The sequence below is a fragment of the Streptomyces sp. AV19 genome (genome assembly GCF_015999245.1).
Classification (GTDB): Bacteria; Actinomycetota; Actinomycetes; order Streptomycetales; family Streptomycetaceae; genus Streptomyces.
Genome location: NZ_JAEAMR010000018.1, coordinates 109,269 through 166,939 on the forward strand (window position 1 = coordinate 109,269; position 57,671 = coordinate 166,939).

Genomic DNA, 57,671 nt, shown 5'->3' on the forward strand with positions numbered 1-57,671 from the left:
GCCGCTGCGCGCCCCGGCACGGCTGCCGGTGCGCTGGTGACCGAACTGTTCACGACTCCAGGAGAGAGAGGCCCGTACTCCGTGACCGCACCGACCGACAACGCCCCGACGGACGACGCCCCGCGCGAAGAGCCGCTCCCGCGCTATCCGTTCAGCACCGACGGCGACCGACTCGCGCCCGAACTCGCCGAGTTGCGGGGCCGCTGTCCCGTCGCCCGGGTCAGCACCAACTCCGGCGGCGAGGCGTGGCTGGTCACCGGTTACGAACTGACCCAGCACGTGCTGCGGGACCGGGCGTTCGCCCGCTCCGTGCTGGCCGAGGCCGAGAGCCCGGCGCAGGACGTCCCGGTCCTGGCGCCCGAGCTGCTGGACGCCATGAACCACCTGCAGCAGGCCGGGCTGCGCGACGAGGTGCTCCAGGCACTCGGCCGCAACCAGCCGGAGCTGCCCGCCGACTGGGTCGCCGAGGCCACCGCGGAGGGCCTGGACGCGATGGTCCGGGAGGGCGAACCAGGTGATCTGCAGCGGTACTTCGCGGAGTGGGTCTCCGCCAAGTGCATGTGCCGGCTGCTGGGCCTGCCCTTCGCGGACCGGGCGTGGCTGGCCCACCGGGCCGACGTCGACCTGACGATGGTCACGTACTCGCAGGAGGAACTCGCCCGCAACTGGGAGGAGATCCGGCTGTACATGCAGGAGTACATGGCCGCCCGCCGCCCCGGCGAGCCGCGCGGCCTGGTGGACCGCCTCGCCGACCTCAACGCGGAGAAGGACGGCCTGACGGTCCGTCAGCTGTCGAACATCGTCGCCGTCCTCTTCGTCAGCGGCTACGAGGACTTCGCGAGCTTCCTGGGCGTGGCGGCGTTCAACCTCCTGCAGAAGCCGGACGTGATGAGCGCGGTGCGGGCCCGGCCGGAGACGATGCCGCAGTGCGTGGAGGAACTGCTGCGGTGCAGCGTGGTGCTGGGCAACGCGATCCCGCGCTATGTCACGCGGGACGCGGAGCTGGGTGACGCCTCCGTCAAGGAGGGCGACCTGGTCCTGCTGTCGCTGGACGCGGTCAACTTCGACCCGGCCGCGTTCACGGACCCCGAGTCGTTCGACCCGTCCCGCTCGCCCAACCCGCACCTGCGCTTCGGCTACGGCCGTCATCACTGCCCCGGTGCGCACCTGGTCCGCCGTCAGTCGGACACGGCGTTCCGCGTCCTGCTGGACCGGCTGCCGGACGTCCGGCTGGCGGTGCCGCCGGCGGAGGTGCCGTGGCACCCCCACCGGATGGCGATCATGCCCGCGCGGATCCCGGTCACGTGGTGAGGCCGGGGCGCCGGTAGAGGGGATCGGTGAGGTCCGTCCGCACGCCGCGGCCGACCGCGGGCCGTGGCGCGGGGAGTTCGGAGCGCCGGGCGATTCCGTCGAAGGACAGATCGATCTGCGGGACGCCGTAGGAGAGGAGTGCGGCCACGGACGTTCCGTAGGCGACGGCCGGGACCTCGGCCCACAGCAGGGCGGCCGCGCACATCGCGCACGGTTCGGCGGTGCTGACCACCGCGTGCGCGGAGAGGTCGCGGCCCGCGGCGGCGGCCTCCCGCAGGAGGTTCACCTCCGCGTGGGCGGTCGGATCGCCGGACCGCTCGGTGGTGTTGCGGGCCCCGGCCACGACGGCGCCGGACGCGGCGTCGACGAGGACGGCCCCGAAGGGCCACCGCGCCGGCCGGGCCCATTCCACGGCGACGGGCATGGCCCGCACCACCGCGTCCTTCAGGTGGGCGGGCCAGTGGCCCGTCCACTGTCTTTCCTCGGTGGACCGGGGGCTCGCGGGCGGCGCGAGCGCCCCGAGTACGGGCAGGGGGGCCGCGACGGCGGCCGTGCGGAGGAAGTGGCGCCGGGACGCCTCCGGAGAAGTCATCTCCCTTGTATAGAAGGGGATATCACCGAAAGCGAGGCGGAAAATTGCATCGGTGTGTCCATCGAGACCCGCACCCCCGAGCGGAGTCTCGCCGAGGAGCGGCCCTTCGGACCGTGGAGCCGTTCTCCGGCTGGACCCGGTGATTCCGGGTGGACGGGACGGAGATCATCGTTCAAGATCTCCCCGGAGTTCAAGATCTCCCCGGACGACCGCTGAACCGGCGGCCGCTGAACCGACGACCGCCGACCCAAGGAGCCGCAGGTGACGACGCCTCTCATCATCGGCCTGCTGTTGCTGGCCGCCTTCGGCTCATTCTGCGGGTTCCTCACGTGGCAGTTGGTCGGGCGGCTGCGCTCGCTGGTCAGTGGCATCGCCGTGGAGGGCCGCTGCGTGCGCCGCTACTCGACCGAGAGCAGCGAGAACGGGACGCAGTGGCACCACGTCTACGGCTTCACGACCGAGGACGGCCGGTACGTGGAGTTCGAGGAGGACGCCCTGTTCATGGCGCAGGGCCAGGTCGTGACCGTCCGCTACCGGCCGGGGAACCCCGCCCGTTCGGCCACGGTCATGGGGCGGGGCGGAGCCTGGTCGCCGCTGTTCGGCCAGCTCTTCGGCATCTGCGTCACCGGCATGTTCAGCCTGCTGGGCGTGGTGTTCGTCTGGATCGGGGCCGGCCGGCCCGGATAGCAGGCCGGTCAGCCCCGGCGCGTCAGGAGTGGCTGAAGACCGTGCTCGCGAGGGCGACATGGATCGCCGTGCCGCCCAGCACGCTCAGGACCGCGTTGCGCCGCCACAGGTGCAGGCCGAGCGTGGCCGCGAGGGCCAGGCCGACGGGCAGGGCGCTGGTGAGGGAGACGTCGCGGAGCGTGTAGACGGTGAGGATCACCATCACGCCGACCGGCATGTGCACGCTGAGATAGCGGAGGGTGTCGCTCGCCCGCAGGGGCGCCAGCGCGGCGAAGGGCAGGCAACGCAGTGCCCAGGTGACGGCGGCGGATATGGCGACGGCGGCGGCGACGTAGGCCGTGTTGTCAGGCACGGGCCGTCTCCCTGCGCGGTGCGAAGGCGCGGCGGGCCAGGAGCCCGGCGGTGAACAGGCCCAGCGCGGCGAGCAGCATCTGCCCCGGCAGGACGAAGCGGGCCACCAGCGCGCACACCAGGGCGAGGACGGGGGTGGGGATGTCGCGCTTGGCGAGGTGGGCGTCGACGGCCAGGACGACGAACAGGGCGGTCAACGCGAAGTCCAGCCCGGCCAGTTGCGCGGGGACCAGGGCGCCGAAGACCGCGCCGAGGGTGGCGCCGACGACCCAGTAGACCTGGCACAGGGCCTGGAGCCACACGATCCGCCGGCCGCTCCAGGACTGCGCGGACTCCCCGGTGGTCAGGGCGTACGCCTCGTCGGTCATCGTGTAGGTGCTGTACGCCTTGCCGGCCCGGGACTTGACCCGGTGCAGCGGGAAGGACAGCGCGTAGAAGACGTGCCGGAAGTTGACCAGGAACGCCGTGAGGGCGACCTGGGCCAGCGGCGTCGCCGCGGTGATGAGGCCGACGAGGAGGAACTCCAGCGAGCCCGCGTACACGAAGGCGGTGATCGCGGACGCCCACCACCAGTCCAGCCCCGCGTGGACGACGAGCACGCCGAAGGCTATCCCCAGGGGGAACAGGGCCAGGCCCACGGAACTGGAGTCCCCGAGGGCCGACCGGAAGTCGGACGTGGCGGGAGGGGGTGCGGCGGTATCCGGGTGATGGCGGTCCACGACCGCGTCTGACGGGGCGTTCATGCGGCAATTTTAGGTTTTTCGGCACGTAATTTGGTTTCCGATCATTCCCTGATTACAAGTGAATGGGTAACTTCATTACATGGACAGCATCGATCAGGAAATTTTGTTCCACCTGCGCCAGGACGGCCGCCTCACCAACGTCGAGCTGGCCAAGCGCGTCGGCCTCACGCCGCCGCCGTGCCTGCGCCGGGTCAAGCGGCTGGAGGACGAAGGGATCATCACCGGCTACCGGGCCCGCATCGACCCGGCGGCGGCCGGCCGGAACTTCGAGGTGATGGCCGCCGTCGAGATCGGCGTCAACGACCTCCAGACGGTCGAGGAACTGGAGTCGGCGATCGCCTCCTACGACGAGGTCGTCGAGTTCCACCGGCTCTTCGGCCGGCCCGACTATTTCATCCGCGTCGCCGTCGAGGACCACGCGGCGTACGAGACGTTCCTGACGACCAAGCTGATCGGGCTGCGGGCGGTCACGCGGGTCGACTCGCACCTGGTCATGAAGAAGATCAAGACGGACGACTGAGGGCGGCCGGGACGCGCCGTGCGCCGGGGGCACGGCCGCAACCGCCCTCAGCGCACACCGCGTTGTGCCCCCGGTGCCGCGCCGGCACCCCGTCCCTCAGTAGTGCCAGCGAGGACGGCCGCTGTCGCTGCCACAGGTGATGAGCCGTCCGTGGACGTCGTGCGTACTGGCACCCACGTCGCTCTTGCGGCAGAACTGCCCGGCCTGGTAGCAGCTCCCCGCATTCGAGCGGATCTCACAGGTGGACTCGGCCCTGGACCCATGCCCCGAAGAACCGGCGGAGACGTCACCGCGGGCACGTTCCGAGGCAGGGCCGGCAGGTGTCCGCTCCCCCTGATCCGACGGCTCGGATGACGGCTCGGATGACGGCTCGGCCGTCGGTGACGCCGTCGTCGGGTCGGGCGTCGGTGTGGGGGAAGGCACCACTTCGCGCGTGGGGAACGGCGACGCGGTTATCGAAGCGGACGCGGTGGGCCCGGCGGTGGAACCCGTGGACCCCTTGTCGTCCCCCGCACACCCGGCGAGCGTGAGCACCGTCGCAAGGACGAGACCGGAGGCAGCGGCGAGGCGGCGGCGGAGAACGGAACGGGGCGGGGACATAGCGGGCATGGCCAACGGAGACTCCACGATCGGAACGGGCTGGTGCACAGCTGACGCCGTCGAATCGTGGGGGGAACGGCTCGCACACACTATCGCTTCCTGTGTGCTGTGCTCCAGTGACGATCCGCTATCGCCGCTGGCAGAGACGCGACACGTCACCGACGCCACGGACGCCCCCGGCGTGACCGCGGCCGACGTCCGCCCGTCGGCCCGTCACCACGCTGCTCGCGGCCCTGCCGTCGCTCGTCGTCGAGAAGGGGCGGGCCACGGCGGACGCCGACGATCCGCACTGCGAGCGCCTGGTGGACCTCGCCGGCTGGTGAGCTCCCGGGTTCAGAGGGCGACCAGTTCGCCCGCCAGCTTGCTCAGCGGTCCGCCCGTCTCGAACAGCGCCCCGCCCTGCGCGAGCGGGCCCGCGTCGAGAGGCTGGAAGCCCGCGCTGTCGGCGAGTTCGGCCACTTTCCGTTTGGCGTCCGGGTCGTCCCCGGCGAGCAGGACGACGCGGCGCCCGCCGCGCACGGCGGGGTCCTCGGCGAGGACGGTGTAGAGGTAGGTGTTGAAGCCCTTCACCAGGCGGGCACCCGGCAGGAGCGAGGCGACGATCTCGCTGGAGTGGCGGCCCCCGGTGTCGACGGCCTCGATGCCGGCCGGGGTGTCCCGCAGCGGGTTGACCGGGTCGAGGACGACCCGTCCCTCCCAGGAGGAGACCAGGCCCGCCGCGCTTTCCTTTTGGGACCACTGGACGGCCAGCACGACGACGTCGCCGAAGTCGGCCGCCTCCTGCGGCGTACCGGCTGTGGCACGGTCGCCGAGTTCGCCGACGAGGGACGTGAGTGTCTCCGGGCCTCGGGAGTTGGCCAGCATCACCTCATGTCCTGCCCGGGTGAAATGCCGGGCCAGGGCGGTTCCGAGACGTCCCGCCCCGATGATTCCCACTCTCATGTCTTCACCGTCGCACACGTTCCCGGAGCTTGCCTCCCGGTGCGGCGGAGCGGTGGTTCCGGCAGTACGGTGAGAAGGAGTCCGTAAGGCGTTGGCCATGGCCGGACGGCCGCAGGGCGGCGCACGCGGACGGGCTCCTGGGCGGGTGCCGGTCGCGCCCCGTTCCCGGCGGCGGACGATGCCGCGCACCACCTCTCCCCATCCGCACGAGAGGACTCCGCCATGCACCGCACACCCGGCTTCCCGCCATGACCACCGACGGCACGGTCATCTTCACCGACGCCAGGCCGCCCGAGCAGGGCGGCTATCCCGGGTTCCGCCCGGCCGGCACTGTCGTGGACGGGATACGGGTGGAGCGGGACGTGGCCGTTCCCTTGCGCGACGGCACCCGCGTCTACGTCGATGTGTGCCGCCCGGACCGGGCCACCGGCATTCCCGCGCTGATCGCCTACGCCCCCTACGGCAAGCACAACGGCTTCCCGCCGATCCTGGCCGCCGGCGCGGGCATAGACCCGCCGCTGCCCGACGGCGCCCGGTTCGAGGCCCCGCTCGCCGACTACTGGTGCCGGCACGGCTACGCCGTGGTCCATGCCGATCCGCGCGGCACCTGGGGTTCGGAGGGCGACGCGACGATGTACAGCCGCCAGGAGGCGGAGGACGGCCACGACCTCGTCGAATGGGCCGGAACCCGGGAGTGGTCGAACGGCAGGGTCGGGCTGACCGGCGTGTCCTATCTGGCGGTGACCCAGTACGGCATCGCCGCCACCCGGCCCCCGCACCTCGCCGCGATCAATCCCAACGAGGGCAAGAGCGACCACTACCGTGAGGCGGCGTTCCACGGCGGCATCCCGGAGACCCAGTTCACCGCCAGGCTGACCACCCTCATCGGGTTCGGCCGCAACCGCACGGAGGACCGGCTGGCCGAGATCCGCGCCCACCCCTTCCGCGACTCCTTCTGGGCCGCCCAGGACGTGGAATTCGAGCGCATCGAGGTGCCGGCCCTGTTCGTCTGCTCGGTGGGCAACCACGGCCTGCACACCCGCGGCACGCTGGAGGCGTACCGGCGCACCGGGTCGGAGCAGAAGTGGCTCGACGTCCACGGCCGCAAGGAGTGGCGCTACTTCTACAGCACCGCCCAGACCGAGCGGATCCGCGCCTTCTTCGATCGTTTCCTCAAGGGCGAGGACACGGAGGTGACGTCCTGGCCGCCGGTACGCGTCGAGTACCGCGACCGCACCGAGACCGGCCCGGTCCGCGACGAATCCTCGTGGCCGCCCGCGCGGACGCGCCCGACCGCCTTCCATCTCGACGCCACCACCGGCCGGTTGACGTCCGCCGTCCCGGACGGCCCCGGACGGGCCGCCTACGACCCCACCCGCTCGCAGCCGCCGGCGGGACGCTCACAGCGGCAGGCGGGAGCGGAGAAGGCGGTCTTCACACTCGCCTTCGGCACCGACGCCGAATTGGCCGGGCCCGCCGCCCTGCGCCTGTGGGCGGAGTCCCCGGGCGCCGACGACCTGGACGTCTTCGTCGAGCTCGACAAACTCGACGCCGACGGCCGGGCCGCCCCCTACCCCTACTTCGCCTACCTCGACGACGGCCCCCTCGCCCAGGGCTGGCTGCGCGCCACCCGCCGCGAACTCGACGACGAACGCTCCACGCCGGAACGGCCCGTCCAGGCCCACCGGCGCGATCTTCCCCTCCCCGACGGGCCGGTCGCCCTGGACATCGAGATCTGGCCTTTCACCGCCCGCTTCCACGCCGGGGAGACGCTGCGGCTCACCGTCGCCGGTGCCGACCTCCGCCGCTGGCCGCCCGAGGAGTTCGCGCCCGGCCACGACCGGCTCGTCAACACCGCGCCGCACATTCTCCACACGGGCCCGGAGCACGACTCCCGTCTGCTGCTCCCCCTCACCCATCCGACGACTCCCACTCACCCGACGCCCCAGTGATCCCCGTCAGTTGGAGGCCATCATGGACATCCTGGTTCTCATCGGCCGGATCCTCTTCGCCCTGCTCTTCCTGCTGTCCGCCTTCGGCCACCTGACCAAGACGAAGGCGATGGCGGGCTACGCGGCGTCCAAAGGGCTGCCCGCCGCCGGGCTCGCGGTCGCGGGCAGCGGGCTGCTGTTGCTGGCCGGCGGCCTGAGCCTGCTGCTCGGCGTCTGGGCGGACCTGGGCGCGCTGCTCCTCGCGGTCTTCCTCGTCCTGTCGGCCCTGACCATGCACCGCTTCTGGCAGGAGGCCGAACCCATGGCCCGTCAGCAGGAGATGACCCACTTCCAGAAGGACATCGCGCTCGCGGGCGCGTGCCTGATGCTGATCGCCTTCTTCTCGTACGTCGGGCACGACCTCGGACTGACCCTCACCGGGCCGTTGTTCGACATCGGCTGATCACGACCGCATCACGACCGGAAGGACATCCCATGCCCAGCATGAGCGGCGCCGCCGGCGTCTATATCGACCGTCCGCCCGAGGCCGTCTTCGGGGTACTGGCCGACCCGGACAACTGGCCCGAGGTCAACCGCGGGGTCACCCTGCGCACCACGCGCGTCCACGGTGACCCGTCCCGTCCGCTGGCCGGCGGGGACGTGTTCGTCGAGCACGCGGCGGGGCCCGAGGGGGCGGGGGATTTCGAATTCCCCTGGAACGTCCAGGAGTCGACGCCGAATACACGTCTGATCATCGCCTCCCGGGCCGAACTGGGTCCGGGGCACCACTGCTTCCAGGTCATCACCTTCGAGTTCGCGCCCTCGGGCCCCGGTACCGCCTACACCCGCACCATCCGCGTCGACTTCCCGGAGGGAACCCTCGAAGCGGCCTCGAAGGACCAGGCCGGCTCCTTCCAGGAATACATGGGGCAGCAGTACACGATGGCCATGAAGCTCAAGGCTCATGTCGAGGGCCAGGGCTGAGGCTCGATCACCGCGTGCGGTAGAACGTCCCGGTCATGTGCATCATCTTCGTGCCGTCGACGAGACTGTCGTACACCCGGTGCGCGCCGTAGTCCTCGACCTGGGTGGCATAGACCCCGGTCTTGGGCTCGTGCCAGGTGACGGCGTACTGGCAGGGCCGCAGCCGTGTGCTGGTGTACGTGATGTCCTGCGTGAGGCCCTTGAGGTTCGCCGGGCCCTGGGTCACCTTGATCGTGGCCTTGGTCCTGGAGTCGAAGGTGATCGTGGCCGCGAAGGTGCCGGGCCCGATCGGGTTGTCGGGGCCGAAGTCCACGGTCCACGTCTGGCCGAGGGCGGGCACAGCGGCGTCCTTGTAGTAGGACGCGCGCCCTTCCTCGTGGCAACCCGAGCCGTGCGGTTCGTGATGCGAGGCGGTGGGCGTCTCCGCCTCGACGGCCGGAGCACCGGCGGTGAACACGGCCAGGGCGAGCGGCGCGGACAGACAGACGAACCGGGAGGGTTTCATGACGTGCTCCTCCATCCCCCGCCGGGTCGGTTCTCCTGCATTGCAGCACGCCCGCACGCGGGCGGCGACTTCAGGCCCTCCACGCGAGGCGGCTTCGCGTTTGCGCATGCCGACGGTGCGACCGGTCCTGACGCGGAGGGACGGTCTTTCTCCGGAAGGGGCCCTCGCATGACCGTGCTCCGGCGCCGCACGAGGGTCTGAGCCCCTGTGCCGGCACCGCACCGCCTGCGCCGTCCCGGTCCCTCTTCCGCCGTCCTGGGCCTGGACCGGGTGGCCTTCACGGCCACGTCCGCGCTGCGGATGGCGTTCGCTGTCGGGGTGCCGTTCGCCCTGGCCGCCGCCACGGGCCGGACGGGCTCCTTCGCCCTGGTCCTCCTGGGTGCCTACCAGGCGGAGCTGTCCGATCCGGGGGGCTACGTACCGGCACGTCTGCGCCTCCTGCTGCCGCTCGGCCTGGCCATGCTCGTCGGCTACACGGCGGGGGCGCTGGCCGCGCCGGTAGCCGGTCACGGGTGGGCGGTCGTGGGTGTCTGCGCCCTGCTGGCCGCGATCGGTTCGTGCTACGTACGGACGGCCACCGCGGCCCTGGGCGGCCTGAACTTCACCGCCAACGGCCTCGTCGCCCTCGCCGCCCCGGACGGACTGGACCGGCTCCCCTTGTCCCTGGGCCTGTTGACGGCGGGCTGGCTCTGGGGCACGGCCCTGGCGCTGCCGTGCCCGGCGCGCTCGCGCCGGCAGGCCGTACGCGGCGTCTGGCGCAGCGTCGCGAGGCTGCTCGACTCCGTCGGTACGGGCCGGTTCGCGAACCGGAGCCACTGGACGGGTGCCGGCCTCCAGGGCGCGCGCGAGGCCGCGGAACGTCTCCGCACCGCCCGTCCGGGCGTCGTGCGCGCCGAAGGAGGGTGGCTGGCCCGTCTGACCGACCTCGCGGGCATGGTGCGGTTCAGCGCGATGGACCTGCACGAGCGGCGTGCCGGGGTCCCGCCGGGGGCGAGCGGTACGGCCCGTACCGTCGCGGGGACTCTCTCCCGTACGCGTTCGTACGGCCCCGCCCACCCCGCAGCGGCGGGAAAGACCCTGGAGGAACGGCTCGACACCGCCCTCCGTACGGCACTCGACGGACCGCCCCGCGACACCGCTCCCGCCCCGCCCCGGCCCCGCACCCCGCTGTGGCGGCTGGCCCTGCCCATGGGCGCCGACGCCGCCTACACGTTCCGGGTCACCGCGCTGATCGCCGCGGCCACGGCGGCGGGTCTGCTGCTGCGCAGCGCCGAGTGGTACTGGGCGCCCTTCAGCGCCTACCTGATCGTGCGCCCGGATCCTCTGGCCATCCGGCTGCGGGCCGTGCAGCGCGCTCTCGGCACGCTCGCCGGCGCGACGCTGCTCGCCGCGCTGTTCACCCTGCACCCCGGCCCGTGGGGCACGGCCGCCATCGCGACGGCCGCGGCCGTGCTCGTCCCCGTCGGGCTGGGCCGCAACTACGCGGTCATGGTCGCCGGTCTGACCCCCTTCATGCTGGTCGTCGTCTCAGGACTGACCCATGACTCCTACGACCTGCCGCTGGCGCGGCTGGTGGACGTCTCCGCCGGGTGCGCGGTGGTCCTGCTCCTCGGCGCGGTGCTGTGGCCGGTCAACGGTGCGGAACGGGTGGCCCGTTCGACGGCGGAAACGATCCGGGCCGCAGCGGACCACCTCCGCACTCTGACCGAGTGGCCCACCGGGGCGGCGGAGCCCACCCCGCAAAGCGTCCGCCTGGCCGACCGCCGACTCCGCCTCCTCGACGACACCGTCCGCCAGACCGGCCTCCTGTGCCCCTTCCGCCGCCACCGCCCCCGCCACCCGGACCCGACAACACTGATCCCCGCGCTCCACCACCTCTTCCAACGCACGGCCGATCTCGGCCACTCCACCCTCACCGCCCCGCTGGCCGATGCCGAACGCGTCACGGCGGAGTCCTTGGCCGGCCACCTGAACTCCCTGGCGGACGCGGTGGAACGCAACCGCACCGACCCACCGCCCCCGCCCGAGCCGGGCTCGTCCCCTCAACTGCGCCCGGTAGAGGCGGCGGTGGCGGAGCTGTACGGGACGTGGACGGCCGTCGGCAGTTCTTCACATGCCGGACAGGCGTGCAGCCATTTCGGCGGGGCCGGCCCGGCGGGGTGAGCGGAGGGCCGCCAAACCTACGGTTCTTCCTCCCGGCTCTCTTGCGCTCGCAGAAGGCCCGGGAAGTGGGGCAGCACCGGCCGGCGACCTGGTCGGCGAGGAAAAAACCCTCAGCAGGCGCCGGTTGTAGCGGCGCGGGCGGCGCAGGTTGTAGCCGATGCGACCGGAGTCCTTGGGCACGGGGGCGAGCCCGGCGACGCCGGCCAGCCGGTCGGGGGTGCCGAAGGCGTCCATGTCGCCGCCGGTCAGGGCAACGAATCGGCGCCGAGGAGGGGGCCGACGTCGCGGAGGAGTTCCGGCAGCTCGGGCCCGTCGTCGGCCGCCTTCCGCAGCGGATCCGGGGTGCGCCTGTCGGTGTTTCGATCTTCTGGGCTCATCCAGGGCCGTACCCGGCGGCGTTGGTCCGGTCATGACGACCGGAGGGAGCCCGGGGTGCGAGTACCTGCTGAAGCGGGGTGGCGGGGTGGCCGGTCAGCTCACTGATGGCGGTGGTCACCTGGGCGAAGGATCCGTCGGCGATCGCGGTGTAGGTGGAGACCCAGCCGTCGAGCTGCCAGTCGGGAGCACCGTAACCGGCGCGGGAGGCGTATGCCTCCTCGATCGTCTCCGGCACGTAGGAGACGGGGCGCCCGGTCGCGGCGGTGATCGTGGCTGCCACGTCGGTGAGGGTGAGCGCCTCCGGGCCGGTCAGTTCGTAGGCGCGGCCGGTGTGCGGGCCGGGATCACGGAGCACCGTTACGGCGGCGTCGGCGATGTCGTCCTGGGCGACGACGGCGACCCGGCCGTCGCCGGCGGGGCCGCGGATGACGCCGTCGTCGCCGACGAGGGCGGGCGTGAAGTCGGCGTAGAGGTTGTCGCGCAGGAAGGTGAAGGGCACGCCGCTGGCGCGGATGTGCTGTTCGGTGTGCCAGTGGTCCCGGGCCAGGGTGAAGGTCGCCTCCGGCGCGGCGCCGTAGAAGGAGATGTACACCAGGTGCGCGACGCCGGCTTCGGCCGCGGCGTCGACGAAGGTGCGGTGCTGCTGGAGGCGGTCGGGGGACTCCGGGGCGGAGACCATCAGGACGCGGTCGGTGCCGCGCAGGGCGCGGACGAGGGCGTCGTGGTCACCGTAGTCACCGGGCACTGCGGTGGCACCGGGCAGTTGGGGTGCGCGGGCCGGGGTGCGGGCCAGGAGGGTCTGCGGGAGGCCGGCGGCGGCCAGGCGGCGGGCGACGCGTCCGCCAAGGCGGCCGGAGGCACCGGTGACGGCGTAGGTGGCCTCGCTGGGAGCCATGGGTTCTCCTTCTCGGGTGCCGGTTGTGCTGTTACGTGCGGGCGAGCGCGGTGATCACCTGGTCTGAGCGGTGAAGAGACGGGCAGGGCGCGGTCGGCGAGGTGGTCGGGGCGTCCGGGTGCCCGTCGTTGATCCGTATCAGACGGATGTGGGGCCGGTGGTGGGTGACACGCCCGGCGGGAAAGCGGGAAAGCGGATGACGCCAGGGGTGTTGGACCCGGCGCCGGTCTCACTGCCGTTTCTTCGCGGCGATGGCGGAGACCGAACGGGAGAACATCCGGGGGTCCGCCCTCGAAGGGCTCGATGCCGCCGCCGCAAGGACAAGCACGGCGGCCGGCCCGAGTCCGCGCCGGCAGCCCTCGTACTGCTCGTCCATCTCCTGGGAGCGGGCGGCGATGCGGGGGTTGAGCAGGACGATCGCCGCGGCGGTGGGGTCGGCGGGCCGGACGACGGCCACCGCCCGGCCGATGCCGATCTGCGGGGTCGCGACGCCCATGCCCATGCCCTTGGCTGCCCTTGGCGAAGGGATGGACACACGCGATCCGTTCCATGGGGGGCGAACAGCGTCTCGACGGTCCGCTCGGCGGTGTCCTTCCCGCCCGGCAGGCTGAAGGAGCGGGCGGCCTCGGCGAGGACGGGGCACCTTACTGCACGACGCCGAGGTCGCGCATCTGCTCGCTGGGCCGCACCGTCGTCACGTCAGCTCCCTGTCGCCCGTGTCGCGTTCGGGTCGTGCCCTGAAGTCGGGCAGCCGGAGCGCATCGCCGCACTCCGGTCGGGTGGCGACGGCGCATCGCTGCGCCGCCGCCCCCTCGGAACCGTGCGTGCCACGCGTCGCGGCACACGGCTCAAACAAGCCATGAAGGCTTCGCCGAAGTGCCCCGCACCATCTGGCCCGGGTCCATGGTGCCTCTGCCCACCTCATTGCGTCGAACCAGGCGATCCGCTCCCGGACGTTGCCAGGTTCGTACTCAGCCCCTCCGATGAGGGGCGGGGGCCATTCCCGGCCGCCCGTCAACTGCCGTGCATCGACAGGGCGTTCCTCGCCACGGCGTGGACCGCGCCCGGCTGGAGGCCAGCCTCGCCGAGGACCCGTTCGCCTGCACGGGCGCGGCGACGTACGAGCTCTTCGAGCTCGCGGCGACGCGATCGGCCCCGCCCGGGATCCCGGCCGGCCGAGCGCCGCCATCCGGTCAGAGCGCGCCCTGTCCCCGGTCCACGGCCGCCACGACCATCGCCCCGATGGGGATCATGCGCTGGGTCAGTGCGTCGAGCGCCTGCCGCTCGGTCCCGGGGACGTGCCACTCCTCCCACCACCCGGCCTCCTCCACCGAGCAGGACTCGAAGTCCTCGGCCTCCCAGGCGCGGCGCAGGTCGGCCGCGTAGGGCACGGCGGGGCGGGCCTGGTGGGCGTATTCGTCGAGGAGGGCGACCATGTGGCTGTCCGGCAGGTAGCCGCGCCAGGCGGTGAGGAGGCTGTCGATGACGCCGACGACGTCCTCCAGCCAGAAGACGTGCTGGGTCACCCAGCCCTGGGGGTCGGGGCAGGCGGGCATGCCGGGCAGCAGACGCTGCTGCAGGGTGTCACGGCGGAGGAAGAACTCCTTGCCGAGGGCCACCTCTTCACCGGAGGGAAGCCACGCGTTCCGGCTGAGGGCGGTCACGGCCGCGTCAAAGGGGTGGGTCGTCATTCCGCCAACCCTACGTGGTGCGCGGCGGGCGTGTTCCCCTCCCCCCGAAGGCCCCCGAAGGCCCGGCGGGCCTTGGCCCGGGGCGCGGATCAGGCGACGTTCCCCGATGCCTCGAACCCCGCCCACCTCACCACTTCGTACCCGCTCCCCCGTCGGCGGACCTCCGCCGCGCCTTGTCCGGGCAGGTGCGCCGGGAACACCAGAGCGCGGGTCCCGGCGGCCTGTTCGAGGATGCGGCGGCGGGAGCGCGTGGCCTGTTCCCGGTCCTCGCTCAGGCAGGTGTCGCAGCCGGGTTCGGCGAACTGGAGGGGGCTGTGGACGAGGTCGCCGATGAACAGGGCGTGCTCGGTGCCGGATTCGAGGCGCAGGACGGACGAGCCGGGGGTGTGTCCGGGGGCGGGCTCCAGGGTGAGGTGGGAGTCGATGCGGTGGCCGTCCTCCCACAGTTCGGCCAGACCGGCCCGGTGGACGGGCGCGACGCTGTCCGTGAAGACGGCCGCGGCGGTCTCCGGCGAGGGGACGCCGCCGAATCCGCCGCGCAGCCGGGTCCCGGCGGCCGGGTCGAAGTACGCGAAGTCGGCGCGGGGGATGAGGTATTGGGCGTTGGGGAAGGTGGGGACCCACGCGCCGTCCACGAGGCGGGTGTTCCATCCGACGTGGTCGCCGTGCAGGTGGGTGTTGACGACGACGTCGACGTCCTCGGGCCGTATCCCGGCGGCGGCCAGGCGCTCCAGGAAGTCGCCGTGCCGGCGGTTCCAGGGGGCCGAGCGCGGCCGGTCCTTGTCGTTGCCGACGCCGGTGTCGACGAGGATCGTGCGTCCCTCGCTGCGCAGGATCCACGTCTGCACCGCACACACCATCAGGTCGGACTGCGGGTCCCAGAAGTCGGGGGCGAGCCAGGAGGCGTTGTCCCGCCACATCCGCGGGGTGCTGTCGGGGAACACGGCGGTGGTGGGGGCCAGCGGGGCCTGCCACTCCACGAGGCGGGTGATCTCCACGCCGCCGAGGGTGATCGTCGTCTGCATGACCTCGACCCTAGGCGGGCGGCACGAGACGTCCCATAGGTGATCGTCCCCGGTGTATACGTGATCGTCTTGCTGACGGATACTCGGGCGTCATGGACGTGTTCAGTGACGTGATCGATGCCCTGCGGACGGGACGTCCCCGTTCCTCGCTCACCGAGCACCACGGGCCGTGGCGGGTGGAGGCGGAGGAGTTCCCCGGCGCGGCGTTCCACGTGGTGCTGCGGGGAGCCGGCCGGCTGGCCCTGGCCGGGGAGGAGGTGGCGCTCTCCGCGGGGGACGCCGTGTTCCTGCCGCACGGCGGCGCCCACGTCCTGGCCGGCGACGCCTGCGGGCCGACGGTGCTGCTCTCCGGCTCCTACGAGCTCGACCTGGCGCGGGCGCACCCGCTCCTGGCCGATATCCCCGGGCTCGTCCACGTACCGTCGCGCCAGGGCCCGCACCCGGCCCTGCACGCGGCCGTCGCCCTGCTCGGCGACGAGTTCCGCGCCCCGGCCCCGGGCACGGACGCCGCCGTCCCCCTCCTCCTGGACCTCCTCCTGCTCTATCTGATGCGGGCCTGGTACGAGCGCTCGCCGCGCGGCGGCACGGGCTGGTGCCGGGCGCTGGCCGACCCGGCCGTCGGCCGTGCCGTGCACGCGATGCACGACGAGCCGTCCCGCGCCTGGACGGTGGCCGGCCTCGCCACCGTCGCCGGCCTCTCCCGCGCCGCCTTCGCCCGCCGCTTCGCCTCCCTGGTGGGCCGCCCGCCGCTGACGTACCTGACGTGGTGGCGCCTGACGCTCGCGGCACGGCTGCTGCGCACCTCGGACGCCCCACTGGCGGCGGTCGCCCAACGCGTCGGCTACGCCTCGCAGTTCGCCTTCGCGACGGCGTTCCGGCGCGCGTACGGGACGGCGCCGGGGCGCTACCGGACGGAGCTGGGGGCCCAGACCGTGTCCGACGGCTCTTGAGGCCGCCGCCTCGCAGGTGCGGGTGCTCCCTGTGAGGCGGTCGGCAGCTCATGAACCGCCCCACGGAGCAGGGACGGTCTGTCCGGCGACGGTCCAAGAGCCGTCAGACAGGTCCTGGCGCCCGCGCTACGCGCCGAACGCCGTGGGCAGTTCGCCCGGCGGCCGGGGCGCGGCGACGTGGTACCGGCCGCAGGTCATCGACCAGTCCAGGTTGCCGCGGATCCACGCGCCCATGCCCCGGACGTACCGGGCCAGCCGGGCGTCCCCCTCCCCCGCCAGCGGGCCGGCGAGCCGGTGGAACAGGGCCATCTGTCCTTCGCACATGCGCACCGCCTTGGCCAGGGCCTGCGGGACGGAGCAGTGGAAGTGGCGGGCCAGCGCGGTGATCAGGTTGGTGTGTCCCGGCCAGTAGAGCTCGCGCAGGCCGGAGAGGGTGTCGTGGGTGTAGGCGATGGCGCGGGCGGCGGCCTGTTCGCAGCGGCGTACGTCGCGCCTGGCCCAGACGGGGCCCGGCAGGTAGCAGTCGTCGGCGAGTTCGACGACGACGAAGCACATGCCGCGCATGAGGATGGTCGACTCGCGCAGCCGCAGGTACTGCTCCAGGCCCGGGGCGATGCCCCGGGAGCGGTAGATCGCCTCGGCGGCGACCGCGCCGAGGTAGCGGTTGAAGCCGTCGGTGAACCGTTCCACCTGCTCGTGGTCGGCGGCCATGCCGGTGAAGCGGGTGCGCAGGTCCACGAGGGCGGCCAGGTACGGCTCGGGGACCGCGCGGTCGCCGGCCCGGCCGTGCAGGACGCGCTGCGACCACAGGATGTGCTCGGCCAGGTCCTCGATCCGGCCGCAGGCGGGGGCCCGTTCGGAGAAGCGGTCGTCCTGGAGGAACAGCCAGACCATCAACTGGGCCGCCAGCACGGCTCCTTCGAGGCTGCCGTGCGGGTAGGTCAGGGCTCCCAGCTCGCCGAATCCCGCCTCCCGCGCGGTGGCCTCCTCGGCGGGCGTCGTGACGTAGCCGAACCGCCGCATCCAGGCGAGGGTTTCGCGGATCACGGCCTGCTCGGCGGCGTGCCGGGCGGGGGGTATGGGGCAGCGTATGCAGGGCGTGGCGGGGGTCCCGGCCGGGGACCCCGCCTCAGCCGGCAACGGGACCGCCGGTGGCGGGGCGGCGGGGGCCGGGGCACCGGCGCGGTGCGGGTTCGCCGGCGGCCTCCGCGTCCGCCCGGGCTCCGGCGGTCCGCGGTTCGACCGTCAGCCGCAGCGGGACGGGCGACAGCGTCATGCGCAGCAGCGGCCGCGGGTCCGGGCTGCCGGGGATCCCGGCCAGCCGGACACGGGAGGCGAGGTGCGCGGCGGCCAGCGTGGCCTCGGTCATGCCGTAGGTGTCCCCGATGCACTTGCGGGTGCCGGCCCCGAAGGGGATGAACGCCTCGCGCTGCTCCGGGCCGGGCCGTCCCGGCAGCCAGCGGTCCGGGTCGAAGCGGCCGGGGTCGTCGAAGACGCGCGCGTCCCGGTGCAGGCAGTACGGGCTGAACATGACTTCGTCCCCGGCCCGCAGGGCGGTCCCGCCGAGCACGATGTCCCGGGTGACGCGGCGGCTGAGGATGGACACCGAGGGGTACAGGCGCAGCGTCTCGGTCAGGACGCGGCCCAGGAAGGGCAGGCGGGGGATGTCCTCGAAGGCGGGGAGGCGTCCGCCGCCCAGCACGCCGTCCACCTCGTCGTGCAGTTCCTTCTCCACGACGGCGTCCTGGGACAGGACGCAGAAGGCCCAGGCGAGCAGGTCGGCCGTGGCGGGGATGCCGCCGATCATGAGGGTGGCGATCTGGTCGCAGACCTCGTCGTCGGTGAAGGCCCGGCCCGTGGCGTCCCGGGCGGACATGATCGTCGACAGGCCGTCGTCGAGCGCGGTCTCGCGCGCCCGGTAGGCGGCGACCATGCGCGCGATCAGGGAGCGGGCGGTGCGGCGGGCCTGTTCGAAGCGCCGGTTGGCGGGCAGCGGGAGCCGGTGCACCAGCCCGACGGGGATGATCATCTGCCACCACATGCCGGGCATGAGGACGGTGTACGCCTCCTCGATCTCGGCGGTGAGGCGGGCCTGGGCGGGGTCGGAGAACAGCGTGCGGGTCAGCGCGCGGCAGGCCAGCCTGCGCATCTCCCGGCACACGTCGACGATCTGGCCCGGCTGCCAGGAGGAGGCGATCTCCCCCGCGCACTCGATCATGGCGGTGGTGTACGAGACGATGCACGGGTGGCGGAACGCCTGGTTCATCAGGGGCCGCTGGTGGCGGTGGTCCGCCGCGGAACACGTTCCCAGGCCGTCGCCGATCAGCGTACGGGCGGTGTCCACGAACGGGCCGCCCTTGTCGAACCGTTGCTGCTCGGTGACCAGCACCTTGCGCACGAGTTCGGGACGGGTGACCAGGCAGGCGGTCTTCGGGCCGAGGCGCAGCCGCACCACGGGGGCGAGCGCGTGCTGTTCGAGCAGGAACGGCATGGGGTCGCGCCACATGGGCAGCGCGTGGCCCAGGAACGGAAGGGACTTCGTCGCCAGGGGTATGGCGGGGGCGGATGCCGACGGGGACATGGTGTCGCCCTCCTTGCTTCGCCGACGTGACCGGGGAACGCCGCACGGTTCCCCGACCCCCGAACATGCTGGCAGCCTGTGGGGCTGCCGGTAGAGCGTGTGGAGTTGTGCCGGGGGCACGCGGAAGTTGCGGGGGCACGAAGGAGTTTCCGCACGCCCTTCCGGGACGTCCGGACGGCCCGCACACTGACAGCCCCCGGAGGGAACATGGCGCGAAGGGAGCACTCTGTGCTGGCCGTTGACGATGTGCCCACCGCCGCGGGCGCCCTGCCCGGCGTCGGACACCTCCCCCATCTCGTACGGCGCCGTCTGCGCTTCCTGGAGTCCCTGCGACGCACGGGGCCGATCGTCCGCGTCCTGCTGGGCACCGCCCCCGTGTATGTGATCAACGATCCCGTCCTGGTGCACCAGGTGCAGTCCGCCAAGGGCCGCAGCTTCGGCCGGGGCAAGCAGTTCCAGCGCATGGTGCCGCTCCTGGGGCACGGCGTGATCACCTCGGACGGCGAGCTCTACCACCGGCAACGCCGCACGATCCAGCGGGCGTTCACGCCCGACCGCATCGAGCGGCATGCGCGGGCGATCCACGCCCGGGCGGAGAAGTGGTGCGCCGGCTGGGAGGAGGGCCGCCCGGTCGACGTCCTGCGCGAGCTCAAGGACCTCGCGACGGCCGTGACGGCGGAGACCTTCTTCTCCGGCCGCATGCCCGAGAGCGTACTGGCCCGGCTGGGCTCGGTGCTCCCGGTGGTCGAACGGGCGGCCGTGGAGCGCCCGATGATGCCGAAGGCGGTGGACCGGCTGCCGATCCCCCCGATCCGGCGCGGGAACGAGGCGATGGCCCGCATGCGCGCCGTCGTCCGGGAGGCCGTCGCCACCTGCCGGGGGCAGGGCCCGCGGGGCACGGACGACGTCGTGGACTGCCTGCTCGCGGCCCGGGACCCCGACACCGGCCGGCCGCTGGAGGACGAGCTGGTCTGCGACGAGGTGATCGCCATGCTCATCGGCGGCGTCGCCAACATCCCGACGACCCTGGCCTGGGCCTGGTTCCGCCTGACCCTGCGCCCCGGCGCGGAGGAGCGCCTGCTCACCGAACTCGCCGGTCTCGACGGCGCCGTCCCGTCCCCGGCCGGCCTGAACCGCCTGCCCTACACCCGGGCCGTCATGTACGAGGCGATGCGCCTGCACTCGGTCCAGCTCGTCACCCAGCGCACGGTCGCGGACGTCGACCTGGGCGGCGTGATGCTCCCCAGCGGCACCGACACCGCGTACAGCCCGCACGCCCTCCACACCGACCCCCGCTTCTTCCCGCACCCGCGCGTCTTCTCCCCGGAACGCTGGCTGCCGGACAGCGGCTGGAAGCCGGCCCGGCACAGCTTCGTCCCCTTCGGCGGCGGCCGCTTCAAGTGCATCGGCGACAACTTCGCCTGCGCGCAGATGATGGCCACGCTGGCCGCGGTCGCGACCCACTGGCGCCTGCTGCGCCCGCAGGGGCTGCGCGTGGGCGTTTCGGTACGGGAACCGATCCCGAGCCCGTCGGGACTGCGGCTGATGCCGCGGCGGGTGGGCTGAGCGGGGCCGTTCCCGGGCCGTCCCGGCCCTGGGGCGGCAGGAAGGTACGCGCAACAGCGGGAGGTGTCGTGCAAGTGAAGCAGAGGCGCGGTCACTGGATGGCGGCCGCAGTGCTCATGGCGACCACGGTGCTCGCCGGTTGCACCGGTCAGGACGAGGACCCCGTGCCCGGGCCTTCGGACAAGAGCGCCGCGGGGGACCCGGGCGTCCCTCCGGTCTCTCCCCCACCGGCCGGCCCGACAAAGCAGGGTGAACGGGAAGCCAGCGTGGCGCCCCCTCCCCAGGAGCCCCCTGCGACGGCGTCCCGGACACCCACCGGCAAGCCCTCGCGCGCCCCTGGCAAGGGCTCCGGTGAGGGACCGCGGCAGGGAGACCGGGACGTCCCTCCGGTACCCGTACCGTCGGCTTCCGAGAAGCCCACCGAGTGGTCCCCGGGCGTCGTCGCACCCCCGACCCCGGCCGGCCCGTCCTCCCGCCCCGGCGGCAACCGTCCCGTTCCTTCCGGGACGTGATGGGCACGCTCATCCCTCGGGGGCCCGGGGCGGGTGGCCTCGCGGCACTGCGCCGGCGTCTGGCGCGGTGCCTGCGGGGCGACCCGCCCCCGCCCGCCGGGCCGTCACCGGGTGGTCCGCCTTCGCCAGGTCCGACCACCCGGCCCGGCGGAGGGCGGGTCGAGACGCTCAACGCCGTTCTGGCCACGGGCTCGTTCATCGCGGCGCTCATGTTCTACGCGGGAACCATGAACAGCAACGCGTTCTACGCGTACTTCCACGTGTCGTACGCGTCCATAGGATTCAGCTTCTCGGATCTGGTGCTGGCCAGTCTCCGGCTGATCACGATGCCCGTGCTCATCACGGTCGCCCTCGCGGCGCTGGCGCCCGAACTGCCGGCCTTCCTGGCGTCCATGGGGCTGCCCGCCAGGTGGTCCCTGCGGGCCCGGCGTGCGGGTCATGCCGTGGCCGCCCGGTACCCGTGGTTCGTGTTGGCCGGCGTTCTCCTCATGGCCCTGTGGCCGTTCGTCCAGCCGTACGCCTGGGGCGCGCCCCTGCTCGTCGCCTGCGGCCTCCTGCTGAAACCGGCCCGGCCGGGAGGCGGGCAGGCGGACGGGCGCAGGCTGCCGGCCGCGGCGCTGGCAGGTCTGTTCGTTCTCTGGGCCGTCGCCCTGGTGGCGGATCAACAGGGACAGCGACAGGCCCGCCGGGTCGCCGACCGGCTCGTGGAGCGGACCTCCGTGGCCGTCCTCAGCACCGACCCGCTGGCGATCGCGGGCATTCCGCAGGGCCCGGCTGTGGAGGATCTCGGCAAGGGCCGGCACTACCGCTACCGTTACACGCGCCTGAGGCTGCTGGTCGAGCGGGGCAAGCGGTACTACCTGTTGCCTCTGGGGTGGCGCCACCGCACGGACCCGACGTACGTCATCGAGGACGACGACAGCATTCGCATCGAGCTCTATCCAGGGGTCCAGTAGTCGCCCCGACTCGCGAACGCACAGCGAGTTCGGGCCAGATCGCCGGCTTCCGCATCCGGAACGCACCGCACGGTGGTGGGATGCGGTACGTCAGGGGGTGGAGCGGCGAGAGGGAGAGGCGTCATGTCGCACAAGGAGCTGGTCTTCAGGACGGCTCGTGAGCTGGTGCTCCTGATGGTGACCCGTCAGGTCTCCGCGCGGGAGGTCCTGGAAGCCCATCTCGAGCAGATCGAGCGGGTGAATCCGGCGGTCAACGCCGTGGTGACCTTCGTTCCGGAGCTCGCGCGGCGGAGGGCGAAGCGGGCGGACGCGTCGATCGTCCGCGGGGTGGCGCTGGGCCCGCTGCACGGTCTGCCGGTGCTGCACAAGGACCTCGCCGCGACCAAGGGCATCCGCACCACACAGGGCTCGGTCATCTTCAAGGACGATGTGCCCACCTACAACACCCTGGTGGTACAACGCCTGGTCGACGCCGGGGCGGTGACCATGGGCAAGACCAACACCCCGGAGTTCGGCACGGGTTCGCAGACCTACAACCGGGTGTTCGGGGCCACCAGGAATCCGTACGACACCAATGTGACGTGCGGCGGTTCCAGCGGCGGCGCGGCCGTGGCGCTGGCCTGCGGCATGACGCCGATCGCCGACGGCTCCGACATGGCCGGGTCGCTGCGCAATCCGGCGTCGTTCTGCAACGTCGTCGGGCTCCGGCCGTCCATCGCCCGGGTGCCGTTGTGGCCGTCGCCCCAGACGCACTTCACGCTCGGCACGTACGGTCCGATGGCGCGGACGGTCGGCGACGTCGCGTTGCAGATGCAGGTCATCGCCCGCCCGGACTTCCGCGCCGCGCTCAACGCGCCCGTCGTCGACTTCGGCCTGCCGCTGGAGGACGGCGTCGCCGGGACCCGGGTCGCCTGGTCGGCCACGCTCGACGGGCTGCCCGTCGACCCGCGGATCACCGAGACGCTCGCACCCGCCGCGCAGGCCCTGGAGGACCTGGGCTGCCGGGTCGAGGAGTGCGAGCCGGACTTCAGCGGCGCCGACGAGTCCTTCTCGATCCTGCGCGCCGCCTACTACCGGCAGGCGTTCGAGCAGTTCTACGAGGAGCGTCCCGGGGACCTCGGCGACGAGACGACCTGGGAGATCGAGCGTGGTCTCGAGCTCACGGTCGACGACCTGGGGCGCGCGGAACTGCTGCGTTCGCAGGTGTACGACCGGATGTACAAGTTCCTGACGGAGTACCGCTTCCTGATAGCCCCGGTCACCCAACTGCCGCCGTTCGACGTGCACGAGCACTGGCCGAAATGGGTGGCCGGGGTGAAGCAGACCTACTACCGGGAATGGATGCGCGTCTGCTCGCGCGTCACGCTCCCCGGCCTCCCGGCGTTGTCGCTCCCCTTCGGCTTCACGCCCGAGGGCCATCCCACCGGACTCCAGATCATCGGCCGCCAGGGCGACGATCTGGGGGTGCTGCGCCTGGCGGCCGCGCTGGAGACCGCGACGGGTACCTGGCGGCAGCATCCGCGGATCGCACAGTAGGGGCGGCGGCCGCGTCTCAGTCGAGCTGGTTCTTGTGGACGCGGCCGCCCTTCATGATGAGGGCGAGGTTCTTCCCCGGGTCGGCCAGCAGACCCAGGTCCTGCGTGGGATCCCCATTGACGAGCAGCAGATCGGCCCACGCACCCGGCTCGATCACCCCAAGCCGCGCCCCCTTGTACGGATCCCGCTCACCCGACAGCCGGAACAACTCCGCGTTCCCCGACGTCGCCATCCGCAACGCCTCCACCGGACTGAAACCGAAGTGGCTCGACAGACGGACGAACATCTCGGTCTGCCGGTGCGTCTCGCTCGGGCTGAGTGTCAGGTCGGTGCCGAAGGCGAGTTTGACCCCGTACCTGCGGGCCCACTCGTAGGTGCGCTTCACTCCCTCGCAGACCTGGCGGTTCTTCTCCGTCCTCTCGGGGTCGGGGTAGTGGTGGTCGCTCTCCAGCCACGGCTGGGTGCTCAGCCACACGCTCTTCCTCGCGAGCATCGCGACGGTCTCCTCGCTCGCGAGATGCCCGTGCTCGATCGACACGATCCCCGCCTCGACCGAACGCCGGATGCCCTCCGAGTTGTAGACGTGCGCGGCCACGTACGTGCCCCAGTCGGACGCCGCCTCGACCGCCGCCCGCAGCTCGTCGGGCGTGAACTGCTGGACGTCCAGGGGGTCGTACACGGAGGAGACCCCGCCGCCCGCGTACACCTTGATCTGGTTGGCGCCCCTCTTGAGCTGCTCGCGCACGGCGGCCAGGACGCGGTCGCGCCCGTCGGCCAGCCGTACGTACCCCGTCGTCTCGATGCGTGTCTCGGGTCCTCCGAACTCCCGTGCCGCGTCGTAGATTTCGGAGAAGTCACCGTGCCCGGAGGTCTGGGAGACCATCCCCTCGCTCGCGTAGATCCTCGGCCCCGGGAAGCGGCCTGCGTCGATGGTCCGCCGGAGGGCGGTCGAAGGCCCGCCCATGTCCCGGACGGTGGTGAAGCCGCGCATGAGCATGCGCTCGGCCTCGGCCAGGGCGTTGTAGTGGGCCACGCCCGTGGCGCCCTGCATGATCTCGGCCTCCGTGTTCCCGGCCATGAACACGTGCACGTGCGCGTCGCTGAGACCGGGCATGAGGACGCGCCCGCCCCCGTCGACGACCGCGGCCTCCGGAGCTGGGGCCTCGCCCACGGCGGCGATCCGCCCGTCCGCCACGTACACCGAGCGCGGATCGCTCACCTCGTCGTGCACGCCGTCGAAGACCCGCGCATTGGTGATCAGGACGGGCGGGGGAGGCTGCAGCTCGCTCATCATCGTCTCGTCGTCCTCTCGGGAGGGACCACAGCAACGGCGGCGGACGGCCGTACAGCGACAGAGCGAGGCCCGGAACGCCCGCCGGGCACGAGGATCCACTGTCCTGCCCGCCATGGCAGCCCCGCAGCCCCGTTTTTGGCCACACCCGAGGGGTGCGGGACCCGAGGGGCGCGGGGCGCCGTCCCGACGAGATCGTCTACGCCGGCGCCACCGGCGCCCCGGCCCGCCCCTGGATCACCGCGGCACCCACCGCCGCACCCGCGTCACCGACGAGATGCCGCACCGGGCGCCCACAGCCCGGTGCGGCATGGCTCACACCAGTTCGGGCTGCGGTTCCGGTTGCCGTGCCGGCGCGGCCTTCGGTTCCCACAGCCTGGTGGTCCGGACGTAGCCGTAGATCACCGAGGCCATCGCCAGAAGGAGAAGCGGTCCGGACACCCACGGGTTTTCGCCCATCTCCACCGACAGATAGCGGTAGGACAGCAGGAGCGCGGCGAAGACCGCCGTGCCGTAGGCGACCAGCTGGATTCCGGCCCGGTCCCAGCCGCGGTCGAACGCGCGCAGAGCCGCCTCGATCGTGAGCGTGAACACCACGCCGGCGACGAGATCCGCGCCGTAGTGGTAGCCGAAGCCCAGCGTCGCGCTGAGCGTGGCGATCAGCCAGAACGTCCCCGCGATCCTCAGCGCCCGTGGGCCCTTGCGGGTGTGAATGAAGATCGCGGTGGCCCACGCCGTGTGCAGGCTGGGCATGCAGTTGCGAGGGGTGATCGCGTCGTACAGCGCCGGGTGCGGGGTACCGATCGACGGCAGCGTGTTCGGCCACAGGTCGGCCACCGCCCACTCCACGCCGCCGGTGCCGGAGGCGCCCGGACCGTAGGCGAAGACCGGTCCGACCACCGGGAAGATCATGTAGATGCCCGGCCCGAGGAGCCCGATCACCAGAAAGGTGCGCACCAGATGATGGCGCGGGAAGCGGCGCTCGGCCGCCACGTGGCGCAGCTGGTACAGCGCGACGGCGACCGCGGCCAGTGCGAGCTGGGCGTAGACCGCGTTGAGAAGATGGGAGCCGATCGGGCCGGTGGCCTCGAGGATCCGGCCCGCCAGCCACGACGGGTTGCCCAGCGCGTGATCGGCGGTTGCCACGTACTGGTCGAGCACCATCGGGCGGGTCTTCGCCGTGATGTGCAGCCAGGTGTCACCGGCCTTGCGGCCGGCCACCAGCAGCAGCCCCAGCCCGACGGCCTTGAGCAGGAGGACACGTTCCTGGCCGGTACGGCGCGTGACGGCGATGACCGCGCAGCCCAGCATCACCCACAACGCGCCGTTGCCGAAGTACCGGCCGTCGGATGTGTCGGCGTCGACCGCCCACCGCACCAGGACGAAGACGATGTCGATGCCGATCGCGGCACCCGCCGCGATGAACCGTTGCCGCCAGGTGAGCACCACCATCATCAACAGCAGACCGCCGTACAGCGGCCCTGGCTTGGGGGCGAAGATCACCTCTTTCGCCTGGTTGGTGATCGGCCCCGGTTCGCCGGTGTAGTGACGCGCGGCGATCTCCAGCGCGATGAGGAACCCGAGAGCCACCACGCCCGCCGCGGCCCACAGGATCACCCGTGGCTGCCGCCACGAGGCGAACGTAATTCTGCCGTTTATTCGCGAAAGCACCCGCGACACTATAGGCGTCAACCGCCTGACCGATTTGTCAGGTGTTGGTCAACAATGCCACTCTTCGCGCCAAAGAGACCGGCTTTCCGGCGAAGGACGGGCAATGCGGGCACTCGTCGACAGTCCGATCATGCCATCGGGGCGGTGCGGGTGGCTCCGCCGGTCCGGCTTCACCCACTCCCCCGCGGAGCAGGAGTACGAGCCATCGTGGCAGCGCGCCGAGGCTCCACTGTGCGTGCCGCCGCTTCCGCCGGCGACGGACGAGCCGCTGCCACCCGTCACGGAAGACGTTGTCCCGGGCGCCTCGGAAGGCAGGTGCAAGACCGCGGCCGGCACGGCGGCCGACGCCACTCCGGTGCGTCCCACCCGGTGAGCGATCAGGACGCTCATGGCCGGGTTCCCCCCTGATGAGCTACTGCGCGAAGCCTTTGCCCGCACGACCCCGCCCCCCGGGCGCCGCCACGACAGGCGCTAGCCCGCCCGCACCCGGCGCAGCACCTCGATGCCCAGCTCCAGCGCCTCCTCCGGTTCCGTCACGCACTGCTGCAGGTCGACGAAGCAGCTGTCCGCACCGGATTCCCGTACGCCGCGCAGCACCGTGGCGATGTCCTCGGCCGACGCGCCCGGCCGGGGGTTGTGGCGCAGGCACTGGCGCAGCGCTTCCGGGTCGCGGCCGGCTTCCTCGGCGGCGCGGCGGGCCGTGGCCCAGAGGCCGGCGTGGGCCTCGGGCGGCAGGACGACGCCGGCCCAGCCGTCGGCACGGCGGCCGACGCGCCGCATCGCGGCCGGGCCGAATCCGCCCAGGAGGACGGGCGGGTGGGGTCGTTGGACGGGGCGGAGGCCGACGTGGGCAGGCGGAACGGTCCACTGCGGGCCTGTGTGAGCGAACGTTTCCTCGGTCCAGATGCCGTGGAGGACGTCGAGGATCTCGTCGAGCAGTGCGCCGCGGCGGGTGAAGTCGGCGTTGACGGCGCTGTATTCATCACGCATCCAGCCGATCCCGAAACCGGCGTCCAGGCGGCCGCCGCTGACCTGGTCCAGCGAGGTGAGGCTCCGGGCGAGCAACAGGGGCGGGTACCAGGGGGCGTTGAGGGTGCTCGTGCCGAGCCGTACGCGGCCGGTGGCGGTGGCGGCGACGGTGAGGACGGTGAGCGGGTCGAGGAAGGTCTTGTACTGGGGCGGGTAGGGGTTCTCGGGGGTGTGCCCGGGATAGATGTCGCTGGGGGCGACGGGGGTGAGGGAGCGGTCCCCGACCCACAGCGAGTCGAATCCGGCGGCCTCGGCGTCCCGGGCGAAACCGGCGATCGCCGCGGCGCGGGCATGCGTTCCGTACTGGGGCAGGGCGATACCAATCTGCATGATCCCTATCGTGGCGGGGCGCCGTCCGCGGGCCCGCGCACGCGAGGTGTGACGCTCGCCACGGACTCGAAGGCCGCTGACCGGCCCCGCCGAGGGACGCCTCCCAGGACCGTGGGAGGACCCGCCTGCCCCGACCTTCCGCCCGGTTGAGAAGCGGGACCTGAGAGCATGATCCCCTGCGGAAGGAGAGGAGTCCCCCATGTCCCCGGAAGAGATCGTCGACGGTCAGCTGGCCGCCTACAACGCGCGCGACCTCGACAAGTTCCTGGAGTACTACGTCGAGGACGTACCGGTGTACGCGTTCCCGTCGGGCGAGCTCCTCACCGACCGCTCGGGCCCCGCCTTCCGCGAGCGCTACGCCGCGCTCTTCGCTTCGAGTCCCGGCCTGCACGCCGAACTCGTCTCCCGTGTCACCCACGGCCGTATCGTCATCGACCAGGAGCGGGTGACCGGTTTCATGGGCGGCGAGGAGCGCTCCGCGGTGGCCCTCTACGAGGTGGGCGAGGAACGCGTCGAGCGGGTCTGGTTCGCGGTCTGACGCAGGCTGTCGGCAGCGCTCACGACCGGACGCCGTCGCCCTGCGGCATGTGACGCCCACCACGAGGCGCTGGAGCCACGGCCGTTGCGGCATGACCTCCGGTCCGGCACCTGCTCGTCCGGGAGGCGCGCGTGCGGCCTCCGTCACACCCACGAGGCGCCATACCGCCGCGACGCCCGGGTAAGGAGCATGAGGCCGGTGGGGAGAAGAGCAGAGGAGGTCCCATGGTGCGCCGTGGGTGCAAGAGGTTGATGTCCGGGTTCGCCGCCCTTGCGGCGGCCGGGTTGTTGGCGGTCTCCTCACCTCCTCCGGCCGCTGCGGAACCGGACACGGGCGGCGCGCACGACAGCACCCGGGCGGCCATGGACGCGGCGGTCCGCCGGGGCGTTCCGGGCGTGCTGGCCGGGGCCTTCGAGGACGGCCGCCGGTGGACGGGTTCGGCGGGGATCGCCGACGACGGCACCAAGCGCGCCCCGCGCCCGGAGGACCGCTTCCGTGCCGGGAGCATCACAAAGACGTTCCTGGCCACGGTCGTTCTCCAGCTGGAGGCCGAGGGCAGACTCCGTATCGGCGACACGGTCGAGAAGTGGCTGCCCGGAGTGGTACGGGGCAACGGCAACGACGGCAGCAAAATCACCGTCCGGCAACTGCTCAACCACACCAGCGGGCTCTACGAGTATCTGAAGGACCCGGCCCCGCACTACGGCGGCAAGGAGTGGCTGGCCCACCGGTACGACACGTGGAAACCGGAGCAGTTGGCGGCCGTCGCCATGTCCCACCGCCCCGACTTCGCGCCGGGCACCAAGCACGTCTACACCAACACGAACTACCTCCTGACCGCGCTGATCGTCGAACGCGCCAGTGGCCACTCCTACGAATCCGAGGTCCGTCGGCGCATCATCGAGCCCCTGGGTCTGCGGGGCACCACCCTGCCCGGCACCAGCAGCAGGCTTCCGCAGCCTTCGGGGCGGGCCTACAAGTTGTTCCCCGACGACCTGAACACCGTGTACGACGTCACCGAGTACAACCCCAGCCTCATCCGCGGGGCCAGCGACCTCATCACCACCACTGGTGACCTGGACCGCTTCTGCACCGCCCTCCTGCGCGGCACCCTCCTGCCGCCCGCGCAGCTGAAGGAGATGACGACCACGGACCCCGTCACCGACGGCTACGGACTGGGGCTGTTCACCCTCACCACTTCCTGCGGCGTCAAGTTGTGGGGTCACAACGGCAGCTTCGCCGGCACCGAGACCTGGGCCCTGTCCACCCGGGACACCCGGCACCGGCTGGCCCTCTACCTCAACACCGACGCGTTCCTCGGCGCCGGTCCGGCCTCCGCCGTCATCGATGCGGAGTTCTGCCCGTCGTCCACGCGGTGACAGTCTGTCGACGAGGCGTAGGCTGGCCGGACCGCGTCGCACACGCCACTGTTTTCCCTCCGGACACCAGCGACAACAAGACAACGCGCGAGGTCACCCTGTCGCGATGACGCAAGCGCCCCTACGCTGATGAGCGCAGTCGGTTCGCGCCGCGGTCCGTGGCGCGTCGTAAGAGGGAACCCGGTGGGAATCCGGGACTGACCCGCAGCGGTGAGTGGGAACGAACGCCGTCAACGGCACTGGCCCCGTCCAGGGGTCCGGGAAGCGACGGCCAGTAGGTGTCGCCGGAGGAAACCGGCCGACGTGCCCACGAGTCCGAAGACCTGCCACTGCGCGCGTGCGACGAACTCGCACGCGCTGTTCACGGTGGCCTCGAGGGCTGGGCCGGCGGTGCAGGCGGAACGACGCGCGTACGCGGCGCGGCCGCCCTCCCACTCACCGGTCCTCCGTCGGGCCGGGGCGGCGAGGGAGGACGTGTTCGTGACCGAGGCATCCCGCCCGGGCGGCAGACGGCCGCACCGGGCACGGCCGTCGTACGGCGGCCCATGCGGCCCATGCTGACGGCGTCGTCCCGGACCGGCCGGACGCGGACCGACCCGACGCGGATCGCCTCCGGCGTCTGCCACGGCACCCTGGGCGAGCTCTACCAGGGCCCGCTGCGCCCCGGCGCCGATCCGGACATCGCTCTCGTCTCGTTCCCCGTGGACCGCCATGCGTGGGTGTACTACACGCACGGCACCGCCGCCCCCAAAAGCGCGTCGCCCCTCGGCGAGAAGGCGGCGACGGCCGCGCGCCTCTTCCTGGACCACTTCGGGCTGACCCTGCCGCCCGGCCGCTGGAGCACCCACTCCGACCTTGACGTCGGGGTGGGAATGGCCAGTTCCACGGCCGACATCGTGGCGACGCTGCGCTGTCTCTTCCGTGTCTTCTCCCTGCCGTACGACTTTGACGTGGTCATCGGCATCCTGTCGGCGATAGAGCGTGCCGACAGCGTGTTCCTCGACGAGTTCGCGCTCTACCTCAGCGGACGGCACCGCGTCCTGCGACGCCTGGGCACCGGTGTCGGCTTCCACACCGCCTTCATCGCGGAGCCGGGCACGGTGGACACCGCCGCCGTCACGCCCCTGCTCCTGCGGCACTACCGGCGGTACGCGACGGAGTACGAGCGCTGCCTGGCGGACCTGCTCAAGGGCTTCGCCTCCGGTGACCCGGCGGCCGTGGCCCGGGCGGCGACCTTCAGCGGCGTGCTCTCCCAAGAGGCGCTCCCCAAGCGCACCTTCGAGGCCGTACTGGCCCACCGCGAGGAGTTCGGGGCGGACGGGCTGTTCGTCGCGCACACCGGCTCCCTCGTCGGCTACCTCTTCACCCAGCGGCCCGCGCCCGCCCTCAAGGGCGAACTGTCCGCCTTCTTCCGCTCGTTCGGCCGCCAGTGCTCCTTCGCCCAGGGAGGCTTCGCGTGACACACCCCGCACCCCCCGTACACCCCCACATAGCCGACGCCCTCAAGGTCCCCGACCTCGTCCGGCTGACGGACGGCATGGTCCTGCTGCGCTTCGAGTCGATGAAGATCTACTCGGCGCTCGGGGCCGTCCGGCACCTGCTCGACCGCGGCACCGTACGCCCCGGACAGACCGTGATCGACAGTTCCAGCGGCATCTACGCCTACGCCCTGGCGCTGGCCTGCCACCGCCACGGCCTGCGCTGCCACATCGTGGCCTCGACCACGGTCGACGCCACGACGCTCGCCCAGCTGGAGATCCTCGGCGCCACGGTCGAGCAGGTCAGACCGTCCCGGAACCTCAAGCTCGACCAGGAGTTACGGGTGCGCCGTGTGCGGGAGATCCTCGTCGAGCGGCCCGACTTCCACTGGATGCGCCAGTACCACGACGACATCCACTACCTGGGCTACCGCGAGGTCGCGGACGCGGTGGCGGCCGCCCTGCCCGTCGACGCGCTGACCGTCGTCGGCGGAGTCGGGTCCGGGGCCTCGACCGGCGGGCTCGTGGAACACCTGCGCCGCCGCGACCCCTCCGTCCGGCTGGTCGGGGTGCAGCCGTTCGGCAGCGTCACCTTCGGGAGCCAGGACCACCACGACCCGGAAGCGATCATCGCCGGCATCGGCTCCTCGATCGCGTTCGACAACGTCCGCCACCACCTCTACGACGCCGTCCACTGGATGGACTTCGGCCACGCCCTGTCCGGTACGGTCGCCCTGCTGCGCGAGCACGCCGTCTTCGCCGGGCTCTCCACCGGAGCCGCCTACCTGGCCGCCGTGCACGAGGCCCGCCGGCATCCCGACCGGCTCCAGCTGGTGATCGGCGCCGACACCGGCCACCGCTACGTGGAGCGGGTGCACGCCCGGCACCGGGAGGCCGCGGACCTCGCCTCGCTCAAGCCCGCCGAGGTCGACAGTCCCGAGGAGATGTCCATGCCCTGGTCGACGGCGGCGTGGAACCGCGCCGCCTGGCCGACGGGCCGGAAGGAGCCGTCCGCATGACCCTGGTGTCCCTGGAATCACTCACCTTCGGCCTGGGGCGTCTGGTGCGCGCCGCCGGCCGGCGGGGCGAGCGTGTACGGCTCCTGACCGGCGATCCGTCCTACTACGCCCACGAGTTGGAGGCACTGCCCCCGGGCGCCGTCGAGGTGGTGGAGACCGACACCTTCGACACGGACGGGGTGGCGGAGCTGCTCGGCCGGACCCCGGACCTCCGTGGCCTGATCAGCTCCACCGACACCTGGATGCCGGTCGCCGCGGAACTCACGTCCCGCTTCGGCCTGCCCGGCCCGGCCCCGGTGGTGCTGCGGCTCACCAGGGACAAGGCGGCCGTCCGGAACCGGCTGTACGAGGCGGGGCTGACCAGGAGCAGAGCCGCCGAGGTGGAGACGGCCGAGCTGCTCGTGAAGGAGACGGGCCTGCCGGCGATCCTCAAGGACAGCGCCGGAACGGGGAGCCAGAACGTCTGGCTGGTCCGGGACGAGCGGGAGCTTCAGGTGGCGCTGGCACAGGCCGCCGGGCGGCGGTTGAAGGGCCGGCTCTTCGCCGAGCCGTACTTCACCGGTCCCGTGTACAGCGCGGAGACCCTCACCTGGGCGGGCAGGACACGGCTGTTGGGCGTCTCCAGCCGGCTGATGTCGCCCGAGCCGCGCTTCCGGGAGGAGGTCACCGCGTTCCCCGTCGCCTTCCCCGAGCAGCGCCGGGCCGCCCTGGAGCGGTGGCTCGACGGCGTCCTCGCCGCCATCGGCTACACCGACCGCTTCGCCCACGTGGAGTTCGCCCTGACCACCGCCGGCCCGGAAGTGGTGGAGATCAACCCGCGGATCGGGGGCGCCCTCGTCGGCGAGGGCCTGTGCCGGGCGCTCGGCGTCAACGTGTACGAGGCGATGGTGGAGGCGGCGCTCGGGGTCCGTCCCGGGCTCATGGACGCGGAGTTCCCCGGGGGCCCGGCCTCGGCCTTCGTCCTCGGATACCCGCGGCGGCCGGGTGTGTTCACCGGCGTCGACGGGCTCGACCGGCTGGCGGACATGCCGGGCTCCCCCGCCTGGTACCCGGTCAAGCGGACCGGCGACCGCATCGAGCACCTGGACGACAGCCGCGGGTACGCGGGGATCGTCTACGCGGAGGGCGACACCGCCGAGCTGGCCACCCACTGCGCCGTCGCCGCCGCCAACGCCCTGCGGGTCATGACGGACCCCTTCCCGCAACGGACCTCCGGTGGCTGAACGCCCCACGGGCGACGCGGGGTTGCGGTCCGCGCTGCTCCCCCTGGCCGGCCCCCTGCGCTTCCTCCTCCTGAGCTCCTTCCTGATCCCGCTCGGCAGTTTCATGGTCCTGCCGTTCATGTCGGTCTTCCTGCACGAACGGCTGGGGATGGGGCTCGGCGCGGTCGGGGTGGTGCTGGCCGCGGCGTCCCTCGTGCAGTTCTCGGGCGGCATCGTCGGCGGGGTTCTCGCCGACCGCGTGGGGCTGCGGCGGACGATGATGTGGGCGCTGGTGGTGCGCACGGCGGGTTTCGCGGCGTTCGTGGCGGCGCTGCGGTGGCCGCCCGTGGCGGTGGCCGCGCTCATCCTCACCTGCTGCGGTGCCGCGCTGTACCTGCCGGCCAACAAGGCGTACCTGGTGCACGGCGTGGACGAGGCGCGCCGGCCGGCGTTCCTGTCCGCGGGCAACGCGGCGCTCAACGCGGGCATGGCGGTGGGCCCGCTCGTCGCCGGTCCGTTCGTGCTGTCGTCCCCCGGTCCGCTGTTCCTCGGCGTGACGGTGCTGTTCGCGGTGGTCGCCGTGGGGCACGCGCGGCTGCCCGCCACGGGGGCGCGGGAGGAGCGGCCCGGTGACGCGCGCGCATCCGGTCAGGGTCTGCTGACCGGCGTGGCCGTCCTGCCGTTCGTCGCCAACGGGCTGGCGTTCTACCTCTACTTCCACTTCCAGCACTACCTGGCGGTGTACGCCGTCGAGCGGGCCTCCAGCGAGTTCTACAGCCTGGTGCTGCTGGCCTGCTTCGCCCTGGTCATCGTCGTCCAGCCGCTCGCCTCGGGCGCGATCCGGCGGATGCGGTACCCGGTCGCCCTGGCGGCCGGGTACGCGGGACTGGCCGCCGGCATGGCGGTCCTGGCGTCCGGCACGAGGACGGCCCTGCTGGCCGGCGGGGTCCTGATCACGCTGGGCGACATCGTGCTCTTCCTCAAGAACGACCTGGAGGCCCTGCGCCGCAGCCGCCGCTCCGCCGCCGTGGTGTTCGGACAGCAGCGGCTCGCCGCGGGACTGGGCGCGTGCGCCAGCGGCGTCCTGGGCGGGCAGCTGTACGGCTTCGGTGAACGCGCCGGGGACACCGGCTGGTTCTGGCTGCTGGCCGCCGCCCAGTGCGTCCTGCTGCCACCGCTCCTCGCACTGACCGGCAGGACCGCCGCGCGTCCTGCCCGCCCCCACCGCAGGGAAGGAACAACGACCACCGATGGCGCGAACGGGCGCGTTCCAGGACGATGACTTCTGGACCGAGTTCTACGACTTCCTCTTCCCGGAGCAGCGTTACGAGCAGGCGGAAGAGCTGCTCGGCACCTCTCCCCTGCTGTCCTTCCCGCCCGGGGCCCGGGTGCTGGACCTGTGCTGCGGCCCCGGGGTGTTCAGCGTGCCGCTCGCCCTGCGGGGCTTCGACGTCACGGGCGTGGACCGCAGTCCGGCCCTGCTGGACCGCGCCCGCAAGCGGTCCGCCGACGCCGGCGCGACGGTCCGGTACGTACGGGCGGACATGCGGGAGTACGCGCCGCCCGGGGAGTTCGACGTCGTCCTCAACATGTTCACGTCCTTCGGGTACTTCGAGGACCCCGCCGACAACGCCCGGGCCCTGCGGGCCATGTACACCTCGCTGGCCCCCGGCGGGACGCTCGTCCTGGATCTGGCCGGGAAGGAGCTGCTGGCCCGCAAGGTCACGCCGCCCAAAGTCGTGCGGAAGGGCGACGACTTGCTGGTGCAGACCGACACGGTGCTGGACGACTGGGCACGGCTGCGGAGCGACTGGGTCCTGGTCCGCGGCGACCGCGTGACGCGGGCGAGCCTGGTCTGGTTCGTCTACAGCGCCGTGGAGTTGCGGCGGATGGCCGCCGAGGCCGGTTTTGAACACGTCGATATCCACGGCGGGTTCGACGGCCGCCCGTACGACCAGGACGCCGAACGCCTGATCCTGCGGGCGGTCCGCGGAGGGTGAGGGGGCCGGGACCCAGGGGGCGCGCGACGGACTGTCGTACGCCCTATGCCCCACGTACGCCGATAAGTAGTATCACCTGGTCATCACCGCGACGGGAGAGACAGGAAGCCGGTGCGATTCCGGCACGGTCCCGCCACTGTGACCGGGGAGTGCAACCCTTCGACAGGCCACTGCGCGCGGCGCGGGAAGGCCGGGGGAACGTCGATCCGGAAGTCAGGACACTGGCCTGTCGCGGGCCCGTTCCGAGGAGCGCGGACTCCCCAGGAGGCATTGCGTGCACGGCGTCACATCCCTCTCCCCCGTCCTTCCCCCCTCCGCCCGGCGCCGCCGGCCCCTTCGCACCGCGGCGCTCGCCGCCGCCCTGTCCACGACGTTGCTGGCCGGCTGCGGCACGTCGAAGGACACCGCCGACGCCGGGTCCACGGCCCCGTCGGCGAAGGGCTTCCCGGTCACGGTGGACAACTGCGGCATCCGCACCACCTACAGGAAGCCGCCCTCCCGGGTGGTCACCATCCACCAGCACCCCGCCGAACTGATGCTGGCGCTCGGGCTCGGGGACCGGATGGTCGGCACCGCCTTCCCCGACTCCGCCGTCCTGCCCGAACTGAGGAAGAAGTTCGAGGCCGTCCCCCAACTGGCGAAGAAGGAACCGTCCTTCGAGACGGTCGTGAACGCCGAGCCGGACTTCGTCTACGGCGGCTACGGCAGCGCGTTCGCCGAGAAGGAGGGCCGCTCCCGCAAGGCGTTCAAGGACGCCGGCATCGACACCCACCTCAACCGCGAGTACTGCGGGAAGAAACAGGTGTCCATGAACGACGCCTACGAGGAGATCCGCACCATCGGCACCATCTTCGGCGTCTCCCGGCGGGCCGACGCACTGATCGCCGACCTCCGGGGACGGGTGAGCAGGACCACCGCGAAGGTCGAGGGGGCGCCCGTCGTCCCCGTCTTCGTGTACGACAGCGGCGACAAGGCCCCGTTCACCCCCGGCGGCAAGAGCCTCGGCACCGAGATCATCAAACTCGCGGGCGGGCGGAACGTGTTCGACGACCTCGGCGAGGTCTTCGGCGACGTCTCCTGGGAACAGGTCGTCGCCCGCAAGCCCGAGGTCATCGTCATCTACGAGTACGCGGGCGCCGGGAGCGCGGAGCAGAAGAAGAGGTTCCTCCTCTCCCAGCCCGCCCTCGCCGACGTGCCCGCCGTGAAGAACAAACGGTTCGTCGTCCTGCCGCTGACCGCGACCCTCGTCGGGATCCGGCCGCCGCACGCGGTCGAGGAGCTGGCCCGCGGACTGCACCCCGAGAGGTTCCGGTGACGGCCCCCGCCGAGGCCAGGACCACCAGGACGACCGCCCCGGACGACGACCGCCGTGAAGTCCCGCAGCGCCGCCGGTCCTTCGCGGCCGTCCTGGCGATCCTGGCCGTCCTGCTCCTGGTGTCCGTCACGGCGGGCATGGCCATCGGCTCGGTGCACGTGCCGCCCGGCGAGGTGTGGGGCATCGTGACGCACGCGCTGGGCATCGGCTTCCCGGAGCCGGGCCGGTCCCGGGCGCGGGAGACGATCGTGCTGGACGTACGGGCTCCGCGCGTGCTGCTCGGCGCGGTGACGGGTGCGGGGCTGGCGGTGGTGGGCACCGCCATGCAGGCCCTGGTCCGCAACCCGCTGGCGGAGCCGTACCTGCTGGGCGTCTCCTCGGGCGCGTCGCTGGGCGCCGTCATGGTGATCGTCTTCGGGGTGAGCCTCTTCGGCCCGGTGTCGCTGCCGGCCGCCGCCTTCGTGGGCGCCCTGTTGACGCTCCTGCTGGTGTACACGACGTCCCGGGCGGGCGGGCGCATCACCTCGACGCGTCTGGTGCTGTCGGGAGTCGCCATCGCCTCCGTCCTCACCGCGGTGACGGATCTGCTGCTGCTGACCGGCAACCGGGGCAACGAGGCGCGGGAGGTCCTCGCCTGGACCCTCGGGGGACTCGGCGGCGTGCGGTGGAGCACCCTGTGGCTGCCGGGCGCGGCACTGCTGCTGGGCATCGTCGTCCTGCTGGTCCAGGCCCGGTCGCTGAACCTGCTGCTGGCGGGCGAGGAGGCCGCCACGACGATGGGGCTGGACGTGGCCCGGTTCCGGGCCCGGATGTTCGTCCTCCTCTCCCTCGTCACCGGCGTCCTGGTGGCGGCGGCCGGGCCGATCGGCTTCGTCGGCCTGATGCTGCCGCACATCATGCGCCTGGCCGTGGGCGGCGACCACCGCCGTCTGCTGCCCGCGGCCGCGCTGGCCGGCGCGGTGTTCCTGGTGTGGGCCGACATCGCGGCCCGGACCGTCGCCTCCCCCATGGAGATCCCCGTCGGCGTACTGACGGCCCTGTGCGGCGGGCCGTTCTTCCTGTGGCTGCTGCGCCGGGACGCCCGGCGCGGCACGGACCGGGGGACGGCATGAGCGCGGCCGAACTCGCTGTCGACGGCGTCACGTTGACCGCCGGGGCGCACCGTCTGGTGCGGGACGTCTCCCTGACCGCCCGGCCGGGGGAGGTGGTCGGCCTGGTCGGCCCGAACGGCAGCGGCAAGTCCAGTCTCCTGCGCGCCGTCTACCGGATCCTCCGCCCCGACTCCGGGAGCGTGCGCGTGGACGGCGCCGACGCCTGGTCCCTGCCGGTGCGCAGGCTGGCCCGGACCCTGGCCGCCGTGGTGCAGGAGTCCGGGGCGAACTTCGACCTGGCCGTGCGGGAGGTCGTCGCGATGGGCCGCAGCCCGCACAAGCGGCTGCTCGACGGCGACACCGCCGAGGACGCGCGGATCGTCGGGTCGGCCCTGGAGTCGGTGGACGCCGCCGGCCTGGCGAACCGTTCCTTCGACAGCCTCTCCGGGGGCGAGCGCCAGCGCGTGCTCATCGCCCGCGCCCTGGCCCAGCGACCCGCGCTGCTGGTCCTCGACGAACCCACCAACCACCTGGACATCCGCCACCAGTTGGAAGTCCTCGGCGTCCTGCGACACCTGCCCGCCACGGTCCTGGTGGCCCTCCACGACCTGAACCTCGCCGCGTACTACTGCGACCGCCTGTACGTCCTGCGCGACGGCGAGGTGACGGCCCACGGCACACCGGCCGAGGTGCTCACGCCGCGGCTGCTGGCGGAGGTGTACGGCGTGGCGGCGGAGGTGGCGGTGCATCCGCGCACGGGGGCGCCGCAGGTGACGTTCCTGCCGGGGGAACTCACTCGGTCGGGCGTGGTGGTGGCGGATCATTCCGGGGCGTGAGCGCGGGGGACAGACATCGGCCCACAGCCTTGCCGGCCTCGCCAATGACAGGCATGCTCATGCCACCTGAAGGAATCGGGGGGTGCAACCAACATGAGCCGATCAGTTCGCCTGCTCACGACCGGGACCGCCTTGATACTGGCGGTGCAGTTGGCACCTGCGGCGGTTGCCTCGGAAGCCACCGAAACTTTCGCCTGTGGCGTCACAGCACGCAACCGTGACAGCGGCCCTTACGGGCAGTACTTCTTGCAGAACGTCAACCTCCGCAACGGCCCGGAGTGGAGATGCGATGTCAAGTACACCGCCACCCCCGTCAACAAGGTCGACTACTACTGCACAACCGACGGGTTCACGTACCTGCGTACGGCGTCGACAAAGTACGGCTGGGTTCATAACAGCTATCTGAAAGGCGGCGGTTCCACCATTCCTTGCTGACTGCGGACAGCATCCGTCCCGGCGAGGCGCGGGCGGTGATCTCTGTGATACCTTCGGCATCGCCGTGCACCAGTACGAATTCGAGGAGGTGAGTCCGATCAACACCACGACAGGTCGGGACTCCCTCCTTCGCATGGCCTAGGGAGCGCCCGCACAAGGCATTCCGAAAGGCCTGGAACGCTGATGCGCTTCACCTCCCGGACGTCGTCCGACGGCGTCACCGAAGAGTTCTTCACCCTCGACGAGATCCCCGGCGTGCTCTGGACGCCGGACGACGCCCATGGCACTCGTCCCCTGATCCTGCTGGGCCACGGCGGCGGGCAGCACAAGGCGGCCCCCGGCACCGTGGCCCGCGCGCGCCGCTACGCCGCCGAGGGGTTCGCGGTCGTCGCGATCGACGCGCCCCACCACGGCGACCGGCCCAAGGACGAGGAATTCGGCCGGATCACGGCCGAGTTGCGGACCGCCATGGCCGCCGGCGGAAACCCGGGCGCGCTGGTCGCCGGCATGCACGGCCATCTGGCCGGTCGGGCCGTCGCCGACTGGCGGGCGGTCCTGACCGCGGTCCAGCGCCTCGACCGGGTCGGTGTCGGCCCGGTGGGCTATTGCGGCTTGTCGATGGGCTGCGGACTCGGCGTCCCGCTCATCGCCGCGGAACCCCGTATCCGTGCGGCGGTGCTGGGCCTGCTCGGTGTGCACGGGCTGGCCGAGGACGCCGCGCGGATCACCGTGCCGGTGCAGTTCCTGATCCAGTGGGACGACCAGATGGTCGCGCGGGACCAGAGCCTGGCCCTGTTCGACGCCCTGGCCTCGGCGGAGAAGACGCTGCACGCCAACCCCGGCAGGCACGGGGATGTGCCGTCGTTCGAAGTGGACGGCTCGGTGCGGTTCTTCGCCCGGCATCTGGGCTGACGCGATGTCACGGCGTCCGGAGCGAACGCGCCGGACGCCGCAGGACTTGGTGACGTCCTTCACAGACAGCCGCGCCACGGCAGCGGGCACAGCGGTACGGGCGCGTTCGCACATGCGACTTCCCCTGAAGATGCCACGTGCCCGCGAGCGGCCGGAACGACGGCGCCAGTCACGGCCCGGGACGGGCCGGGAGTCCCCGAGAACGACGGCGGGAAGCACACTTCGCACCCGCCAACACTCCGCACAAGCGCTCGACTTAGGTCTACCTGACTTTCCTCCGCAGCACAACATCTGGGCCTGCGGCACCAGATCGTTTCTACATGTAGTGTTGCCCGTGCTGGTGGTTCGCCAGGCACTCCGTGCCCGGCGAGGCAAGAGGGAACCCGGTGGGAATCCGGGACTGCCCCGCAGCGGTGAGCGGGAACGACCGCCGTCATACGCACTGGGCCCATAGAAGGGGCCTGGGAAGCGACGGCCAGTAGGTGTCCTCGAAGAACACGAGGACGAGTCCGCGAGTCCGAAGACCTGCCACCGGTGCGTACGCCGATCCGCGGCGTGCGCGCGCCGAGGCCCCGAGGGAGGGCCGCGTGGCCGTCGTACGGACCCGGGTCCGGCATGCCTTCATCCGGCACAGCCCCCGGCCCCGCCGTGCGCTCCGCCGCCGCTCCCCTCCCCGGCCCTCGGACGGACACGGGTACGAGCGAGAGGAGGCGGCACACCGTTGAGCGGCCTCGTGTATTTCTCCAGCGTCTCGGAGAACACCGAACGTTTCGTGGAGCGCCTGGAACTGCCCGCCCTGCGCATCCCCCTGCACCCGCACCGCGAGGGCATGCCGCAGGTCACCGAGCCGTACGTGCTGATCGTGCCGACCTACGGCGGCGGCAGCCACGCGGGCGCGGTCCCCAAGCAGGTGATCCGCTTCCTGAACGTGGCGGCCAACAGGGCGCTGCTGCGCGGTGTGATCGCCTCCGGCAACACCAACTTCGGCGCGGACTACTGCCTGGCGGGCCGGGTGATCTCGGCCAAGTGCGGGGTGCCGCAGCTGTACCGATTCGAACTGCTGGGCACGGACCACGACGTCCGCGCCGTCAGGGAAGGACTGCAGAAGTTTTGGACACGACACTCGTCGGCGAAGGCGTCGGCGGCATGACCACCGATGGCATGAACCCCGTCACCGCGCCGGCGGCCCCGCGCGAGTCGGTGGGTACGCGCAAGGACTACCACGCGCTGAACGCCATGCTGAACATGTACGACTGCGACGGCCGCATCCAGTTCGACAAGGACCGCGAGGCCGTCCGCCAGTACTTCCTCCAGCACGTGAACCCCAACACGGTGGTCTTCCCGACGCTGGAGGAGAAGATCTCCTACCTGGTCGAGAACGACTACTACGAGGAGGCGCCGATCCGGCGCTACCCGTGGGAGTTCGTCAAGGACCTGTACCGGCAGGCGTACGCGCACGAGCACCGCTTCCGCACGTTCCTCGGCGCGTTCAAGTTCTACACCTCGTACACGCTCAAGTCCTTCGACGGCTCCCGCTACCTGGAGCGGTTCGAGGACCGGGTGGTCGCCACCGCCCTGTACCTGGGCGCGGGCGACGAGGCCCTCGCCTCCCGGCTGGTCGACGAGATGCTGACGGGCCGCTTCCAGCCGGCCACGCCGACCTTCCTCAACGCCGGCAAGGCGCAGCGCGGCGAGCTGGTCTCCTGTTTCCTGCTGCGCGTCGAGGACAACCTGGAGTCGATCGGACGCGGCGTCAACTCGGCCCTCCAGCTGTCCAAACGCGGCGGCGGGGTGGCGCTGCTGCTGACGAACCTGCGCGAACAGGGCGCCCCGATCAAGAAGATCGAGAACCAGTCGTCCGGGGTGGTGCCCGTGATGAAGCTGCTGGAGGACTCCTTCTCCTACGCCAACCAGCTCGGCGCGCGGCAGGGCGCGGGCGCGGTCTATCTGCACGCCCACCACCCGGACATCATGCGGTTCCTGGACACCAAGCGGGAGAACGCGGACGAAAAGATCCGCATCAAGACCCTCTCCCTCGGCGTGGTCGTGCCGGACATCACCTTCGAACTCGCCAAGCGCAACGAGGACATGCACCTGTTCTCGCCGTACGACGTGGAGCGCGAGTACGGCCGGCCGCTGTCGGACCTGTCGGTCGGCGAGCACTACGACGAGCTGGTCGCCAACCCGCGCATCCGCAAGTCGACGCTCAGCGCCCGCGAGTTCTTCAAGACGATCGCGGAGCTGCAGTTCGAGTCGGGCTACCCGTACCTGCTGTTCGAGGACACGGTCAACCGGGCCAACCCGATCCCCGGCTGGATCAACATGTCCAACCTGTGCTCGGAGATCCTCCAGGTCAACTCGCCCAGCACGTACGACGCCTCGCTCGGTTACGAGACCGTCGGCAAGGACGTCTCCTGCAACCTGGGCTCGCTCAACATCGCCGCCGCGATGGCCTCGCCGGACCTCGGCGCGACCGTCGAGACCGCCGTACGCGGGCTGACCTCGGTCTCCGACCAGGCGTACATCGACGCCGTACCCTCCGTGGCCCACGGCAACGCGCTCTCGCACGCCATCGGCCTCGGCCAGATGAACCTGCACGGCTACCTCGCCTCGCAGCGCATCCACTACGGCAGCGAGGAGGGCGTGGACTTCACCAATATCTACTTCTACGCGGTCGCCTATCACGCGCTGTGCGCCTCGAACCGGATCGCGATCGAACGCGGCGCCGTCTTCGACGGGTTCGAGCTCTCCGCCTACGCCGACGGCTCGTACTTCGACAAGTACACCGAGCGCGCGTGGGAACCGGCCACCGAGCGGGTGCGATCCCTGTTCGCCGAGGCGGGCGTGCGCATCCCGGCCCGGGACGACTGGCGCGCGCTGAAGGAGTCCGTCCGGGAGCACGGCATCTACAACCAGTACCTCCAGGCCGTCCCGCCCACCGGCTCCATCAGCTACATCAACGACGCCACCGCCTCCATCCACCCGATCGCCTCCAAGGTGGAGATCCGCAAGGAGGGCAAGCTCGGCCGCGTCTACTACCCGGCGCCGCACATGGACAACGACAACCTGGAGTACTTCCAGGACGCGTACGAGATCGGCCACGAGAAGATCATCGACACCTACGCGGCGGCCACCCAGCACGTGGACCAGGGCCTGAGCTGCACGCTGTTCTTCCGGGACACCGCCACCACCCGCGACGTCAACAAGGCCCAGATCCACGCCTGGCGCAAGGGCATCAAGACCCTCTACTACATCCGGCTGCGCCAGGAGGCCCTGGCCGGCACCGAGATCGAGAACTGCCTGTCCTGCGCCCTGTGACACCCGTACCGACTCCACGGAAGCACTGACGATGACCACCACTCCCCCGCCCCTGACCGAACTGTCGGTCACGCCCCCGTCCTTCCGCCACGACCCGGCGGCCCGCCTGCGCCCGGTCAACTGGAACCGCGTCACCGACGAGAAGGACCTGGAGGTGTGGAACCGGCTCACCGCCAACTTCTGGCTGCCCGAGAAGGTCCCGCTCTCCAACGACCTTCCCGCCTGGCAGCAGCGCCTCACCGCCGGGGAACGCACCCTGACCATGCGCGTGTTCACCGGTCTGACCATGCTGGACACCGTGCAGGCCACCGTCGGCGAGATCGTGCAGATCCAGGACGCGCGCACCGAGCACGAGGAGGCGGTGTACACCAACATCGCCTTCATGCAGGCCGTGCACGCCCGCAGCTACTCCTCGGTCTTCTCCACCCTGTCCACCACCCCGGAGATCGACGACGCCTACCGCTGGGCGGTGGACAACGACGTCCTCCAGCAGCGTGCCAAGGCCGTCCTGCGCCATTACTACGGCGACGACCCGCTCAAGCGGAAGGTCGCCTCCACCCTGCTGTCCTCGCTGCTGCTGTACGCGGGCTTCTACCTCCCCCTCCACTTCTCCACCCATGCCCTGCTCACCAACACCGCCGACATGATCCGCCTGATCCTGCGCGACAAGGCGGTGCACGGCTACTACTCCGGCTACAAATACCAACGCGGCCTGGAGCATCGGACGCCGGCCGGCCAGCAGGCGATGCGGGCCTTCACCCACGAGCTCCTCGACGAGCTGTACGAGCTGGAACTCCGCTACTCCGGCGAGCTCTACGAACCGCTCGGCCTCATGGACGACGTGGCCGTCTTCGTCCGCTACAACGCCAACAAGGCGCTGATGAACCTGGGTTATCCGGCCCGCTTCGACGCCGACGAGACGGAGGTCAACCCGGAGATCCTGGCGGCGCTGTCCCCGGGGGCCGACGAGAACCACGACTTCTTCTCGGGCTCGGGTTCGTCGTACGTCATGGGCAAGGCGGAGGACACGGCGGACGACGACTGGGACTTCTGAGAGACCCGGGCGTGAACCCCCTGAAGAGGCGGGCGCGCGGTCCGGGTGGACGGCGAGCGGGAAGTCTCCGTCACCGGCGTTCGCGGCGAAGGCGCGCAGCGTGTCGGCGGGTATCCCTGCGAGCTCGTGCACCCCGAGCTCGATCAGGCGTCCCGCCTGGGCGGCGAAGCGACGGGAGCGGGGTCACGGCGGCGGAGGACGAGGTCCCGGGCAAGGTACTCCTCGGTCCGAGGTCAGGGGCGGTGGGCCCAGGATCGCACGCGGCGGCCCGCCGGATTGTTCCCGGGCGGGCGGGGACGGTCCGTCCCCGCCCGCCCGGACCGGCCGTCAGTCCTCCACGCCGTAGTACTGCGCGAGGAACTCGATCACCTCCTCCGCGTGCGGCCGCAGCTCCGGCAGGTGCGCGGCCAGCGCGTTCCGTACGGCTTCGGCGAGGTCGGCGCGGCTGGTGGTGGCGGGCTTGACGTAGGGGTCGAGGCGGCGGACGAGTTCGTAGTTGCTGTCCAGGTCGAGTTCGCGCATCGTGCGTTCCAGCGGGGCCGCGTCGGCGGGCGGGGCGGGGGGCAGGAGCCGGCTGACGAAGGTGACGCGGTGCATGACCCGCCAGCACGGCGGCTTGCGGTCCGACTGCCGGGCCTGGCGGAGGGCGGCCGCGTTCGGGTCGGTGCCGTTCTCCAGCCACTTGGGGTCGACGACCTTGTGGAAGAAGGTGTCGAAGTGCTCGGTGTCCTCGCCGAGGTAGAAGCTGAGGAACCGGTACGCGTCGACCTTGCCCGGCGCGTTGACCGGATTGCCGTCGGCGTCGAAGACGGGCTTGCGGTTCGCGTCGTACTGCTGGACGTTGCCGGACGGCGAGCAGGTGATGTCCAGGCCGAAGGAGCGGGTGGCCTCCTTGCCGCGGGCGCGGGTGGTGGTCATGCCGCCGCCGACGGAGGCGTCGAGCTGCGCGTTGACGCCCACGCCCATGATGTCGAAGGACGTGCCGAGGGAGGTGCCCACGGAGCCGGAGAGCGAGTAGGACCCGGAGGTCGTCTCGCTCACGGCGTCCGTGGTCTCGGTGGTCTCGGCGAAGAACCCGCCGTCCGCCGTCCAGACGTAGGTGTTGACCAGGTCCCGGCGGGAGAAGCCCTCGCCGGTGGTGCTGCCGGCGGTGTCCCGGCCCTTCGCGGGCGAGGCGTCGCCGCCGATCGCGCCGCTCAGCACGCGGCCCGCCCGCTCGGCGGTCGGGTCGGACGTGTGCGTCTCGGTGGAGACGGACTCGTAGTAGCTGCGCAGCCGTTGCTGCTCGCGCTGGATGCGGCGCTTGACGGCGTAGGCCTCGCGCGGCTTGTAGTAGCTGTACTCGCCGCGGTCCCGGGCGCCCGTGTAGTCCGGGTCGAGGACCCGGCCGCGCTCGTCGTAGCCGACCGTGCCGTCCAGCGTCCCCTGCTTGGTGTAGCGGGGGTTGATGGGGAAGGGGACGACGTTCCAGTCCTTGGGGATGTCGGGGTTGGGCTGGATGCGGTAGGCGACCAGGGCTCCGCTGTGGGCCAGGCGCAGGGCGAAGACGTCGGCGGTCTGGGACTGGACGACGGCGAAGCCGGTGTTGACCGGGACGTAGCGGCGGCCGAGCGCGGCGTTGAGCGGCTTGCGCGGGTCCTCCCAGCTGCCGGAGAGCTCGACCTTCATGGCCCGGGTGGTGTTCTCACCCTGCGAGACGGCCGTCTCGTCGGCCCAGCTGTTGGAGAACTCCAGGCTGCCGCGCACCCCGGCCGAAACCCTGGCCTTGGCCACCGACTTGGCGACTCCGAACCCGAGCGGTGCGGTGATCATCCACATGTCGACGTCGACCTCGTTGGAGAGGGCGAAGCCGAACGCCGCGTCGACGCTGCGTTCCTTGGCCGACGACAGCGAGTGGACGACCTCCTCGGACTCGCGGAACTCCACCGACGCGACGCCGTCGTAGGTGGCGCGCTCGGGGTCGATCGTGTTGGGGGTGAGGTTCTCGGACGGCACGGGCGGCGCGCCCTCGACGTAGCCGATGAGCTGCGGGTCGAACTGCACCTGGCCGACCCACTCGCTGACGAGGTCGCCGACCTTGTAGCCGGTGACCAGGTGCCAGCGGCCGTCGCGCAGATAGCCGTAGGCCCGCTTGAGGACGCCGAACGCCTCGCCCTTGGAGCCGTACTGCATGTCGGCGTACTCGGCGACGGCGGGTGCCCCGGTGATGCGCTCGTGGAAGGGGGTGCGCATGGCGGCGAGCGCCGAGCGGACCTGGGCGGTGTCGCTGGAGACGGGCGCGGTGGACAGGACGGTCGCGGGGCGGCGGGGTGCGGCGGGCAGCGTGAGGTCGTTGCCGCGCAGGCCCTCGTCCCGGACCAGGTTCGCGCTCTCGTCGGTGGAGGCGCGGTCGAAGGACCAGTAGGCGATCAGGTCCTCCTTCTCGCCCTTGAGGCGGGTGAAGAGGTTGTCGAGGACCTGCTCCTGGGTGCGGGCGGTGCGCCAGAGGCGGACCTCCTCCAGGACGCCGTGGAAGGGCTGGCCGGCCTCGCCGTTCTGGAGCCGCGCGCCGAGGGAGAGCTGGGCGTCGCCGTGGTCGGCGAAGTCGGCCGAGCCGTCGCCGTCGAAGGGGTCGCAGGCGACGGAGACGCCGTTGCGGTAGATCCGGAAGGCGCTGCCGCGCGGGTCGGGGTTGCGGGTCCAGCGGGCGCCGCGCAGCCGGGCGGGGTGCGAGCCGGTGGTGTCGGCGGCGGTGTTGCCGGCGTTCTCCTCGAAGCGCCAGTGCGCGGTCAGGCCGCGGTCGCGAGCGGAGACGGGCGTGCCGAGGCGCGCGGCGTCGCGGGCCGCCGACCACAGCCGGACCTCGGCGACGACGCCGGTGAAGGGGCGGGTCTCCAGGCCCTCGCGGGCGCGGCCGATGTCGAGGGTGCCGGTGTTGCCCTGGGGGCCGGGTCCCTCGTAGCGGGCGGCGCCCGCCTCGCGGCCGTCGATGAAGAAGCGGATGTCCTGCCACTCCTGGACGTCGACGGACTCCACGAGCTCGACGGTCTGCCGGACGGGCTTGCCGTCGGCGCCCGCCGCGGTGATCTCCTTCGTGCCCTTGCGCTCCTGCATCGACCGGCCGCTCTTGCGGACGACGGCGAGGCGGTGGAACGTCCCGGCGCCGACGGCCTCGGTGGAGGTGAAGCGCACCAGTCTGCCGTCGGGCTCCTCGAAGCCGAACTCCAGCTTCCCGTCGGGCAGGACGAGCAGCCGGTACGGGACGCTGCCGCCGGAGCCGTCGGCGGTACGGCCCTTGGAGAGCAGGCCCTGCGTCGTGCCGAGGGCGTCGGTGCGGCAGAACACCTCGAGGGTGAGGTCGTCGGCGATGTCGAGCGCGTCGTTGTCGGACGCCTCGAGGCAGGCGCCGTCGGACAGCTCCACCGCCCACGACTGCTCGTAGGCGGCGGCCAGGTGCGTCCACTCGCGCAGGGGGAAGGCGGCGCGGGTCGCGGTGAGGCGGTTGCCGACGGCGGCGACGACGCGGTAGCCGGCCTCGGCCGCGGTGAGCGCCTCCGGGGCGGTGGCCGTGGTGACGGTGCCGCGCAGGGTGACGGTGCGGTGGTGCGGGGAACGGTCGGTGACGACGGGCTTGCCGTCGGCCCCGGTGGCCGTCCCGGCACAGGGCCAGTAGCCCTGCAGGCCCGTCTCGTCGCCCTGGAGCCGCCGGGTCATCCGGTCGCGGATCTCGACGGCCGTGCGGGCGGTGCCCCACAGCCGGACCTCGTCCATCTCGACGCGGGCGTAGTCGGGGATCCAGCCGGAGTGGGAGCTGCCGAAGCTGAACGGTCCCGCTCCCCAGTAGCCGCGCGTCGCCGTGCGCCGGGCGGCCTCCGCGCCGTCGCGGTAGATCACCTGCTCGCGGGTGGCGTGCGTGTAGACGCAGGCCCAGTGGTGCCAGGCGGTGTCGGTGTACTTCTCCTCGGTGTCCAGGTCGTCGCTGTAGAACGCGAAGGTGAAGGCGCCGTCCGCGCGGAAGCCGATGTGCAGGGACGAGTTGTCGGCGGCGTGGGAGGTGCCATGCCCGACCACGTACTGGGGGCGCCCGTCGGGGGCCGAGGGGCGCCGCGCCCAGAACTCGACCGTGAAGTCGGTGTTCGCGAGCGGGACCTGGGCGTCCGTGATGGCGACGCCGCTCTTGCCGTCGAAGAACAGGGCGGGCGCCGTGGGCGGGGCCGGCGGTGCGAGCAGGCCGAGGGTGAAGGGGCTGTCGCCGGTGTTCGCGTGGACGATACGGGACGCGCCCGGCACGCGCTCGGGGTTGATCCATGCCTCGACCGTCAGATCGCCGCTCACGGCGGCACGGTCCAGTCCCTGCTCCGTGACGAGGGCGTTCTGCCGTCCGTCGAATGCGTAGGCGCGGCCGGGCTTGTCGGCGCGCCAGCGTCCGCCGTGGCCGGGCACGTGGTCGGGCACGGTGCCCAGCGGCACCTCGCGCACCTGCCCGGGGTCGACGACGACGAGCCGGGAGCCGGAGGACAGGGGCACGCCGGGGCGGTTGCTCTCGGCCTGCTGCGCGAAGTCGTACGCCTGGCCCGGCGCGCCGTTGACGATGGCGGCGAAGTCCGCGGCGCGGCGCGGCAGTTTGCGCCAGATCTCGCTCTCGGTGCCGCGCGTGATCGTGAGCTCGCACAGGCCCGCGTCGCCGACGTCCATGATCCGGATGTCGACACCGGCGAGGTCGGTGCCGGCGTCGCGGGCGACGAAGGTGAAGGCCGTGCCGTCGGGGCCGGAGAGCTGCCGGGAGGAGCGGGAGACGAGCGTGTCGTAGTAGGTGGCGAAGAACTGCCCGTTGGCACCGCGGAAGTACAGCACGACACTGCCGGTGGCGCTGTCGAGCAGGTACGGGCGGTCGGCACCGCGGGCGAACTCCAGCAGGGCGCCGGAGGCGCTGAGCCCGGTGCGGTCGACGGAGAGCTGGGGCATGGACAGCGCGATGTCGTCGGTGCCCTTGAGGCCGCCGGTGAGGCGGGCGAGCTCCTCGCGCTTGACTGTCTGCTCGGCCTGGAGGGCCTCGATCTCGCGCTGGAGGAGGGCGAGCCGGTCGCGCTGGGGGCGCAGTTCCTCGAGGCGGGCCTCGTCGGCGGCGATCAGCTTGACGAAGTCCTGCACGTGGGCCTGGGGGGCGGGGCGGACCTTCTCGAAGGTCACCAGCCCCTCGCCGTTGCCGGCCACCGTCTCGACGTCCTGCTGGACGACGGCGTCGTCCTTGCGGTCGGTGGCGCAGACGGCGAGCCGGCTCCAGAGGTTGACCAGGACGGAGAAGCCGTTGCCCCGGTCCAGGGGGGTGAAGTAGGTGTTGTGGTGGCCTTCGAGGTGCTTGTAGCCGATGAGGGGTGCGTCGGGGTCCTTGCTGTCACCGGAGACGTTGAGGTCCTTGGCGACGTGGGCGTTGCGGACGTACCAGCACGGCTGGCCGTTGTACGCCCCGTCCGTCCCGTCGAAGTACCACAGGGCGGTGGCCGCGTCCTTGTCGGAGGTGCGGATGACGGGCGGCCAGTCACCGGTCCCGTTGTCCCTGAGCGCGAGGTACTGGTCCTTGCCGTCGCGCTGCCGCTTGAAGCGGACGCGGAAGCACCAGGCGTGGAGCGTGCCGTCCAGCTCGGCCCTGCGCTCGGCCACGCGCTTCTCCAGCGCGGCGACCTCGTCCTTGCCCTGGGCGAGGCGGGCCGCCTCGGTCTCCTTGGCGGCGATGTCCCGGGTGATCTCCTGGACGCGCCGGTCCAGTTCGCTGATCGCGTCCACGTCCCCGCTGGCCTCCGGCGCGGCGAGGACCGGCAGCGCCAGTTCGTCCGGCACCTGGGCGAGGCGTCCGTCGCGGCCGACGCCGAAGTCGACGGTGGCGACGTACGTCTCGTCGGTGGCGGCGCCGGTCCTCGGGTCGGGGCCGGAGGTGGCGTACGACAGCAGGACGCGGGCCTGGCGCTTGGCGGGCTTGGGCTCCTGGCCGTAGCCGACGGCGGTGTCCTCCTGCTGGTGGTAGAGGACGGCGGACAGGCCGGAGACGACGCCGCGGCCGACGACGGCGAAGCTGTCGCGGCGTACGCCAGGGTGGTCGCCGATGGGCGCCCCGGAGGTCACCCACCGCGGTCCGCCGAGGAGTTCGCCGTGCCGGGCGTGGTCGGTCTGGTCGTGCAGGCGGGTGCCGGAGCCCTCGTCGAAGCGGTAATAGGCGACCAGACCCGGGTCGTTGCCGATGAGGCGGACGCCCTTGTCGCGCTCGATCTCGTCGGCGGTGCGGGCGCGGTCCCAGATCCGTACCTCGTCCAGCTCGGCGCGGGCGCCCTGGGCGAGCGCGCGGCCCAGCAGCAGGGCGCCGGTGCCGGTGTAGCCGGCGTCGGTGGTGCGGCTGCCGGCCTCCTCGCCGTCGCGGTAGACAGTCTGGCGGCGGGCGGCGTGCTCGTGGACGCAGGCCCAGTGGTGCCAGTCGGTGTCCTCGGTCGGCACCTCGGCGTTGAGGTCCTCGGCGTAGAAGGCGAAGGTGAAGCGGTTGTCCTCGCGGAAGCCGATGTGCAAGGACTTGTGCGGGCTACCGGTCTCGTCACCGTGGCCGACGAGGAACTCCTGGCGGCCGAGCTCGGTGCGGCGCGCCCAGAACTCGACGGTGAAGTCGCGGCCCGCGAGCTCCGGCCCGTCGGCGACGCGGACGTGGGCGTCGCCCTCCCCGAAGGTCAGGGCGGTCTCGGCGTGGCCCTCGGTGCTGATCACGGGTATCAGGGGCAGGCCGGTGAACGGGCAGGTGCCGGGGCCCGATTCGTGGACGGCGTCGCGGTGGGCGGGGACGGGGCTGGTCCAGGCCTGGGTGCCCTGAAGGTTGAACAGGCCGTCGCGGCCCTGCTCGACGTTGAACGAGTCGACGCGCCCGGTGGTGTCGTTGTGCGCGAAGATCTGCCAGCGCTGCCGCCCGTGGACGGCGGTGGGCACGAGCAGGGCCGCGAAGCGGCCGCCGGAGAGGTGGCGGACGAAGGACAGCTCCTGCGTGGGCTCGTGGAAGGGACGGCCTTCCATGTCGGTCGTGCCCAGGCTGTCCTTGGCCGAGTCCGGCCGGGTGCGGTGCCGGCTGCGCCGGTAGCGGGCCTCCAGGACGGGCTTCAACTCCCCGCCGACCAGCAGGAACCGGTCGCAGAGCAGGGTGTCGGCCACCAGCGGCACCTTGGCCCCGGTGCTGTCCGTGACGTAGTCGCCGCGCTCCGGGTCGCCCGAGGATCCGCCGCCCATCAGCTTGTGGACGGCGTCGGGGTGACCGGCGCCGACGGACTGGCGCAGGACGACGATGTGGGTGCCGTCCGAGAGGACGTGGAAGGGCGCCGGGGCGGTAAGCCGGGCCGTTGTGGAGAGGAAGGCGTCGGTCTCGTCCTCGTCCAGCCGTTCGCCCGGCGCGGCCTCCACCCGGCCGCCGTTCTTGACGACGGGCAGCGCGGTGGCCCCGGCGGCCGCGAAACCGACGTCCGCGATCTCGGACGGGAAGCGCAGCGGCAGCGGGTTCTCCGACCAGTAGGCGGCGTCCAGTTCGCCCTTGGACTCGTCGTGCCGGGACAGGTCCAGCACGCTGTAGACGATCCGCCGCCGGTCGTCCATCGCGAGGGCCACCGTGGTGCCCTGGTGCCGGACCGTGGTGGTGTGGACGTAGACGCGGTCGCTGTAGACCTTGAGAAGGTGTTGCTCGCCGGACAAGAAGGCTCCTTCGAGGCGGTGGCCACCGGGGCGCACCGATAACGGAAAAACGCCGCTGACCTGCGTCGCTCGTGATCGGTCGCAGTGCGGCGATCACACGATCGGGCAGGGCTGACGGGGCGTCAAGGGAGGACTTTCGGTCAGGTGGCCGGTCCGGGCCGCGTCGCGTCGTGGGGGTGCCGGGGTCCCACGGCGCGGCGGACGGGAGGGAGCCGTCCGCCGCTCGCGGATGGCTCCCTCCCGTTCGCCTCAGGCGGAAGGGAATTGGTGATTGCCCCAGGCGATCGTGACGCTTGTGGAGCCGGTGTTGTACATGCTGGGGGCCTTCAGCGTGGTGCGGGAGACGTCGAGGTGGCTGTCGCCGCCTTGGCCTCCCGCACCGCCCTGGCCGCCCGCACCGCCACCGCCGCCACCACCGGCACCGCCGCCGGCGTAGCTCCAGCCGAAACCACTGCCCGAGCCGCCGCCACCGCCGCCGCCACCGCCGTAGCCCGCTCGTCCAGCGCTCCCGTCGGCGCCGCGTCCGTCACCGCTCCCGTTCGCCCCGCCCCCGCCTGCCGCCCCGCCGGGGCCGCCGCTGCCTCCCGAGCCGCCGTAGCCGCCGCGGTTGTCGCCATCCGATGTCTTGGGGGACCCTTGCGAGCCCCCCGACTGCCCATTTCCGTCGCCGCCGGACTGGCCTCCCTGGCTGCCACCGCCACCACCGGTGCCGATCCAGTCGGCGGTCCCGGCCCCGCCTCCGTAGCCGCCGCCTCCCGCGGTCTGACCCCAGTAGCCCCAGCCTTCGCCGCCGTCACCACCGCGTGTTCCGCTGTCCCCACCGGATCCGTTCAAGCCCTTCCCCCCGGCCACCGTTCCGCCGGAGTCCGTGACCAGGCCCGCGTCTCCCCCGGCGCCTCCGGACCCGCCGGCGCCCCCGGAGCCGCCGGGGGCACCACTGGGATGGCCCGAGGTGTTGCCCTCACCTCCGTCGCCCCCTCCACCGCCGGACTGGCCGCCGCCACCCGGCCGGCCGGCGTCCCCGCCGCTGCCCGCCCCCACGATCAGCGTGTTCCCGCGAAGGACCTGCGCCGACGCCCCGGAAGCCCCGTTCCGGGCTATCCGCACGGTCAGTTGCTCTTGCGGCTCCACATACACCAGGACCTGGATGTCCGCTCCCCGGCCGCCGCCGGAACCGCCGCCCGCCGCGCCTCGCAGGCGCAGGTCCAGCAGCGTGACCGCCGCCGGGACCGTGAAGGTGTGGTCCCCCTCCTCGGTGAACTCCTGCCTGCCCGAAGGGTTGAGGAGGGTCAGCCGCCCGCCGTCGCCCCCCACGTCGCCGCCGGCCGTGACCTTGCCCTTGACGATGAGCTTGCCCGTCACGTCAGGTCCCCCCGCAGCGGAGTGCCCTTGTCGTCGAGGAACTTCCCGTGCGTCGCGATGTCCTCGGTCGCTTCGAGGCTTCCGGTGACGTCGGCGTCGCGGCCCACGGTCAGGTCCTGGGCGATGGACGCGCTGCCGTCCACCGTCAGCCCGGTGAGACGGGGGTTGGCGACCGTGACGCCCGTCGTGAGGTAGTGCGTGGACCCGCCGGCCGTGTACTCCAGCCGGAAGACGGTGTCCCGGGTGACCGTCCCCCACCACTCGCGGCCTCTGACCACGTCCTCCTTCTGGTCGTCCGCCCTCTTCGCCCCGGCCCCGTACAGCACGGTGTAGTTGATGTCCGTCGGACCGTCCCACATCAGGCGGACCTTGTTGCTGTCCTTGTCCTTGCCCAGCTCCACATCGCACGGCTCGGCACGGAAGTTGCCGACGAACGGGAGCTCCGGGGGCGGGAACTTGGTGATCTCCAGGGTCCGGTAGCGCGGGTTGACCGGCCACTGGGTCACTTCCTTCGTGGCGGTCTCGCGGATCTCGACCCGGGCCGTGCCCGGCTGGGTGCCGATGTGCAGGTTCCGCAGCGTGATGGTGATGCCGGAGCCCTCCACCTTCGTCCCGTCCGCCGGGGGCTTGACGCGGAAGCTCGCGTACTCGCCGGACGGCAGGACGGTGCTCGCGCCCTTCTGCAGCTGCTCGACGGTCCATCCCTCGACGCTGCCGTCGCCGTCTCCCCCGCCGGTCACCACCAGGCTCTGGGCCAGGTCGCCCTCCGGCAGCGAGAAGATGATCTCCCGGCAGTAGACGGTGTCGCCGCCGCCGTTGGAGACCACGATGTGCACGGTCGAGGTCGGGTTGGCGGCGGTGGCCGCGTACAGCGGGTAGGGGTCGCTGATGATGGCGTAGTCGAGCAGACAGGGGTCGTTGGCCGGCTCGTTCACGAACTCGGCTCCTTTCCGGGGTGGGTCGGTGTGCTGTCGGGTCACGAGCCGTCGAGGCCGTCGGTCAGGCGCAGGAAGCCGGTGCGGACGACGGGTCCGTCCTCGTCCAGCCGGGCGGTCTGGTCGATCTGGACGACAGCCTGGTGGTTCCACTGCGGGGCGGACGCGGCGCCCTCCGGCGCGTCGGGGACGACCAGTTCGGACCAGTCCCAGGTGCCCTGCGGGGACGTGGGGTGGGGCAGGGCCAGGGAATTGACGAACGTGGTGGTCCCCTGCTCGTCCTTGACCGGAACTTTCCGTGCCGTGGTGAGCACCGGGCTCAGCCTCAGGGCGACCTTCATCGCCGCCATCGCCGTCCGCGTGAAGCGGGACGGCAGCCGCAGGTCTGTGACCGGCAGGACGTCCGTCGTGGCGTGGACGGCCGCCTGGGGGTCGAGCAGCAGCGTCAGGTGCGTGCGGTCGTGGGAATCGGCCTTCAGAGCGGGCCAGTTGTCGCCGGAGATCGGGGCGACGTAGCCGGTCGGGTGCTCCGTCCCCGGCTCGGCCACCGCGTAGAACGTGGTGTAGTCGTCCTCGGAGAAGTAGCCGACCAGGCCGTCGCCCTGCTGCCCGGCGTTGCCGAGCCGTACCGGCCAGCGGTAGGTGAGGTACTCCATCTCCTCCGGCACCGGCTTGCCGGCGTCCCACTCGGCCGGGGTCCGCCAGTCCAGCGCGTGCTGCCAGCCCGGGTCGCTGACGGGCGGGCCGTCGAGTTCGAAGCCGAGCCGGGCCCGGACCAGGGCGAGGGGGCGGCCGAGCAGCGCGCCGAGGACCTCGTCGCCGTACGGGTTGCCCGGGTCGATGCCGGCCAGGCAGCGGTCGACGGTGGCCATCAGGTCCGCGAAGGCGTCGGGGCCCTTCGCCGCGAGCTCCTTCACGAAGGCGTGCAACTGCGGCCGATCGGCACTCAGTTGGTCGATCGTGTGGACCTGCGAGTCCGGCAGCGGACCCCAGGCGACCACGGTCGAGAGCGTGCCCGTCGCCTCGTCCTCGCGGAGTGCGAGGCGCAGTTCGCCGAGCGGGGCGCCCGTGGGGGCGTAGCAGAGCAGGGAGCGGTCGACGTAGTTGGGGATGATCCACGCGCACACGGGGGTCGTGCCCGCGTGCAGATCGACCAGTTCGTCGGGTGCGGACTCGTGGACGAAGTCGAACCGCAGCCGGGCGGGCTGGAGCAGCCGGGGCGGCAGCTGGACGAAGCGCTCGGGCAGGTCCGTCGCCGCGTACCGGCCGTTGGGGCGCAGGCTGTCCCCCAGCTTCGGCATGAGGAAGCCCGCGTCGCCTTCGAGCAGGACGTCGAGGGTCTGGCCGAACTCGTCGACGACGCTGAGGGCGCTCAGCGCGAACTGGCCGGCCCGGATCTGGGTGAACCCGGACGGCAGCCAGCCCTGGAACGGCACGGGCAGCGGGCCCGCTTCCGGCAGGTGGCCGCGGGCGTCACCGACGAGCTCGCCGATCCTGCCGGGCGGGCTGAGGTTGGGCGTGGGGTTCCGGCAGGCGAACGCGTCGGTCAGCCCGTCGAGGCTCTGGGAGAGCAGGTCGAGGTCCTTGACCTGCGCGGCGGCTTCGGCGAACGCCTCACGCGCCGCGTCGGGGTGGCCTGCGGCGTGCCGTTCCAGGCCGCCGCCCATGGTGTGCTGAGGCAGGGGTACGAGGAAGCGCCGCCCGGTCACGTGGAGCGGGGTGTCGGGGGTGCCGTCGCGCCACCGGTAGTGGCTGCCGTCGAACTCCCAGTTGGCCGTGCCGGTCCCGCGGTCGCGATAGGGGACGTTCCAGTGCGTGACCCGCCACTGGAACAGCAGCGGCTTCCACGGCTGCCGCCAGGACCGCGGGACGAGGCCCTGCGGGAGGGACGACGCGTGCGCCGGGTCGAGCAGCCAGGTGAACTCGCCCAGCAGGGCGGGGACGACGGCGGGCAGCCCGGCGGCCTTCAGGGTGTCGAAGGGGGCGGGGAGGCCGCCGCCGGGCTCGACACCGCCGAGGATCTGCGCGGGTGTCCGGCAGACGAGGGGCCCGGTGCCGGACGGCGTGGCGTGCGGCGTGTGGCCCTTGGACCCGGCGAGCACCACCGTCGGGTCGTTGACGTGGTGGAACGGCGGCAGCGCCTCCCTGCGGAGCTCGTGCCCGGCGAGCTCCGGGTGCCGGTCCTTGTAGGCGGCGACGGACCGGTCCAGCTCCTGCTGGTCCGCGCCGTGCGGGATCCGGTCCAGGAGCCCCTTGAGGGCCTCCTGGCGCTTGGCCACCTCGGCCGCGAGGCCGGACGTGTTGTCCGGGTCGATCTCGGCCCGGAACTGCTCGCGCCGGTACTGCCGGGGGATCAGGGGCAGGCCGTGCATCCACCACAGCGCGTACAACCGCTTCTGCAGGGAGGCGAGTTCCCGTACGGCCCTGTCGTACGCGTCCTGGTCCTGGTTGAGCTGCGCCAGGCACCGCTCCTGCTCGGCGGCCGCGCCGGACCAGGTGACCGAGGCCGGATCGCCGGACGGGTTGCCCTGGTCGGACGGGTCGGCGAGCCGCCAGACGTAGCCGCCGGGCAGCTGCTGGAACCAGCCCTTGTGCAGGGCCTGGGCGGTGGCGACGGGACCGTCGGGGCCGTCGAGGGTGTCCAGCAGGCCGCGGCCGAGCGCGTGCAGCAGCGCGGGGTCGGTGTGCCCGACGGCGTTGCCGGAGGCGTCGGGCAGGGCGGCGCGGCCCGCGGCGATCAGGGCCGCGTGGGCCTCGTCCGCGCTGCTGCCGACCGCGATCCGGTCCTTGACCGCGTCCTTGTCGGGGCGGTCCCAGTCCGCGGGCAGTTCGTCGCGGTTCCAGGCCACGCCGACGGCCCGGCCGCAGTAGGCGGTCCTGCCGGGCTTCCAGTCCCCGGTAGCGCCGGAGGCCGTCCAGCCCAGACCGGCCAGTACCGCCTCGACCGTGGCGCCCTGGATACGCAGCCGCTGGTTCAGCTCCTCCTGGACCGGGTCCGAGTACCAGCCCACGACCTGGTAGTTGAGGGTGGCCGTGACGGGGACGCCGTCCAGCGGGTCGTGCAGGGAGAAGACGTTCTCGTGGTACGGCTGGTAGACGTGGAAGGTCATGAGCCCGGGCCCGACCGCGGTGAGGAACAGGTCGTCGTGGGCGGGGCCGCCGGACGACCGCTCCTGCCAGCCTTCGCCGTCGTGGCCGATGCGGACGGCCCGGCCGATGCGCGTCGGGATGACCGTCGCCCGGTGCGGGCCGGCCGACGGGTCGCCCGTGCCCTTCCGGACGGGGTGGATGAAGGGTGAAGTGCCCTGGTCGGCGTCGAGGAAGTCGCTCTCCACCACCCAGCCGGTGAGCAGCTTGTCGTGGCC

45 protein-coding genes, 2 pseudogenes and 3 riboswitches (2 of these 50 cut by a window edge) are annotated in these 57,671 nt (G+C 72.1%); of the genes and pseudogenes, 27 read left to right on the top strand and 20 right to left on the bottom strand.

Annotation, left to right across the window (positions count from 1 at the left end):
* Both I5Q34_RS25915 and I5Q34_RS35865 read left to right on the top strand, forming a co-directional pair.
* A protein-coding gene (locus I5Q34_RS25915) for a cytochrome P450 (RefSeq protein ID WP_199894835.1) crosses the window boundary here: on the top strand, positions 1 to 40 show its 3' end. 1,172 nt of this gene lie to the left of the window's left edge; only the last 40 of its 1,212 coding nucleotides appear in the window; its start codon lies off the left edge, out of view; its stop codon occupies positions 38 to 40.
* Between the two features lie 41 nt (positions 41 to 81).
* The gene (locus I5Q34_RS35865; protein ID WP_199894836.1) at positions 82 to 1,311 is read left to right on the top strand and encodes a cytochrome P450; all 1,230 of its coding nucleotides are present in this window, start codon (positions 82 to 84) and stop codon (positions 1,309 to 1,311) included.
* Here I5Q34_RS35865 and I5Q34_RS25925 read toward each other — a convergent pair.
* Complete coding sequence (locus I5Q34_RS25925; RefSeq protein WP_199894837.1) at positions 1,301 to 1,903, bottom strand: nucleoside deaminase; 603 nt, start codon at positions 1,901 to 1,903, stop codon at positions 1,301 to 1,303. The genes I5Q34_RS35865 and I5Q34_RS25925 overlap by 11 nt on opposite strands.
* A 261-nt stretch (positions 1,904 to 2,164) precedes the next feature.
* On the opposite strand from I5Q34_RS25925, the gene I5Q34_RS25930 reads away from it, so the two are divergent.
* A complete protein-coding gene (locus I5Q34_RS25930) occupies positions 2,165 to 2,590 on the top strand; it encodes a DUF3592 domain-containing protein (RefSeq protein ID WP_199894838.1) in 426 nt (141 codons plus the stop codon).
* A gap of 22 nt (positions 2,591 to 2,612) precedes the next feature.
* On the opposite strand, the gene I5Q34_RS25935 is transcribed toward I5Q34_RS25930, so the two are convergent.
* Positions 2,613 to 2,942: a branched-chain amino acid transporter permease gene (locus I5Q34_RS25935; protein ID WP_199894839.1), complete on the bottom strand. Its 330-nt coding sequence runs from the start codon at positions 2,940 to 2,942 to the stop codon at positions 2,613 to 2,615.
* Positions 2,935 to 3,684: an AzlC family ABC transporter permease gene (locus I5Q34_RS25940; RefSeq protein WP_199894840.1), complete on the bottom strand. Its 750-nt coding sequence runs from the start codon at positions 3,682 to 3,684 to the stop codon at positions 2,935 to 2,937. The genes I5Q34_RS25935 and I5Q34_RS25940 overlap by 8 nt, the downstream gene beginning before the upstream one ends.
* Positions 3,685 to 3,763: 79 nt before the next feature.
* Between I5Q34_RS25940 and I5Q34_RS25945 the strand changes: the two genes are divergently transcribed.
* Entirely contained in the window at positions 3,764 to 4,204 is a 441-nt protein-coding gene (locus I5Q34_RS25945; protein ID WP_199894841.1) for an Lrp/AsnC family transcriptional regulator, read from the top strand.
* A gap of 933 nt (positions 4,205 to 5,137) precedes the next feature.
* Here the strand turns inward: I5Q34_RS25945 and I5Q34_RS25950 are convergent.
* A complete protein-coding gene (locus I5Q34_RS25950) occupies positions 5,138 to 5,746 on the bottom strand; it encodes an NADPH-dependent F420 reductase (protein ID WP_199894842.1) in 609 nt (202 codons plus the stop codon).
* A gap of 248 nt (positions 5,747 to 5,994) precedes the next feature.
* On the opposite strand from I5Q34_RS25950, the gene I5Q34_RS25955 reads away from it, so the two are divergent.
* The 3 genes from I5Q34_RS25955 to I5Q34_RS25965 are packed head-to-tail and all read left to right on the top strand — an operon-like array spanning position 5,995 to position 8,661.
* On the top strand, positions 5,995 to 7,698 hold the full coding sequence (locus tag I5Q34_RS25955) for a CocE/NonD family hydrolase (RefSeq protein ID WP_199894843.1): 1,704 nt from the start codon (positions 5,995 to 5,997) through the stop codon (positions 7,696 to 7,698).
* 22 nt (positions 7,699 to 7,720) lie between these two features.
* On the top strand, positions 7,721 to 8,140 hold the full coding sequence (locus I5Q34_RS25960; protein ID WP_199894844.1) for a DoxX family membrane protein: 420 nt from the start codon (positions 7,721 to 7,723) through the stop codon (positions 8,138 to 8,140).
* 32 nt (positions 8,141 to 8,172) lie between these two features.
* A complete protein-coding gene (locus I5Q34_RS25965; RefSeq protein ID WP_199894845.1) occupies positions 8,173 to 8,661 on the top strand; it encodes an SRPBCC domain-containing protein in 489 nt (162 codons plus the stop codon).
* Between the two features lie 7 nt (positions 8,662 to 8,668).
* Here I5Q34_RS25965 and I5Q34_RS25970 read toward each other — a convergent pair whose 3' ends face one another.
* A complete protein-coding gene (locus I5Q34_RS25970) occupies positions 8,669 to 9,166 on the bottom strand; it encodes a hypothetical protein (protein WP_199894846.1) in 498 nt (165 codons plus the stop codon).
* A gap of 207 nt (positions 9,167 to 9,373) precedes the next feature.
* Between I5Q34_RS25970 and I5Q34_RS35870 the strand changes: the two genes are divergently transcribed.
* The gene (locus I5Q34_RS35870; RefSeq protein ID WP_199894847.1) at positions 9,374 to 11,329 is read left to right on the top strand and encodes an FUSC family protein; all 1,956 of its coding nucleotides are present in this window, start codon (positions 9,374 to 9,376) and stop codon (positions 11,327 to 11,329) included.
* Between the two features lie 25 nt (positions 11,330 to 11,354).
* Here I5Q34_RS35870 and I5Q34_RS35045 read toward each other — a convergent pair.
* From I5Q34_RS35045 to I5Q34_RS26000, 5 genes and pseudogenes are all read right to left on the bottom strand, one after another.
* Positions 11,355 to 11,587 (bottom strand): annotated as a pseudogene (locus I5Q34_RS35045) (transposase); the annotation flags it as partial.
* A gap of 115 nt (positions 11,588 to 11,702) precedes the next feature.
* A complete protein-coding gene (locus I5Q34_RS25985; protein WP_199894849.1) occupies positions 11,703 to 12,602 on the bottom strand; it encodes an SDR family oxidoreductase in 900 nt (299 codons plus the stop codon).
* Positions 12,603 to 12,831: 229 nt separating this feature from the next.
* Positions 12,832 to 13,098, bottom strand: a complete 267-nt coding sequence (locus I5Q34_RS35050; RefSeq protein WP_234429550.1) for a peptide deformylase — start codon at positions 13,096 to 13,098, stop codon at positions 12,832 to 12,834.
* Positions 13,099 to 13,795: 697 nt separating this feature from the next.
* Entirely contained in the window at positions 13,796 to 14,293 is a 498-nt protein-coding gene (locus tag I5Q34_RS25995) for a hypothetical protein (RefSeq protein WP_199894850.1), read from the bottom strand.
* Positions 14,294 to 14,382: 89 nt separating this feature from the next.
* Complete coding sequence (locus tag I5Q34_RS26000; RefSeq protein ID WP_199894851.1) at positions 14,383 to 15,318, bottom strand: MBL fold metallo-hydrolase; 936 nt, start codon at positions 15,316 to 15,318, stop codon at positions 14,383 to 14,385.
* Positions 15,319 to 15,410: 92 nt separating this feature from the next.
* Here I5Q34_RS26000 and I5Q34_RS26005 point away from each other — a divergent pair, with 92 nt between their 5' ends.
* The gene (locus tag I5Q34_RS26005) at positions 15,411 to 16,268 is read left to right on the top strand and encodes an AraC family transcriptional regulator (protein ID WP_199894852.1); all 858 of its coding nucleotides are present in this window, start codon (positions 15,411 to 15,413) and stop codon (positions 16,266 to 16,268) included.
* A gap of 126 nt (positions 16,269 to 16,394) precedes the next feature.
* Here I5Q34_RS26005 and I5Q34_RS26010 read toward each other — a convergent pair whose 3' ends face one another.
* Entirely contained in the window at positions 16,395 to 17,315 is a 921-nt protein-coding gene (locus tag I5Q34_RS26010; RefSeq protein WP_199894853.1) for a hypothetical protein, read from the bottom strand.
* An 82-nt stretch (positions 17,316 to 17,397) separates the two neighbouring features.
* Positions 17,398 to 18,849, bottom strand: a complete 1,452-nt coding sequence (locus tag I5Q34_RS26015; RefSeq protein ID WP_199894854.1) for a cytochrome P450 — start codon at positions 18,847 to 18,849, stop codon at positions 17,398 to 17,400.
* A gap of 228 nt (positions 18,850 to 19,077) precedes the next feature.
* Between I5Q34_RS26015 and I5Q34_RS26020 the strand changes: the two genes are divergently transcribed.
* The 3 genes from I5Q34_RS26020 to I5Q34_RS26030 all read left to right on the top strand — a co-directional run bounded on the left by I5Q34_RS26020 (position 19,078) and on the right by I5Q34_RS26030 (position 23,419).
* Positions 19,078 to 20,415, top strand: a complete 1,338-nt coding sequence (locus I5Q34_RS26020) for a cytochrome P450 (protein WP_199894855.1) — start codon at positions 19,078 to 19,080, stop codon at positions 20,413 to 20,415.
* A gap of 739 nt (positions 20,416 to 21,154) precedes the next feature.
* Complete coding sequence (locus tag I5Q34_RS26025) at positions 21,155 to 21,883, top strand: hypothetical protein (RefSeq protein WP_234429551.1); 729 nt, start codon at positions 21,155 to 21,157, stop codon at positions 21,881 to 21,883.
* Between the two features lie 123 nt (positions 21,884 to 22,006).
* Positions 22,007 to 23,419 carry an amidase gene (locus I5Q34_RS26030; RefSeq protein ID WP_199894857.1) on the top strand — a complete coding sequence of 471 codons (1,413 nt, stop codon included), beginning with the start codon at positions 22,007 to 22,009 and terminating at the stop codon, positions 23,417 to 23,419.
* Positions 23,420 to 23,435: 16 nt separating this feature from the next.
* On the opposite strand, the gene I5Q34_RS26035 is transcribed toward I5Q34_RS26030, so the two are convergent.
* From I5Q34_RS26035 to I5Q34_RS26045, 3 genes are all read right to left on the bottom strand, one after another.
* Positions 23,436 to 24,713 carry an amidohydrolase family protein gene (locus I5Q34_RS26035; protein ID WP_199894858.1) on the bottom strand — a complete coding sequence of 426 codons (1,278 nt, stop codon included), beginning with the start codon at positions 24,711 to 24,713 and terminating at the stop codon, positions 23,436 to 23,438.
* Between the two features lie 312 nt (positions 24,714 to 25,025).
* Positions 25,026 to 26,327 carry a phosphatase PAP2 family protein gene (locus I5Q34_RS26040; protein WP_374193061.1) on the bottom strand — a complete coding sequence of 434 codons (1,302 nt, stop codon included), beginning with the start codon at positions 26,325 to 26,327 and terminating at the stop codon, positions 25,026 to 25,028.
* Between the two features lie 525 nt (positions 26,328 to 26,852).
* A complete protein-coding gene (locus tag I5Q34_RS26045) occupies positions 26,853 to 27,740 on the bottom strand; it encodes a TIGR03619 family F420-dependent LLM class oxidoreductase (RefSeq protein WP_199894860.1) in 888 nt (295 codons plus the stop codon).
* Between the two features lie 199 nt (positions 27,741 to 27,939).
* Between I5Q34_RS26045 and I5Q34_RS26050 the strand changes: the two genes are divergently transcribed.
* The 15 genes from I5Q34_RS26050 to nrdF all read left to right on the top strand — a co-directional run bounded on the left by I5Q34_RS26050 (position 27,940) and on the right by nrdF (position 44,317).
* Positions 27,940 to 28,278, top strand: a complete 339-nt coding sequence (locus tag I5Q34_RS26050) for a nuclear transport factor 2 family protein (RefSeq protein WP_199894861.1) — start codon at positions 27,940 to 27,942, stop codon at positions 28,276 to 28,278.
* Positions 28,279 to 28,502: 224 nt separating this feature from the next.
* Positions 28,503 to 29,657, top strand: coding sequence for a serine hydrolase (locus I5Q34_RS26055; RefSeq protein WP_234429552.1), 1,155 nt, complete (start codon positions 28,503 to 28,505; stop codon positions 29,655 to 29,657).
* Between the two features lie 123 nt (positions 29,658 to 29,780).
* Positions 29,781 to 30,003: riboswitch (cobalamin riboswitch) on the top strand.
* A 208-nt stretch (positions 30,004 to 30,211) separates the two neighbouring features.
* A complete protein-coding gene (locus tag I5Q34_RS26060; RefSeq protein ID WP_199894862.1) occupies positions 30,212 to 31,117 on the top strand; it encodes a hypothetical protein in 906 nt (301 codons plus the stop codon).
* On the top strand, positions 31,114 to 32,154 hold the full coding sequence (locus tag I5Q34_RS26065; RefSeq protein WP_277965720.1) for a cysteine synthase family protein: 1,041 nt from the start codon (positions 31,114 to 31,116) through the stop codon (positions 32,152 to 32,154). The genes I5Q34_RS26060 and I5Q34_RS26065 overlap by 4 nt, the downstream gene beginning before the upstream one ends.
* On the top strand, positions 32,151 to 33,377 hold the full coding sequence (locus I5Q34_RS26070) for an ATP-grasp domain-containing protein (protein ID WP_199894863.1): 1,227 nt from the start codon (positions 32,151 to 32,153) through the stop codon (positions 33,375 to 33,377). The genes I5Q34_RS26065 and I5Q34_RS26070 overlap by 4 nt, the downstream gene beginning before the upstream one ends.
* Complete coding sequence (locus I5Q34_RS26075) at positions 33,370 to 34,638, top strand: MFS transporter (protein WP_199894864.1); 1,269 nt, start codon at positions 33,370 to 33,372, stop codon at positions 34,636 to 34,638. The genes I5Q34_RS26070 and I5Q34_RS26075 overlap by 8 nt, the downstream gene beginning before the upstream one ends.
* Positions 34,607 to 35,356 (top strand): class I SAM-dependent methyltransferase, encoded by a 750-nt coding sequence (locus I5Q34_RS26080; RefSeq protein WP_199894865.1) that lies wholly within the window; start codon positions 34,607 to 34,609, stop codon positions 35,354 to 35,356. The genes I5Q34_RS26075 and I5Q34_RS26080 overlap by 32 nt, the downstream gene beginning before the upstream one ends.
* Before the next feature lie 60 nt (positions 35,357 to 35,416).
* A riboswitch (cobalamin riboswitch) is annotated at positions 35,417 to 35,601 on the top strand.
* A 29-nt stretch (positions 35,602 to 35,630) separates the two neighbouring features.
* The gene (locus I5Q34_RS26085; RefSeq protein ID WP_199894866.1) at positions 35,631 to 36,671 is read left to right on the top strand and encodes an ABC transporter substrate-binding protein; all 1,041 of its coding nucleotides are present in this window, start codon (positions 35,631 to 35,633) and stop codon (positions 36,669 to 36,671) included.
* A complete protein-coding gene (locus I5Q34_RS26090) occupies positions 36,668 to 37,783 on the top strand; it encodes an iron ABC transporter permease (protein ID WP_199894867.1) in 1,116 nt (371 codons plus the stop codon). The genes I5Q34_RS26085 and I5Q34_RS26090 overlap by 4 nt, the downstream gene beginning before the upstream one ends.
* Positions 37,780 to 38,598, top strand: coding sequence for an ABC transporter ATP-binding protein (locus tag I5Q34_RS26095; protein ID WP_199894868.1), 819 nt, complete (start codon positions 37,780 to 37,782; stop codon positions 38,596 to 38,598). The genes I5Q34_RS26090 and I5Q34_RS26095 overlap by 4 nt, the downstream gene beginning before the upstream one ends.
* A gap of 93 nt (positions 38,599 to 38,691) precedes the next feature.
* Positions 38,692 to 39,033 carry an SH3 domain-containing protein gene (locus tag I5Q34_RS26100; protein WP_199894869.1) on the top strand — a complete coding sequence of 114 codons (342 nt, stop codon included), beginning with the start codon at positions 38,692 to 38,694 and terminating at the stop codon, positions 39,031 to 39,033.
* A gap of 183 nt (positions 39,034 to 39,216) precedes the next feature.
* Positions 39,217 to 39,945: a dienelactone hydrolase family protein gene (locus I5Q34_RS26105; protein ID WP_199894870.1), complete on the top strand. Its 729-nt coding sequence runs from the start codon at positions 39,217 to 39,219 to the stop codon at positions 39,943 to 39,945.
* A 324-nt stretch (positions 39,946 to 40,269) separates the two neighbouring features.
* Positions 40,270 to 40,493: riboswitch (cobalamin riboswitch) on the top strand.
* Between the two features lie 173 nt (positions 40,494 to 40,666).
* Complete coding sequence (gene nrdI / locus I5Q34_RS26110) at positions 40,667 to 41,095, top strand: class Ib ribonucleoside-diphosphate reductase assembly flavoprotein NrdI (RefSeq protein WP_199894871.1); 429 nt, start codon at positions 40,667 to 40,669, stop codon at positions 41,093 to 41,095.
* Positions 41,096 to 41,106: 11 nt separating this feature from the next.
* Positions 41,107 to 43,263 (top strand): class 1b ribonucleoside-diphosphate reductase subunit alpha, encoded by a 2,157-nt coding sequence (nrdE, locus tag I5Q34_RS26115; protein ID WP_199894929.1) that lies wholly within the window; start codon positions 41,107 to 41,109, stop codon positions 43,261 to 43,263.
* Between the two features lie 31 nt (positions 43,264 to 43,294).
* Positions 43,295 to 44,317, top strand: coding sequence for a class 1b ribonucleoside-diphosphate reductase subunit beta (gene nrdF / locus I5Q34_RS26120; protein ID WP_199894872.1), 1,023 nt, complete (start codon positions 43,295 to 43,297; stop codon positions 44,315 to 44,317).
* Between the two features lie 21 nt (positions 44,318 to 44,338).
* On the opposite strand, the pseudogene I5Q34_RS35055 reads toward nrdF, so the two are convergent.
* The 5 genes and pseudogenes from I5Q34_RS35055 to I5Q34_RS26140 form a co-directional block, all read right to left on the bottom strand.
* A pseudogene (locus I5Q34_RS35055) lies at positions 44,339 to 44,531 on the bottom strand (hypothetical protein); the annotation flags it as partial.
* 113 nt (positions 44,532 to 44,644) lie between these two features.
* The gene (locus tag I5Q34_RS26125) at positions 44,645 to 52,009 is read right to left on the bottom strand and encodes a LamG domain-containing protein (RefSeq protein ID WP_199894873.1); all 7,365 of its coding nucleotides are present in this window, start codon (positions 52,007 to 52,009) and stop codon (positions 44,645 to 44,647) included.
* A gap of 249 nt (positions 52,010 to 52,258) precedes the next feature.
* Positions 52,259 to 53,371: a hypothetical protein gene (locus I5Q34_RS35600; protein ID WP_199894874.1), complete on the bottom strand. Its 1,113-nt coding sequence runs from the start codon at positions 53,369 to 53,371 to the stop codon at positions 52,259 to 52,261.
* On the bottom strand, positions 53,368 to 54,306 hold the full coding sequence (locus I5Q34_RS26135) for a hypothetical protein (RefSeq protein ID WP_199894875.1): 939 nt from the start codon (positions 54,304 to 54,306) through the stop codon (positions 53,368 to 53,370). Before I5Q34_RS26135 ends, I5Q34_RS35600 begins: the two co-directional genes overlap by 4 nt.
* 41 nt (positions 54,307 to 54,347) lie before the next feature.
* A protein-coding gene (locus tag I5Q34_RS26140; RefSeq protein ID WP_199894876.1) for a hypothetical protein crosses the window boundary here: on the bottom strand, positions 54,348 to 57,671 show its 3' portion. The gene runs 312 nt beyond the window's last position; only the last 3,324 of its 3,636 coding nucleotides appear in the window; the start codon falls outside the window, past its right edge; it ends in the stop codon at positions 54,348 to 54,350.

What these genes read in the sequence shown, in the direction of transcription:
- I5Q34_RS25925 (WP_199894837.1), bottom strand. Translation starts at nt 1,903, where the DNA reads ATGACTTCTCCGGAGGCGTCCCGGCGCCACTTCCTCCGCACGGCCGCC.
- I5Q34_RS25940 (WP_199894840.1), bottom strand. Translation starts at nt 3,684, where the DNA reads ATGAACGCCCCGTCAGACGCGGTCGTGGACCGCCATCACCCGGATACC.
- I5Q34_RS25945 (WP_199894841.1), top strand. Translation starts at nt 3,764, where the DNA reads ATGGACAGCATCGATCAGGAAATTTTGTTCCACCTGCGCCAGGACGGC.
- I5Q34_RS25950 (WP_199894842.1), bottom strand. Translation starts at nt 5,746, where the DNA reads ATGAGAGTGGGAATCATCGGGGCGGGACGTCTCGGAACCGCCCTGGCC.
- I5Q34_RS25955 (WP_199894843.1), top strand. Translation starts at nt 5,995, where the DNA reads ATGACCACCGACGGCACGGTCATCTTCACCGACGCCAGGCCGCCCGAG.
- I5Q34_RS25960 (WP_199894844.1), top strand. Translation starts at nt 7,721, where the DNA reads ATGGACATCCTGGTTCTCATCGGCCGGATCCTCTTCGCCCTGCTCTTC.
- I5Q34_RS25965 (WP_199894845.1), top strand. Translation starts at nt 8,173, where the DNA reads ATGCCCAGCATGAGCGGCGCCGCCGGCGTCTATATCGACCGTCCGCCC.
- I5Q34_RS25970 (WP_199894846.1), bottom strand. Translation starts at nt 9,166, where the DNA reads ATGAAACCCTCCCGGTTCGTCTGTCTGTCCGCGCCGCTCGCCCTGGCC.
- I5Q34_RS25985 (WP_199894849.1), bottom strand. Translation starts at nt 12,602, where the DNA reads ATGGCTCCCAGCGAGGCCACCTACGCCGTCACCGGTGCCTCCGGCCGC.
- I5Q34_RS35050 (WP_234429550.1), bottom strand. Translation starts at nt 13,098, where the DNA reads ATGGGCGTCGCGACCCCGCAGATCGGCATCGGCCGGGCGGTGGCCGTC.
- I5Q34_RS25995 (WP_199894850.1), bottom strand. Translation starts at nt 14,293, where the DNA reads ATGACGACCCACCCCTTTGACGCGGCCGTGACCGCCCTCAGCCGGAAC.
- I5Q34_RS26000 (WP_199894851.1), bottom strand. Translation starts at nt 15,318, where the DNA reads ATGCAGACGACGATCACCCTCGGCGGCGTGGAGATCACCCGCCTCGTG.
- I5Q34_RS26005 (WP_199894852.1), top strand. Translation starts at nt 15,411, where the DNA reads ATGGACGTGTTCAGTGACGTGATCGATGCCCTGCGGACGGGACGTCCC.
- I5Q34_RS26015 (WP_199894854.1), bottom strand. Translation starts at nt 18,849, where the DNA reads ATGTCCCCGTCGGCATCCGCCCCCGCCATACCCCTGGCGACGAAGTCC.
- I5Q34_RS26025 (WP_234429551.1), top strand. Translation starts at nt 21,155, where the DNA reads ATGAACAGCAACGCGTTCTACGCGTACTTCCACGTGTCGTACGCGTCC.
- I5Q34_RS26030 (WP_199894857.1), top strand. Translation starts at nt 22,007, where the DNA reads ATGTCGCACAAGGAGCTGGTCTTCAGGACGGCTCGTGAGCTGGTGCTC.
- I5Q34_RS26035 (WP_199894858.1), bottom strand. Translation starts at nt 24,713, where the DNA reads ATGATGAGCGAGCTGCAGCCTCCCCCGCCCGTCCTGATCACCAATGCG.
- I5Q34_RS26045 (WP_199894860.1), bottom strand. Translation starts at nt 27,740, where the DNA reads ATGCAGATTGGTATCGCCCTGCCCCAGTACGGAACGCATGCCCGCGCC.
- I5Q34_RS26050 (WP_199894861.1), top strand. Translation starts at nt 27,940, where the DNA reads ATGTCCCCGGAAGAGATCGTCGACGGTCAGCTGGCCGCCTACAACGCG.
- I5Q34_RS26055 (WP_234429552.1), top strand. Translation starts at nt 28,503, where the DNA reads ATGGTGCGCCGTGGGTGCAAGAGGTTGATGTCCGGGTTCGCCGCCCTT.
- I5Q34_RS26060 (WP_199894862.1), top strand. Translation starts at nt 30,212, where the DNA reads ATGCTGACGGCGTCGTCCCGGACCGGCCGGACGCGGACCGACCCGACG.
- I5Q34_RS26070 (WP_199894863.1), top strand. Translation starts at nt 32,151, where the DNA reads ATGACCCTGGTGTCCCTGGAATCACTCACCTTCGGCCTGGGGCGTCTG.
- I5Q34_RS26080 (WP_199894865.1), top strand. Translation starts at nt 34,607, where the DNA reads ATGGCGCGAACGGGCGCGTTCCAGGACGATGACTTCTGGACCGAGTTC.
- I5Q34_RS26095 (WP_199894868.1), top strand. Translation starts at nt 37,780, where the DNA reads ATGAGCGCGGCCGAACTCGCTGTCGACGGCGTCACGTTGACCGCCGGG.
- I5Q34_RS26100 (WP_199894869.1), top strand. Translation starts at nt 38,692, where the DNA reads ATGAGCCGATCAGTTCGCCTGCTCACGACCGGGACCGCCTTGATACTG.
- I5Q34_RS26105 (WP_199894870.1), top strand. Translation starts at nt 39,217, where the DNA reads ATGCGCTTCACCTCCCGGACGTCGTCCGACGGCGTCACCGAAGAGTTC.
- nrdE (WP_199894929.1), top strand. Translation starts at nt 41,107, where the DNA reads ATGAACCCCGTCACCGCGCCGGCGGCCCCGCGCGAGTCGGTGGGTACG.
- nrdF (WP_199894872.1), top strand. Translation starts at nt 43,295, where the DNA reads ATGACCACCACTCCCCCGCCCCTGACCGAACTGTCGGTCACGCCCCCG.